Origin of the sequence: Micromonospora sp. NPDC007230 (assembly GCF_042869115.1) — a bacterium.
Classification (GTDB): domain Bacteria; phylum Actinomycetota; class Actinomycetes; order Mycobacteriales; family Micromonosporaceae; genus Micromonospora.
Map to the genome: position 1 here is coordinate 1 of NZ_JBIAFE010000001.1, position 54,844 is coordinate 54,844.

At 73.0% G+C, this 54,844-nt stretch carries 55 protein-coding genes and 3 pseudogenes (1 of these 58 cut by a window edge); 32 read left to right on the top strand and 26 right to left on the bottom strand.

The annotated features are described in order from the left end of the window. Positions 1-419 (bottom strand): ATP-binding cassette domain-containing protein (locus tag ACFYML_RS00005; RefSeq protein WP_387418531.1); only part of this gene is annotated, 419 nt, incomplete at its 3' end. A gap of 236 nt (positions 420-655) precedes the next feature. Here ACFYML_RS00005 and ACFYML_RS00010 point away from each other — a divergent pair. From ACFYML_RS00010 to ACFYML_RS00035, 6 genes are all read left to right on the top strand, one after another. Further along, positions 656-1,204 carry a Uma2 family endonuclease gene (locus ACFYML_RS00010; protein ID WP_387418532.1) on the top strand — a complete coding sequence of 183 codons (549 nt, stop codon included), beginning with the start codon at positions 656-658 and terminating at the stop codon, positions 1,202-1,204. 106 nt (positions 1,205-1,310) lie between these two features. Then, positions 1,311-2,741 (top strand): TldD/PmbA family protein, encoded by a 1,431-nt coding sequence (locus ACFYML_RS00015; RefSeq protein ID WP_387418533.1) that lies wholly within the window; start codon positions 1,311-1,313, stop codon positions 2,739-2,741. Beyond that, positions 2,738-4,177 carry a TldD/PmbA family protein gene (locus ACFYML_RS00020; RefSeq protein ID WP_387418535.1) on the top strand — a complete coding sequence of 480 codons (1,440 nt, stop codon included), beginning with the start codon at positions 2,738-2,740 and terminating at the stop codon, positions 4,175-4,177. The genes ACFYML_RS00015 and ACFYML_RS00020 overlap by 4 nt, the downstream gene beginning before the upstream one ends. Positions 4,178-4,493: 316 nt before the next feature. Then, positions 4,494-5,300: a hypothetical protein gene (locus ACFYML_RS00025; RefSeq protein WP_073834789.1), complete on the top strand. Its 807-nt coding sequence runs from the start codon at positions 4,494-4,496 to the stop codon at positions 5,298-5,300. Between the two features lie 10 nt (positions 5,301-5,310). Continuing rightward, positions 5,311-7,224 (top strand): fumarate reductase/succinate dehydrogenase flavoprotein subunit, encoded by a 1,914-nt coding sequence (locus tag ACFYML_RS00030; protein WP_357446483.1) that lies wholly within the window; start codon positions 5,311-5,313, stop codon positions 7,222-7,224. Beyond that, positions 7,224-8,288: a succinate dehydrogenase/fumarate reductase iron-sulfur subunit gene (locus ACFYML_RS00035; protein WP_387418536.1), complete on the top strand. Its 1,065-nt coding sequence runs from the start codon at positions 7,224-7,226 to the stop codon at positions 8,286-8,288. Before ACFYML_RS00030 ends, ACFYML_RS00035 begins: the two co-directional genes overlap by 1 nt. 82 nt (positions 8,289-8,370) lie before the next feature. Here the strand turns inward: ACFYML_RS00035 and ACFYML_RS00040 are convergent, their stop codons facing one another. Beyond that, complete coding sequence (locus ACFYML_RS00040; RefSeq protein WP_387418537.1) at positions 8,371-8,808, bottom strand: (deoxy)nucleoside triphosphate pyrophosphohydrolase; 438 nt, start codon at positions 8,806-8,808, stop codon at positions 8,371-8,373. Positions 8,809-8,993: 185 nt separating this feature from the next. On the opposite strand from ACFYML_RS00040, the gene ACFYML_RS00045 reads away from it, so the two are divergent. From ACFYML_RS00045 to ACFYML_RS00055, 3 genes are read left to right on the top strand one after another with little or no spacing between them, the layout of a single operon-like run. Continuing rightward, positions 8,994-9,302, top strand: a complete 309-nt coding sequence (locus tag ACFYML_RS00045; RefSeq protein WP_357446474.1) for a 4a-hydroxytetrahydrobiopterin dehydratase — start codon at positions 8,994-8,996, stop codon at positions 9,300-9,302. Between the two features lie 32 nt (positions 9,303-9,334). Beyond that, positions 9,335-9,697, top strand: coding sequence for a PH domain-containing protein (locus ACFYML_RS00050; protein ID WP_387418538.1), 363 nt, complete (start codon positions 9,335-9,337; stop codon positions 9,695-9,697). An 18-nt stretch (positions 9,698-9,715) separates the two neighbouring features. Beyond that, a complete protein-coding gene (locus tag ACFYML_RS00055; RefSeq protein WP_387418539.1) occupies positions 9,716-10,435 on the top strand; it encodes a class I SAM-dependent methyltransferase in 720 nt (239 codons plus the stop codon). A 50-nt stretch (positions 10,436-10,485) separates the two neighbouring features. Here ACFYML_RS00055 and ACFYML_RS00060 read toward each other — a convergent pair whose 3' ends face one another. Next, positions 10,486-10,941 carry a hypothetical protein gene (locus tag ACFYML_RS00060; protein WP_387418540.1) on the bottom strand — a complete coding sequence of 152 codons (456 nt, stop codon included), beginning with the start codon at positions 10,939-10,941 and terminating at the stop codon, positions 10,486-10,488. A gap of 94 nt (positions 10,942-11,035) precedes the next feature. On the opposite strand from ACFYML_RS00060, the gene ACFYML_RS00065 reads away from it, so the two are divergent. Then, positions 11,036-11,734 (top strand): vancomycin high temperature exclusion protein, encoded by a 699-nt coding sequence (locus ACFYML_RS00065; RefSeq protein WP_387418541.1) that lies wholly within the window; start codon positions 11,036-11,038, stop codon positions 11,732-11,734. A 6-nt stretch (positions 11,735-11,740) separates the two neighbouring features. Here ACFYML_RS00065 and ACFYML_RS00070 read toward each other — a convergent pair whose 3' ends face one another. Both ACFYML_RS00070 and ACFYML_RS00075 read right to left on the bottom strand, forming a co-directional pair. Next, positions 11,741-11,998: a hypothetical protein gene (locus ACFYML_RS00070; protein WP_148793676.1), complete on the bottom strand. Its 258-nt coding sequence runs from the start codon at positions 11,996-11,998 to the stop codon at positions 11,741-11,743. Further along, complete coding sequence (locus tag ACFYML_RS00075) at positions 11,998-12,309, bottom strand: DivIVA domain-containing protein (RefSeq protein WP_387418542.1); 312 nt, start codon at positions 12,307-12,309, stop codon at positions 11,998-12,000. The genes ACFYML_RS00070 and ACFYML_RS00075 overlap by 1 nt, the downstream gene beginning before the upstream one ends. Before the next feature lie 255 nt (positions 12,310-12,564). Here ACFYML_RS00075 and ACFYML_RS00080 point away from each other — a divergent pair, with 255 nt between their 5' ends. Next, on the top strand, positions 12,565-12,975 hold the full coding sequence (locus ACFYML_RS00080; RefSeq protein ID WP_387418543.1) for a GntR family transcriptional regulator: 411 nt from the start codon (positions 12,565-12,567) through the stop codon (positions 12,973-12,975). Between the two features lie 81 nt (positions 12,976-13,056). Here ACFYML_RS00080 and ACFYML_RS00085 read toward each other — a convergent pair whose 3' ends face one another. After that, a complete protein-coding gene (locus ACFYML_RS00085) occupies positions 13,057-13,620 on the bottom strand; it encodes a DUF3995 domain-containing protein (protein ID WP_387418544.1) in 564 nt (187 codons plus the stop codon). After that, positions 13,610-14,089, bottom strand: coding sequence for a hypothetical protein (locus ACFYML_RS00090; protein WP_387418545.1), 480 nt, complete (start codon positions 14,087-14,089; stop codon positions 13,610-13,612). The genes ACFYML_RS00085 and ACFYML_RS00090 overlap by 11 nt, the downstream gene beginning before the upstream one ends. A gap of 113 nt (positions 14,090-14,202) precedes the next feature. Between ACFYML_RS00090 and ACFYML_RS00095 the strand changes: the two genes are divergently transcribed. Continuing rightward, entirely contained in the window at positions 14,203-14,556 is a 354-nt protein-coding gene (locus ACFYML_RS00095) for a hypothetical protein (protein WP_387418546.1), read from the top strand. Positions 14,557-14,590: 34 nt separating this feature from the next. Here the strand turns inward: ACFYML_RS00095 and ACFYML_RS00100 are convergent, their stop codons facing one another. Both ACFYML_RS00100 and ACFYML_RS00105 read right to left on the bottom strand, forming a co-directional pair. After that, the gene (locus ACFYML_RS00100) at positions 14,591-15,118 is read right to left on the bottom strand and encodes a GNAT family N-acetyltransferase (RefSeq protein ID WP_387418547.1); all 528 of its coding nucleotides are present in this window, start codon (positions 15,116-15,118) and stop codon (positions 14,591-14,593) included. Positions 15,119-15,172: 54 nt separating this feature from the next. Continuing rightward, complete coding sequence (locus tag ACFYML_RS00105) at positions 15,173-15,562, bottom strand: nucleotidyltransferase domain-containing protein (protein ID WP_387419000.1); 390 nt, start codon at positions 15,560-15,562, stop codon at positions 15,173-15,175. Between the two features lie 90 nt (positions 15,563-15,652). On the opposite strand from ACFYML_RS00105, the gene ACFYML_RS00110 reads away from it, so the two are divergent. After that, complete coding sequence (locus ACFYML_RS00110; protein WP_387418549.1) at positions 15,653-16,153, top strand: HIT family protein; 501 nt, start codon at positions 15,653-15,655, stop codon at positions 16,151-16,153. A gap of 67 nt (positions 16,154-16,220) precedes the next feature. Beyond that, positions 16,221-16,691 (top strand): SRPBCC domain-containing protein, encoded by a 471-nt coding sequence (locus ACFYML_RS00115; protein ID WP_387418550.1) that lies wholly within the window; start codon positions 16,221-16,223, stop codon positions 16,689-16,691. 54 nt (positions 16,692-16,745) lie between these two features. Here ACFYML_RS00115 and ychF read toward each other — a convergent pair whose 3' ends face one another. From ychF to ACFYML_RS00130, 3 genes are all read right to left on the bottom strand, one after another. Further along, a complete protein-coding gene (ychF, locus tag ACFYML_RS00120) occupies positions 16,746-17,831 on the bottom strand; it encodes a redox-regulated ATPase YchF (RefSeq protein ID WP_357446444.1) in 1,086 nt (361 codons plus the stop codon). A gap of 103 nt (positions 17,832-17,934) precedes the next feature. Then, on the bottom strand, positions 17,935-18,681 hold the full coding sequence (locus ACFYML_RS00125) for a Type 1 glutamine amidotransferase-like domain-containing protein (RefSeq protein ID WP_387419001.1): 747 nt from the start codon (positions 18,679-18,681) through the stop codon (positions 17,935-17,937). A 77-nt stretch (positions 18,682-18,758) separates the two neighbouring features. Continuing rightward, complete coding sequence (locus ACFYML_RS00130) at positions 18,759-19,256, bottom strand: MarR family winged helix-turn-helix transcriptional regulator (RefSeq protein WP_387418551.1); 498 nt, start codon at positions 19,254-19,256, stop codon at positions 18,759-18,761. Between the two features lie 92 nt (positions 19,257-19,348). Here ACFYML_RS00130 and ACFYML_RS00135 point away from each other — a divergent pair, with 92 nt between their 5' ends. Continuing rightward, a complete protein-coding gene (locus ACFYML_RS00135; RefSeq protein WP_387418552.1) occupies positions 19,349-20,443 on the top strand; it encodes an EamA family transporter in 1,095 nt (364 codons plus the stop codon). Here the strand turns inward: ACFYML_RS00135 and ACFYML_RS00140 are convergent. After that, positions 20,346-20,801, bottom strand: coding sequence for a hypothetical protein (locus tag ACFYML_RS00140; protein ID WP_387418553.1), 456 nt, complete (start codon positions 20,799-20,801; stop codon positions 20,346-20,348). The genes ACFYML_RS00135 and ACFYML_RS00140 overlap by 98 nt on opposite strands. Positions 20,802-20,979: 178 nt before the next feature. Between ACFYML_RS00140 and ACFYML_RS00145 the strand changes: the two genes are divergently transcribed. From ACFYML_RS00145 to valS, 9 genes and pseudogenes are all read left to right on the top strand, one after another. Then, positions 20,980-21,489, top strand: coding sequence for a SigE family RNA polymerase sigma factor (locus ACFYML_RS00145; RefSeq protein ID WP_387418554.1), 510 nt, complete (start codon positions 20,980-20,982; stop codon positions 21,487-21,489). After that, positions 21,486-21,998, top strand: a complete 513-nt coding sequence (locus ACFYML_RS00150) for a hypothetical protein (RefSeq protein ID WP_387418555.1) — start codon at positions 21,486-21,488, stop codon at positions 21,996-21,998. The genes ACFYML_RS00145 and ACFYML_RS00150 overlap by 4 nt, the downstream gene beginning before the upstream one ends. A gap of 230 nt (positions 21,999-22,228) precedes the next feature. Next, positions 22,229-23,252 (top strand): annotated as a pseudogene (locus ACFYML_RS00155) (bifunctional transcriptional activator/DNA repair enzyme AdaA); the annotation flags it as partial. A gap of 95 nt (positions 23,253-23,347) precedes the next feature. Beyond that, positions 23,348-23,728 (top strand): annotated as a pseudogene (locus tag ACFYML_RS00160) (DNA-3-methyladenine glycosylase family protein); the annotation flags it as partial. Then, positions 23,725-24,237, top strand: a complete 513-nt coding sequence (locus tag ACFYML_RS00165; protein WP_387418556.1) for a methylated-DNA--[protein]-cysteine S-methyltransferase — start codon at positions 23,725-23,727, stop codon at positions 24,235-24,237. The pseudogene ACFYML_RS00160 and the gene ACFYML_RS00165, both read left to right, overlap by 4 nt. A 37-nt stretch (positions 24,238-24,274) precedes the next feature. Next, positions 24,275-26,077 carry an ABC transporter ATP-binding protein gene (locus tag ACFYML_RS00170; protein ID WP_387418558.1) on the top strand — a complete coding sequence of 601 codons (1,803 nt, stop codon included), beginning with the start codon at positions 24,275-24,277 and terminating at the stop codon, positions 26,075-26,077. Between the two features lie 116 nt (positions 26,078-26,193). Beyond that, positions 26,194-28,026, top strand: a complete 1,833-nt coding sequence (locus ACFYML_RS00175; RefSeq protein ID WP_387419002.1) for an ABC transporter ATP-binding protein — start codon at positions 26,194-26,196, stop codon at positions 28,024-28,026. Positions 28,027-28,314: 288 nt separating this feature from the next. Beyond that, entirely contained in the window at positions 28,315-29,883 is a 1,569-nt protein-coding gene (locus tag ACFYML_RS00180) for a trypsin-like serine protease (protein WP_387418559.1), read from the top strand. Between the two features lie 89 nt (positions 29,884-29,972). Continuing rightward, on the top strand, positions 29,973-32,642 hold the full coding sequence (gene valS / locus ACFYML_RS00185) for a valine--tRNA ligase (RefSeq protein WP_387418560.1): 2,670 nt from the start codon (positions 29,973-29,975) through the stop codon (positions 32,640-32,642). Positions 32,643-32,916: 274 nt separating this feature from the next. Here the strand turns inward: valS and ACFYML_RS00190 are convergent, their stop codons facing one another. The 4 genes from ACFYML_RS00190 to ACFYML_RS00205 are packed head-to-tail and all read right to left on the bottom strand — an operon-like array spanning position 32,917 to position 36,375. Then, positions 32,917-33,627, bottom strand: coding sequence for an ABC transporter permease (locus ACFYML_RS00190; RefSeq protein ID WP_073834812.1), 711 nt, complete (start codon positions 33,625-33,627; stop codon positions 32,917-32,919). 3 nt (positions 33,628-33,630) lie between these two features. Further along, the gene (locus ACFYML_RS00195) at positions 33,631-34,590 is read right to left on the bottom strand and encodes an ABC transporter ATP-binding protein (RefSeq protein ID WP_387418561.1); all 960 of its coding nucleotides are present in this window, start codon (positions 34,588-34,590) and stop codon (positions 33,631-33,633) included. After that, entirely contained in the window at positions 34,587-35,468 is an 882-nt protein-coding gene (locus tag ACFYML_RS00200; protein WP_387418562.1) for an ABC transporter permease, read from the bottom strand. The genes ACFYML_RS00195 and ACFYML_RS00200 overlap by 4 nt, the downstream gene beginning before the upstream one ends. Further along, positions 35,461-36,375 (bottom strand): ABC transporter ATP-binding protein, encoded by a 915-nt coding sequence (locus ACFYML_RS00205; RefSeq protein WP_387418563.1) that lies wholly within the window; start codon positions 36,373-36,375, stop codon positions 35,461-35,463. Before ACFYML_RS00205 ends, ACFYML_RS00200 begins: the two co-directional genes overlap by 8 nt. 139 nt (positions 36,376-36,514) lie before the next feature. Between ACFYML_RS00205 and ACFYML_RS00210 the strand changes: the two genes are divergently transcribed. The 4 genes from ACFYML_RS00210 to galT all read left to right on the top strand — a co-directional run bounded on the left by ACFYML_RS00210 (position 36,515) and on the right by galT (position 40,783). Continuing rightward, the gene (locus ACFYML_RS00210) at positions 36,515-37,075 is read left to right on the top strand and encodes a DM13 domain-containing protein (RefSeq protein ID WP_387418564.1); all 561 of its coding nucleotides are present in this window, start codon (positions 36,515-36,517) and stop codon (positions 37,073-37,075) included. Positions 37,076-37,187: 112 nt separating this feature from the next. Beyond that, entirely contained in the window at positions 37,188-38,717 is a 1,530-nt protein-coding gene (cysC, locus tag ACFYML_RS00215; protein ID WP_387418565.1) for an adenylyl-sulfate kinase, read from the top strand. A 213-nt stretch (positions 38,718-38,930) separates the two neighbouring features. Further along, positions 38,931-39,713: a DeoR/GlpR family DNA-binding transcription regulator gene (locus ACFYML_RS00220; RefSeq protein ID WP_387418567.1), complete on the top strand. Its 783-nt coding sequence runs from the start codon at positions 38,931-38,933 to the stop codon at positions 39,711-39,713. Continuing rightward, positions 39,710-40,783, top strand: coding sequence for a galactose-1-phosphate uridylyltransferase (gene galT / locus ACFYML_RS00225; RefSeq protein ID WP_387418569.1), 1,074 nt, complete (start codon positions 39,710-39,712; stop codon positions 40,781-40,783). The genes ACFYML_RS00220 and galT overlap by 4 nt, the downstream gene beginning before the upstream one ends. 306 nt (positions 40,784-41,089) lie before the next feature. On the opposite strand, the gene ACFYML_RS00230 is transcribed toward galT, so the two are convergent. Further along, entirely contained in the window at positions 41,090-42,307 is a 1,218-nt protein-coding gene (locus tag ACFYML_RS00230; RefSeq protein WP_357446394.1) for an NADP-dependent isocitrate dehydrogenase, read from the bottom strand. Positions 42,308-42,440: 133 nt separating this feature from the next. Here ACFYML_RS00230 and ACFYML_RS00235 point away from each other — a divergent pair, with 133 nt between their 5' ends. After that, a complete protein-coding gene (locus tag ACFYML_RS00235; protein ID WP_387418570.1) occupies positions 42,441-43,310 on the top strand; it encodes an MBL fold metallo-hydrolase in 870 nt (289 codons plus the stop codon). Beyond that, positions 43,249-43,536, top strand: a pseudogene (locus ACFYML_RS00240) (TetR/AcrR family transcriptional regulator); the annotation flags it as partial. The gene ACFYML_RS00235 and the pseudogene ACFYML_RS00240, both read left to right, overlap by 62 nt. Before the next feature lie 64 nt (positions 43,537-43,600). Here the strand turns inward: ACFYML_RS00240 and mdh are convergent. From mdh to purN, 7 genes are all read right to left on the bottom strand, one after another. Beyond that, entirely contained in the window at positions 43,601-44,551 is a 951-nt protein-coding gene (mdh, locus tag ACFYML_RS00245) for a malate dehydrogenase (protein WP_357437940.1), read from the bottom strand. Between the two features lie 100 nt (positions 44,552-44,651). Continuing rightward, a complete protein-coding gene (locus tag ACFYML_RS00250) occupies positions 44,652-45,515 on the bottom strand; it encodes a bifunctional methylenetetrahydrofolate dehydrogenase/methenyltetrahydrofolate cyclohydrolase (protein WP_387274672.1) in 864 nt (287 codons plus the stop codon). Positions 45,516-45,775: 260 nt separating this feature from the next. Then, entirely contained in the window at positions 45,776-46,465 is a 690-nt protein-coding gene (locus tag ACFYML_RS00255) for a hypothetical protein (RefSeq protein ID WP_387418571.1), read from the bottom strand. A 248-nt stretch (positions 46,466-46,713) separates the two neighbouring features. Beyond that, a complete protein-coding gene (locus tag ACFYML_RS00260) occupies positions 46,714-49,347 on the bottom strand; it encodes a glycosyl hydrolase (protein WP_387418572.1) in 2,634 nt (877 codons plus the stop codon). A 159-nt stretch (positions 49,348-49,506) separates the two neighbouring features. Next, positions 49,507-49,914: a hypothetical protein gene (locus tag ACFYML_RS00265; RefSeq protein ID WP_387418573.1), complete on the bottom strand. Its 408-nt coding sequence runs from the start codon at positions 49,912-49,914 to the stop codon at positions 49,507-49,509. 258 nt (positions 49,915-50,172) lie between these two features. After that, positions 50,173-51,744: a bifunctional phosphoribosylaminoimidazolecarboxamide formyltransferase/IMP cyclohydrolase gene (gene purH, locus ACFYML_RS00270; RefSeq protein ID WP_387418574.1), complete on the bottom strand. Its 1,572-nt coding sequence runs from the start codon at positions 51,742-51,744 to the stop codon at positions 50,173-50,175. Next, positions 51,741-52,361 carry a phosphoribosylglycinamide formyltransferase gene (gene purN, locus ACFYML_RS00275; protein WP_387418575.1) on the bottom strand — a complete coding sequence of 207 codons (621 nt, stop codon included), beginning with the start codon at positions 52,359-52,361 and terminating at the stop codon, positions 51,741-51,743. The genes purH and purN overlap by 4 nt, the downstream gene beginning before the upstream one ends. Positions 52,362-52,605: 244 nt before the next feature. On the opposite strand from purN, the gene ACFYML_RS00280 reads away from it, so the two are divergent. Continuing rightward, on the top strand, positions 52,606-53,196 hold the full coding sequence (locus ACFYML_RS00280) for a DUF4190 domain-containing protein (protein WP_387418576.1): 591 nt from the start codon (positions 52,606-52,608) through the stop codon (positions 53,194-53,196). A gap of 129 nt (positions 53,197-53,325) precedes the next feature. Here the strand turns inward: ACFYML_RS00280 and ACFYML_RS00285 are convergent, their stop codons facing one another. Beyond that, complete coding sequence (locus ACFYML_RS00285) at positions 53,326-54,675, bottom strand: DUF6350 family protein (protein WP_387418577.1); 1,350 nt, start codon at positions 54,673-54,675, stop codon at positions 53,326-53,328. A gap of 157 nt (positions 54,676-54,832) precedes the next feature. Here ACFYML_RS00285 and ACFYML_RS00290 point away from each other — a divergent pair, with 157 nt between their 5' ends. Next, positions 54,833-54,844: the start of a DUF4190 domain-containing protein gene (locus ACFYML_RS00290; RefSeq protein ID WP_387418578.1), read on the top strand. The gene runs 255 nt beyond the window's last position; only the first 12 of its 267 coding nucleotides appear in the window; its start codon is at positions 54,833-54,835; the stop codon falls past the right edge of the window.

Here is a 54,844-nt window from a genome sequence, read left to right on the forward strand (position 1 = left end):
TACGCCTCAGCGATCTGCCGCCCCACCGTGTAGTACGGATGCAACGCCGACAACGGATCCTGAAAGATCATCGCCATGTCCCGGCCCCGCAGCCGGCGGACCTCCTCCTCCGGCAGGCCGACCAACTGACGGCCGCCCACGGAGATCTCCCCGCTGATCGTGGCCCGCTTCGCGTTATGCAGACCCAGGATCGCCAGCGAGGTGACACTCTTACCCGAACCGGACTCCCCCACGATGCCGAGGGTGCGACCCCGCTCCACCGAGAACGACACCCCGTCAACGGCGCGAACCACCCCGTCCTCGGTGTCGAACCGCACCCGCAGATCCGACACCCGCAGATAGGGGCCCTCGCCGGAGCGCTGCTCCGGCACCGCTGGGCGGTCCGGTTCCCCGGACGGCGCCGACTCCGACCTGCCCACGACCGCCTCCCTCAGTGACGAAGAGAACTTACAGCAAAGTTCTGGAGGCGAAAATAAGCTACAAAACGTGGGATGTCAGCGGCCTGAGCGTAACGAGTGGGTTTCGGGCTTGACCAGCCCTCATCAGGAGATTCACGTCCGCGACTCGATGTCTTCGTGCCGTGAGCGCACCGCAAGTGCGACGATGGATGCGCCAGTCACGTGAAGATTCCCGCCGGCATGAGGTGGAGGTGACCATGACCGCGGCGGTGTTCGACCACAACGGCCCGTGGACCGAAGAGGAGTACCTCGCCCTCGGCGAGACGCAGCAGCGCGTCGAACTCTTCGACGGGAGCCTCCACGTGACCCCTGCGCCCACCCCCCGACACCAGAACATCTCCGGCGAGCTGCGGGTGGCTCTCCGCATCCCGGCGCGCGAGGCGGGGCTACATGTTCTCGAAGCCGTCAACGTTCGCCTCAGGCCCGGTCGGATACCTGTCCCAGACCTGGTGATCACCGGACCCATCGACTTCGACGAGGTCAATGTCGAGGCGAGCGAGGTGCGGCTGGTGTGCGAGATCATCTCGCCGAGCAACGCGGCCACCGACAAGGTGCTCAAGATGCACTACTACGCCGCTGCCGGGATTGAGTGGTACCTGCTGGTCGAGCAGGAGAACGGCACGCTGCACCGGTACCGACGCCACGGCCGGCACTACCGCGAGCTGTCGGTGACCAAGCCGGGCGAGGCGCTGGAGTTGACCGAGCCAGTGCGGGCCACGATCCGGCCGCAGGATCTGGTCCCCTGACGGACGCCGGTCGGGTCGCCTAGGGTCGGCGCATGAGCGAGCGCCAGCGAGCGAATCATCAACGCAGTGCGCCTCATGCTGGTGCCGAGCGAAGCGAGGTGCCGGCATGAGCGAGTTCGATGCGGCGAGCGACGCGGTCCAGGCCGCTCTCGACGCGGGGGCGCGATACGCGGACGCCCGGGTGATGCACCGCCGCTACGAGTCGATGTCGGCCCGCAACGGCGACATCGAGGAGCTGACCCAGGACGAGAGCATCGGGCTGGGCATCCGGGCGCTGGTCGGGTCGAGCTGGGGCTTCCACGCCGTACCCGATCTGTCGGACGCCCGCGAGGCCGGCCGGCGCGCCGCGGCGATCGCCGCCGCGAGCGCGCGGGTCCCCGGCCCGCCCATCGACCTGGTCCCCGTCGAGGCCACCGTGGCGAGTTGGGCCTCCGGGTGCGAGGTGGACCCGCTCGGCGTTCCCCTCTCCGACAAGGGCGACCTGCTGGTCCGCGCCACCGAGACGATGCGCGAGCACGGTGCCGACCTGGCCGAGGGCCTCTACCAGATCTGGGACACCGCCAAGTGGTTCGTCTCCAGCGAGGGGCACCGCGTCGACCAGCGCATCCGGGAGTGCGGCGGCGGTATCTCGGCCACCTCCATCGGCGACGGCGAGACCCAGCGCCGGTCCTACCCGAGCTACCGCGGGCAGTACGGCACCACCGGCTGGGAGCTGGTCACCTCGCTCGACCTGATCGCGCACGCCGCCCGGATCGCCGAGGAGTCCCGCGAGCTGCTCACCGCCCCCGAGTGCCCGGCCGGCGAGACCGATCTGATCCTCGGCGGCGAGCAGCTCGCCCTGCAGATCCACGAGTCGGTCGGTCACGCCATCGAGCTGGATCGGATCCTCGGCTGGGAGGCCGCCTTCGCCGGGACGTCCTGGCTGGACCTGACCCAGCTCGGCGCGCTGCGCTACGGCTCCGAGCTGATGAACATCACCATCGACCCGACCATCCCGGGCGCGCTGGGCAGCTTCGGCTTCGACGACGAGGGCTCCCCGGCGATCAAGCGGGACGCGGTCCGCGCGGGGCGCTGGGTGGGGGTGCTCGCCGGCCGGGACTCGGCCGCCGTGGCCGGTCTCGGCTACGGCGGCAGCGTACGCGCGGACGGCTGGGCCCGGCTGCCGATGGTGCGGATGACCAACGTGGGCCTCGAACCGGGCCCGCACACCCTCGACGAGATCATCGACGCCACCGACGACGGGGTGCTGATGGACATCAACCGCTCCTGGTCGATCGACGACAAGCGACTGAACTTCCAGTTCGGTTGCGAGGTCGGCTGGGAGGTGAAGAAGGGCCGGCGGGGGCGGATGCTGCGCAACCCCACGTACACGGGAATCGGGCCGGTCTTCTGGCGCTCGATGGACATGCTCTCCTCGGAGATCGTCCCGTGGGGCACGCCGAATTGCGGGAAGGGCCAGCCCGGCCAGGTCGGGCACACCGGCCACCCGGCCGCACCGGCCCGCTTCCGAAACGTCCGGGTGGGGGTACGGGCATGAGCGAGCTGGATGTCGCTGGTCAGGTCGTCGAGCTGGTCCGCCGGCTCGCCGGGCCGGACGCGCAGGCCGAGGTCACGGTGACCCGCGCCGACCTGGCGTTGACCCGGTTCGCGAACTCGTTCATCCACCAGAACGTCGCCGAGTCGGGCACGGCGGTGCGGTTGCGGCTGCACGTCGACGGGCGGACGTCCGCCGGCAGCGGCAGCCTGGTCGACACCGACGGGCTGACCGCCCTGGTCGAGCGGACCCTGGCGGCCGCCCGGCTCTGCCCACCCGACCCGGCCTGGCCCGGGCTGGCCCCGCCGGCGCCGGTCCCGGCGGGCGCGGTCTTCGACGAGGCCACCGCGTTCGCGGAGCCCGATGAGCGAGCCGCCCGGGTACGCGCCTTCGTGGACGCGGTCGGCGGGCTGGAGGCGGCCGGCTACTGCCGGACGGCGTACCGGTCGGGGGCGTTCGCCAATTCGGCCGGCCATTCCGCGTCGGGTCGGATGGCGGAGGCGGCGATGGACGGCATCGCGCGTGCCGGCGGAGCGGACGGGGTGGCCCGGCGCTGCGCCGACCGGCTCGCCGAGGTCGACGGCGCCGCGCTCGGCGGCCGGGCGGCGGCGAAGGCGCGGGCCGCGGCGGATCCGATCGAACTGCCTCCGGGGCGCTACGAGGTCGTGCTCGAACCGGCCGCCGTCGCCGACCTGCTGCAGAATCTCTCCTGGTTCGGCTTCAACGGCAAGCGGTACGCCGAGCGGCAGTCCTTCGCCGAACTGGGCGTTGCCCAGTTCGACCCGGCCGTGACCCTGGTGGACGATCCGCTGCACGGCTCGGCCCTGCCGTATGACCTGGAGGGCACCCCGCGACACGCACTGACCCTGGTCGACACCGGCACCACCAGGGCAGTGACCCACGACCGGCGCAGCGGCGCCGAGGCGGGGGTGGCGTCCACCGGGCACGGGATTCCAGGCGCCGCCACCTTCGGCCCGATCCCGACCAACCTCCGCCTGCTTCCCGCCGCCGCCCGCACAGCCGGCGGTGACAGCCCGGCCCCGGTCGGCGGACCGGCCGAGGGGATAGCGGCGGGCGGCCCGAGCGGTGGCACCCCGGCGGGGGCGGTGGCCGATGCGGACACTGCGGCGCTGGTCGCCGGGGTGGCGCGCGGGCTGCTGGTCAGCGACTTCTGGTACACCCGGGTGCTGGACCCGAAACGCCTGGTCATCACCGGGTTGACCCGGAACGGGGTGTGGCTGGTCGAGGACGGGGTGCCGACCCGGGCGGTCCGCGACTTCCGCTTCACCGAGTCGTACCCCCGGGCCCTGGGGCCGGGCCGGGTGCTCGGCCTGGGCCGGCTGCCGCTCCGCCAGCCGGACCGGACGGACGGCGTCTGGTGGGAGGCGCCACCGCTACGGCTGGCGTCGTGGAACTTCACCGGCGGCGCGTCCGGGTGACAGTTCGTAGCGTCCGGAGAGACTTGCCGGGGCCGGTGACGGTGTAGCGGAGGCAGCCGCTGGCCCGGTCCGCGACAGCCGCTCGGATATTGATCATGGCTCGGGTCTTTCCAACGTGCGGGACACACGGGACACTGCGTTGCGCGGCCGGGCCGCGAAGATCGGCGTAACGTGTGTCATTTAGCTGCGCCGGTTCGCCGGCGCGGTCGCATGCGTGCGCAAGACGTGGCAGTGGACGCGGTCTCGCCCGGTCCGCTGGCCGGTACGGAAGGTGATCCGCCGCCCCCGCGAGGGCGCCGTCAGGGAGACGACTCGAATGACATCAACGGCAACGAGGCCGCGGGGGGCGCGGGCACGCGCCGCGATCGCGGCGAAAACGTTGCGAACCGACCGCTGGTGGCTTGCGCCACTGATCACCGTCGTCGGGCTCAGCGCCTGGGTCATCTACGCGACGGTCCGGGTCTTCATGCACAAGTGGTACTGGGTCGACGAGTTCCACTACCTGACGCCGTTCTACTCCCCCTGCGTGACCGACCGGTGCGTCGAGGGCTCCGCCCACGTCGGCACCTTCCTGCCCGGCTGGTGGATCATCCCGGACGCGGCGCTGACCCTGCCGTTCCTGCTGCTGTTCCGGCTGACCTGCTACTACTACCGCAAGGCCTACTACCGGTCGTTCTGGTTCACGCCGCCGGCCTGCGCGGTCCCGGACGGGCACCAGGCGTACGGCGGGGAGACCCGATTCCCGCTGCTCGGGCAGAACCTGCACCGCTACTTCTTCTACGCCGCCGCGATCATCTCGATCATCAACACGTACGACGCGATCTACGCCTTCCACTCCCCCAAGGGCTTCGGCTTCGGGCTCGGCAACCTGGTCCTGCTGGCCAACGTGGTGATGCTCTGGGCGTACACGATCTCCTGCCACTCCTGCCGGCACATCATCGGCGGGCGACTCAAGCACTTCTCCAAGCACCCCTTGCGATACAAGGGCTGGACGTTCGTCTCGTGGCTCAACGTCCGGCACATGCAGCTCGCCTGGATCACCCTCGGCACGCTGGCGCTCACCGACTTCTACGTCATGGCGGTGGCGGCCGGCTGGTTCAACGACCTGCGGTTCATCAACTAGAGGCCCGGACATGACTGAGACGCGAATCGAACGACACCACTACGACGTCGTCGTGATCGGCGCCGGCGGCGCCGGCCTGCGCGCGGCGATCGAGGCCCGGCTGACCGGCAAGAAGACCGCGATCATCTCTAAGTCGCTCTTCGGCAAGGCGCACACCGTGATGGCCGAGGGCGGCGCCGCCGCCGCGATGGGGAACGTGAACCCGCGCGACAACTGGCAGGTGCACTTCCGCGACACCATGCGCGGCGGCAAGTTCCTCAACAACTTCCGGATGGCTGAGCTGCACGCGAAGGAGTCGCCGCAGCGGATCTGGGAGCTGGAGACGTACGGAGCGCTCTTCGACCGGACGAAGGACGGGAAGATCTCCCAGCGCAACTTCGGCGGTCACGAATACCCGCGGCTGGCGCATGTCGGCGACCGAACCGGCCTGGAGCTGATCCGGACCCTCCAGCAGAAGATCGTCTCCCTCCAGCAGGAGGACAAGCGGGAGTTCGGCGACTACGAGGCCCGGATCAAGGTCTTCGCCGAAACCACCATCACCGAGCTGCTGCTCGACGGCGACCGGGTCGCCGGCGCGTTCGGCTACTACCGAGAGTCCGGCGAGTTCATCCTCTTCGAGGCGCCGGCCGTGGTGCTGGCCACCGGCGGCGTGGGCCGCTCCTACAAGGTCACCTCGAACTCCTGGGAGTACACCGGGGACGGTCACGCGCTGGCGCTGCGCGCCGGGGCGACGCTGATCAACATGGAGTTCCTCCAGTTCCACCCGACCGGCATGGTCTGGCCGCCCTCGGTGAAGGGCATCCTGGTCACCGAGTCGGTCCGCGGCGACGGCGGGGTGCTGAAGAACTCCGAGGGCAAGCGGTTCATGTTCGACTACGTGCCGGACGTGTTCCGCAAGCAGTACGCCGACAACGAGGCGGAGGCGGACCGCTGGTACAAGGACCCCGACAACAATCGGCGTCCGCCCGAGCTGCTTCCCCGCGACGAGGTGGCCCGCGCCATCAACAGCGAGGTCAAGGCCGGTCGGGGCACCCCGGCCGGCGGGGTCTACCTGGACATCGCCTCCCGGCTGCCGGCCGAGGAGATCCGCCGCCGCCTGCCGTCGATGTACCACCAGTTCAAGGAGCTGGCCGACGTCGACATCACCAAGGAGCCGATGGAGGTCGGCCCGACCTGCCACTACGTGATGGGCGGCGTCGAGGTGGACCCGGACTCCGGCGCGGCGGCGGGCAGCGTACGCGGGCTCTTCGCCGCCGGTGAGGTGTCCGGCGGCATGCACGGCTCCAACCGGCTCGGCGGCAACTCCCTCTCGGACCTGCTGGTCTTCGGCAAGCGGGCGGGCGGCCACGCCGCCTCGTACACCGATCAGCTGGCCGCGCGCCCGAAGGTGGCGGTCGCCGCCGTGGAGGCCGCGGTGGAGACGGCGCTGGCGCCGCTGCAGCGGGACACCGGGGAGAGCCCGTACGTCCTGCAGCAGGACCTCCAGGCGGTGATGGGGGAACTGGTCGGGATCATCCGGCGCGAGGGTGAGCTGGCCGACGCCCTGGGCAAGCTAGCGGAGCTGCGGGAGCGGGTGGCCAAGGTGAGCGCGGCCGGCGGCCGGCGCTACAACCCGGGCTGGCACCTGGCGCTGGACCTGCGCAACATGCTGGTGGTCTCGGAGTGCACGGCGAAGGCCGCACTGGAGCGGGCGGAGTCGCGCGGCGGGCACACCCGGGAGGACTTCCCGGCGATGGACCCGGCGTGGCGGCGGGTGAACCTGGTCTGCTCGCTGGACGGCGACGCGGTCCGGTTGGAGCGCAAGCCGCTGCCGAAGATGCGCCCGGAGCTGATCACCTTGTTCGACCGGGCGGAGCTGGCCAAGTACCTGACCGACGAGGAACTCGCCGAGTTCGACGCCCTCACCGAGGAGGCGGGCAAGTAATGGGGAACAAGCGACAGTTCCGCATCTGGCGGGGCGACGAGAGCGGCGGCGACCTCCAGGACTACACCGTCGAGGTCAACGAGGGCGAGGTTGTCCTCGACGTGATCCACCGGCTGCAGGCCACCGACGCGCCGGACCTGGCGTGCCGGTGGAACTGCAAGGCCGGCAAGTGCGGCTCCTGCTCGATGGAGATCAACGGCAAGCCGCGGCTGAGCTGCATGACCCGGATGTCGACGTTCGAGGAGAACGAGACCGTCACGGTCACGCCGCTGCGGACGTTCCCGATCATCCGGGATCTGGTCACCGACGTCTCGTTCAACTACGAGAAGGCCCGGGAGACCCCGGCGTTCGCGCCGCCGGCCGACCTGGCCCCCGGCGAGTACCGGATGCAGCAGGTCGACGTCGAGCGCTCGCAGGAGTTCCGCAAGTGCATCGAGTGCTACCTGTGCCAGAACGTCTGCCACGTCATCCGTGACCACGAGGAGAACAAGCAGGCGTTCTCCGGTCCCCGGTTCTTCATCCGGGCCGCCGAGCTGGACATGCACCCGCTCGACGCGAAGACCGACCGCAAGGAGTACGCGCAGTCCGAGATGGGACTCGGCTTCTGCAACATCACCAAGTGCTGCACCGAGGTCTGCCCCGAGCACATCAAGATCACGGACAACGGGATCATCCCCATGAAGGAGCGGGTCGTAGACCGCAGGTACGATCCCCTTGTGTGGCTTGGTAGCAAGATCTTCCGGAGGGGTCAGGTGCCTCAGACCAGCGTGACCAGCGAGCACCACAGCGGCGGCGCGGGCTCCGCCCAGAGCGGGGTGCACTCGCACGCCGGCGGCTCGCACGACGCCCGGTCCGAGGCGCAGGCGCAGAAGGGCGTCAACTGGCACCGCCAGGTGCCGCACCCGACCACGCCCCCGCTCGACGCCAACGGCAAGCTGCCGCTGACCGAGCTGACCTTCGACAAGGCCGCCGCGCCGTCGCCGTTCGGTGACGACGTCAGCTTCCCGCTGCCGCCGGAGCACCTCAACTTCGCGCACCCGCAGCAGGACCAGCCGAAGCACTGAGCAGCACGACAACGAAGACGGGGGCCGCGGCACACGCCGCCGGCCCCCGTCCCGTTTCCGCCCCCGCGTCCCCCTCCCCCGCTCAGGCGTTGGTGAGCAGGGGGCGCAGGGCGGCGACGATCGGCGCGTCGGCGGGGAGCCAGGCGACGGTGTCGAGCTCGGCGGCCGAGAGCCAGCGCAGCTCGGAGTGCTCCAGGGCCTTCGGCTGGTCGTCATTGAGGAGGTGGGCCACGTACACCCGGAGGACGGAACGGCCGTGGGCCATCCGAACGTCCCGGCCGACCCGCGCGCCGATCTCCACGCGTACGCCGAGTTCCTCGGCGCACTCGCGGACCAGCGCGGTCGTCTCGTCCTCCCCCGGCTCGACCTTGCCGCCGGGGAACTCCCAGCGGCCGGCCACCTCCGGAGGTGCGGACCGTTCGCAGGCCAGGACCCTGCCGTCCGCGATGATGGCCGCCCCGACGACCACCCTCGGCTCCCGCCCGCCCTGCCCGTTGCCGCTAACCCGTTCGGTCCGCACGGGCGTCCAGGGTGCCAGATCAATCGGCGGTTTGGGTAGCTGAGCATCGCCGTCAGGTCAGCAGAACACGGAAGTGTGGGCGTGGACACACGATCTGCACGACGACAGACTAGAGGGCGTCGACTGGGACACGGGATGGCGACGATTTGGCCACAAGCCAGCAACGACGCCTGGGAGGTGCGGTGATGCGCGTGCTGTTCAGCGGCCGGGCGAAGCACGACTACCTCAGCGACGCGCTCGCCCTGCTGTCCGGGTGGACCCGGGAGGGTGAGGAGATCCGCCGGACGCTCGTCCTGGACGACACCCAGCACGCCGCGTTGACCGAGCGGGTCAAGGTGGTCGCGGACGCGCTGCGCCTGCGGCCCGAGATCAGCCGCCGCGCCGACCGTACGCAGATCCGGGTGGGCCACGGCGACGGCGAGCCGCTGACGGAGGGTGAGGTGCTGCTGGCGGCCCGCATCGAGGACGCCGTCCGTGCGGTCACCGCACCCTGAGCCGGCTGGCACGCGCCACCTACCGTCGGGGCATGACCACCCCGACGTACGACCGTAAGGAACAGTTCCAGCAGATCCAGAGCGGGCTCCTGGCCGGCGAGCAGATCATCGCCGTGTACGACGCGGTCGGCGCCGGCACCGGATTCATCGGCCTCACCGACCGCCGCGTGATCATCCAGGACCGGTCCTTCATCGGCAAGCGGTACGCCATCACCAGCATCCCGTACTCGAAGATCACCAGCGTCAGCGTGGTGAGCAACAAGTCATGGGGCGGCTCCTTCTTCTCCACCGGGGCGATCGCCATCCACGTCGGCGCGCAGCCCTACGAGGTCGAGTTCCGGGGCGCGCAGAAGAGCCACCACGTGCACAACGTGATCCTCCACCACATCTCCTGACCCCTATCCTGATCCGTCATGGACCGGCGGCTGGCAGCTCTCTACGACGTGGAGAACCCGTGGGGGCGCGACGACGAGTTCTTCCTCGGCTTCGCCGGTGCGACCCCGGCCCGCGTGCTCGACCTGGGCTGCGGGACCGGACGGCTCACCCTGGCGCTGGCCGCCGCCGGCCACACCGTCACCGGGCTGGAGCCGCATTCGGCGTCCCTGGCCGCGGCCCGCGTCAAGCCGGGCGCCGACCGGGTCACCTGGGTCGAGGGCAGCTCGGCCGACCTGCCCGACGCCGCGTACGAGGTGGCCCTGATGACCAGCCACGTGGCGCAGGAGATCCGGGGCGACGACGAGTGGGCGGGCACCCTCGCCGACCTGCGCCGGGCCGTGGTGGAGGGCGGGGGGCTGGCGTTCGACTCGCGCGACCCGGCGGCCCGCCGCTGGGAGCGCTGGACCCCGAGCGCATCCCGCCACCGGCTCACCCTGCCCGACGGCACGGTGGTGGACGCCTGGACAGAGCTGACCGAGGTCAGCGAGGGACTGGTCAGCTACGTCCACCACTACCGGTGGCCGGACGGCGCGGAGCTGAGCAGCCCGGGCACGCTGCGCTTCCGGACCGAGGCGGAGCTGCGCGAGTCCCTCGCCGGCGCCGGCTTCACCGTGGAGCGGGTGTACGGCGGTTGGGCCGGCGAGCCGGTCGGCGCGAGCGACGACGGCGAACTGATCGTCGTCGCCCACGTGGTCTGATCTCAGGCGCTGTCCGGACGCGCGCGCTGCCCCTGCGGACTCCGAGGGCGTCAGCGGCGGTAGGTCAGCTCGAAGTCGAGCGTCCAGTCGACCCCGTCCGGCGACTTCTCCCAGCGCGCGTCGATGGTGTCGCCGTCGGCGCTGAGCGTCCCGGTGAACCGCTGGTGGAAGCCAGGCGCATCCCGCCACATCTGCCAGAGGCCGTCGGCCAACGTCATCCGGTAGACCCGGTGCACGCCGCGGGCGTCGGCGTATAGCACGGCGAACTCCTCGTCGGCGTCGTCGAGGCCGACCAGTTGCGTGGTGGGGAACGGCGCGTTCTCCCGCCACGCCTGCGGCGCGGTGTCCGGCATCGGCTCGGCGTCGGTGAACATCCGCAGGTACGGCCCGCCCTCGACCCAGGTGACGTCCGTCCACGCGGCGCCGAGGCCCTCGACCTTCGGCCGCACCGTCCAGCGTCCGACGAGCACGTTCAGCCGTGCGAGCGCGGGATGGCGTTCCCTCATCTCGGACCTCCTCCTGCCAGCGTCGGACTCACGCTATGCCCGCGCCCGACATCGGGGTGCCCGGCACCGGAACCTGCCTGGGATACTCGTCCACATGCGGGGACGGTTCGGGGTCGTCAAGCGGTGGTGGAACGTTCGCCGGGTGCGTTGGGCGGTGCTCGCGGTCGCCGTCGGCGCGGTGCTGGCCGGCACCGGCAGCGTGGCCAGCGTGGCGTGGCTCCGCGGTGGCGCCGAGGGCCACATCTTCACCGAGGCCGACGTGCCGGAGGCGCCGGTCGCCCTGGTCCTGGGCACCAAGGTGGAGGCGGACGGCAGCCCGTCGACCTTCCTCACCGCCCGGCTGGAGCTCGCCCAGCGGCTGTTCACCGCCGGCAAGGTCCGGGCGATCCTGGTGTCCGGCGACAACATGAACGCCGACTACAACGAGCCCGAGGCGATGCGGCGCTGGCTGGTCGACCGAGGCGTGCCGACGGGCAAGGTGGTGCTGGACTACGCCGGCTTCGACACGTACGACTCGTGCGCGCGGGCCAAGCGGATCTTCGGGGTGGACCGGATGACGGTGGTGACCCAGTCCTTCCACCTGCCCCGCGCCGTGGCGCTGTGCCGGCACTTCGGCATCGAGGCCAACGGCGTCGGCGACGACACCGTCCGGCAGTACTCCAAGTGGCGGATCGGCTCCGTTCGCGAGTACGGCGCCTCGGTGAAGGCGGCGGTGGACGTGCTCTCCGGCCGCGACCCCGTCCACCTCGGCCGCCGCGAGACCGGCATCGACGACGCCCTCCGCGTCGGCTGACGACGGTCAGCGGGTCAGCCGGCGCGTGCACGGTCCGTCGTGGTCGGCCCGGAGCAGGCACCGCCGGCCGCCGGGCAGGCGCAGATCGCAGAAGACCCGATGGCGTACGCCCTGGTCGTCCTCGGCGGAGACGGTGGTCTCGCCCGGGTCGGCCGCGGACAGCAGGCCGGCCCAGCGGGCCACCACCCGGGCGAGGCGTACCGCGCCGGTCAGGTCCGTGGCGGCCACCGGCAGGTGGATGACGAACCGCTCCCGCTCGACCATCAGTGGTGCCGCCCGGCATTGGTCCGCTGCGCCTGCTCGGACTGCCAGCGCTTGAGCGCGTCCTTGATCCGGGCCGCCTCCTGCCGGCTGTCGCCCAAGGCCCGATAGGCGGCGGCGAGGTCGTCGGCCACCCGGTCGAGGAACTCCCGCACCTCGTCCGGGTCGAGCCCCCGCCGGCCGACCCGGGTCGCCCGGAACCGCCGCTGGCGCACCTGCCACGGCGAGAGCGGGACGTAGGTCGAGGAGCGGTAACAGGTCGCCGCCGGTCTCGGCCGCTCGTTCCGGCGCAGCCCACGGAGGAAGGCACGCATCGTCGTCCCGCCTTTCCGGTCAGGAATGGAAGGGTGGGCGACCTGCCCGCCGCGCGCGGGCCGACCACCCGGCCCTACCACCGCAGCTCCAATCAGCAGTACGGCAGCAGAGCTGGTCAGCGACGAGCGAACCCACCTGGGTGACCTCTCCTCGTTACCCGGCGAGCACGCTTCGCTGTGGACGACCCTAGCAAGTAGGCAATGTTGCTACAACCCCAACATGGCTAGTAGCCACAGGGCGACAAGGCTGTAGGAATGACCATCGATCCGTACTCGCACACCCCGGTCTACGTGCAGCTCGCTGACCTGATCCGGGAACAGATCGAGTCCGGCCAACTGGCTCCCGGCGCAAGCGTCGGCAGCGAGATGACTCTCAGCCAGGAGCACGGGATCGGCCGCGATGCGGTCCGCATGGCGATCGCGCTGCTGAGGTCAGAAGGACTGGTGACCACCAGCCGCCCTTCGGGCACGCGGGTGCGGGAGACGCCGCAGCGCACGAAGGTCGAAGTCCCGCCAGGCGGGTCGGTGGTGGCGCGGATGCCCAGCGGGAAGGAGCGCCGGTCGATGCAGCTCGACGAGGGCGTACCGGTGCTGGAGGTTCGCGACCCGAAGGGCGGCGTCGAGGTGCTGCCGGCAGACGAGGTCGAGCTGACCCGCCCGGCATGAACCCCTACAGGCAGTTCACCGAAGCCCTGGTGACTGCCCACCTGTCGCCGTCGGCGCCATCCACGGCGAGGTTAGCGCCGGTCACCGACAACCGGGGGCGCCCGAGCCCGCCTCCTCGCTGGTCCGCCCACCGATGTGACCAGTGCTGCCGGGCCTGCCCAGCCGCCGTGCCGCGACCGTCCACGAGGCACCCCAGACCAGGAAGAACGGCGACCAGAGCAGCAGGTCCCAGCGCGCCAGGGTGCGCGCCAGCGCGGCGTGCTCCCTCGGCGGCGGGCGTACCCCGGTCAGCAGCAGCGCGTCGCCGACGAAGCCAAATCCCAGCACCCCGACCGCCCGGGCGATCATGAAGCCGCCCAGCGTCCAGGTGATGGTGAGCAGCAGCCGGCGCGGGACAGCCGCACCCCAGGGACGGACGGTGGCCAGCGCGACGAGTACGCCGACCACCGCCGCGACGGCCAGCGCCCAGTGGCTCGCGACGAACAACGGATCCCGCGCGAGCAGCCGCTCCCGCAGCGCCGGTGGGAGCGGATCCCGGTCGGCCAGCGCGTTCGCCCCCAGCGCCTGGGCCAGCTTCATCGACCCGTACGCCGCCGCGCCGGCCGCCGCCACGTACCCGCCGATCCGCGCCCGGTCAGTTGCCATTTCGTCTCGTCGCCATCGCGTAGGACCGGATCGTCGCCGCCTGGAGCCCGATCACCACGAGCCCGAGCACGCCGTGGTACCACCGCCAGCCGATACCGACGCCGACGAAGCCGTCCACGATCATGATTCCGGCACCACCGGCCACCGCCAGGAACATGGCGGCCAGCACCAGCAGCGCCAGCGCCCGCGGCACCCGCCGCCCGAGCGACGTGACGGTGGCGAGGGCCAGGCACGCACCGGCCACGCCGGACGCGACCGCGAGCCACTGCGCGGTGGCCGGAGCCATGAGCTCGCGGGCGTACCGTTCGGTCTCGGCGGCCGACACCGGCGGGCCGCCCGGAAAGCCGAGCCTGGCCTGGAGGGCGAAGACCGCCTTCCCGGCGGCATAGGCGAGAAACAGCACGGCCATGGTGTACGCGGGCCAGTGACGCGGGCGAGCGGAGTCCTTCAGGACTGCGACCGTAGGCACCGGAGACCGGGTACCGACTCCCTCCAGTGGGGGCGGAGCCCTCCCCCGCCGGAGGGACAACCAACGGCGAAGGCGGTTAAGGTGCGTTCTCCACCGGCCGGCAGGGGATGAGGATGGACAACCGCACCGACCCGATCGAAATCATCGCCCGGGTGTCGGAGCAGGACGGTAAGCAGCGCGCCTTCGAGGTCTGGTGCTACAAGGCCGGCAAGGAAGGCTGGTCGGTGACGGTGGAGTCGTCCTCGGTCGACGAGCCGGGCGACGAATGCGGTGTCGTGGATATCGAGGGCCTGCGGTATCGCATCCGGCAGGCGAAACGGATCCGGCAGCGCGTCGCCATCGTGCCCGCCGGGCGGCACCTGATCGCTGCCGCCGTCGACCTGTCCCTCGGCAGGTTGGACGAGGTGACCTGGGTGTGGGAGTTCGGGCACGCGGCGTGGGCTGAACCAGTGATCGAGGACGAGTAGGGCGGAACGCCGGTCAGGGCCGGGCCGACCGGGCTCAGCTGGGTGACCAGGAGCTGTTCACCACTTGGAACAGGGCCATGTCCTGCCACTCGCCGGCGATGTTGAGGTATGTCGGGGCGACACCGATGGGCAGGAACCCGTTGCGCTTCAGCACGCGCTGCGACCCGACGTTGTGCAGCAGCGTCTCCGCCTGCACCCGGTGCAGGCCCAACTCCTCGAAGGCCACCCGCACGATCTCCCGTACTGCCCGGGTCGCAAAGCCACGGCCGTTGTGGCTGGCGCTCACCCAGTAGCCCAGGCTGCACGACTGGAACGGGCCCCGCACGATGCCGTTCAGCGTGATGCGGCCAATTACGTTGCCGGAGTCCAGGATGACGTGCGGCAACTTCGAGCCCTGCGCGTGCTGCGCGAGATCGGCCTGGAGGACGGCGCGTTGGCCGTCCGCCGTGAAGTAGTCCTCGCCCCGGAGCGGCTCCCATGGTGCGAGGAAGTCACGGTTGAGGCGGAGCAACTCCGCCAGGACTGGCGCATCCTCGAGTGCGACGAGCCGGGTGAGGTTCACCGGGCCATGATCACACGGAGCCGCTTGAGCTGCGGGACCAGGCCTCCTTTCGCGTCACGCTGTGCGGCACGCCGCCGACAGCGCGGCCAGCACACCGGCCGGGTCATGCGCGATGCGGTGTCCGTCCCGCATGACCCGGCGGGTGCCTGCGTCGACCGGGTCGGTGTCCGCCCAGCTCACCGGAACGATGCCCAGCTCCACTTCAAACCCGGACGGGCGCCGCAGGCGGATCTCCTGGAGCGGGCCCCACTCGGCCAACCGGACGACCTCACCACCGAGCAGACCCGCCCAGACGCCCGCCTCGGCGTGACCTGAGTTGTCCGTCAGGACCACGATGTCGACGTCGGAGTCCATCCGCGCGGCCCCGCGTGCCCAGGAGCCCACGACCACCACCCCAGCGACGTCCGCGCGCTCAGCCGCCCACCCCGTCACCAGATCCACCATCGAACGCACTTCCCGGGACCGCTCCTCCGTCACCACGCTGTGGAGTCTGACACGTACCTCAGAGCCGCTGTGTGGACCTAGGCTGCCGATATGGATGGTCAGCCGGCGAAGACGGCGTTCGACTTCGAACGGTACGGACGTCGCGTCCGGTTCGGTCCCTGCTTCGTCTGCGCCTTCGTGCGCGGTGACCCCGACTACCGGCACCACGTCGTCTACGAGGACGACGACACCATCGCCTTCCTCGCCCGCAACCCGACGCTGCTCGGCTACTGTCTCGTCGCGCCGAAGCAGCACATCGAGAGCTGGGTGCAGGACATGCGGCAGGACGAGTTCCAGGGTTTCCAGGGCGTCGTGCACGCGGTCGCCACGGCGCTCGCGGCGACCCTGCCGACCGAGCGGATGTACTCGATGAGCCTCGGCAGCCGGCAGGGCAACGCCCACCTCCACTGGCACCTCGCGCCGTTACCGCCCGGCGTGCCCTATCACCAGCAGCAGTTCCACGCACTCATGGCCGAGAACGGCGTGCTCGCGGTCGATGACGGCACCCAGTCAGCCCTGGCCCGGAAGATCCGCGCCCACCTTCAGGTCTGAGGACCACGTTGCCCGACTGGACGATCAGCTCCCGGTCCGCGGCGCATGCGGGCAGTACGTTGACCGTATGTATTCGACGCGCGTCTCTCAGCATGTCAAGGCCCCGCGTCCCGCCGTCTATCGGGCGCTGGTGGATGGCGATGCGATCGCCAGGTGGCGGGTTCCCTCCGGCATGAGGGGCCAGGTCCACCAGTTCGAAGCCCACGAAGGTGGCGCATTCCGCGTCTCGCTCACCTACGAAACGACGGAAGGCACCGGCAAGTCGACGTCCCGCACCGACACCTACCACGGCCGGTTCCTCAAGCTCGTGCCGAACGAGCAGGTGGTCGAGGTGTTCGAGTTCGAGACCGCGGATCCCGCGTTCGGCGGCACCATGACGATGACCACCACGCTCACCGATGCGGACGGCGGCACCGACGTCCTTGTCGTACACGAAGGGATCCCCGACAGCATCCCCGCTGCCGACAACGAGACCGGTACCCGCATGGCGCTGGCAAACCTCGCCCGGCTCGTCGAGTCCGGTGAGCCCTCCCGGTGACCGCACGGATCACCGCCGTCACGCACCTGGAGCCGCCCGGACCAATGGATGCCGTCAGACGTTGAAGCGGAACTCCACGACGTCGCCGTCCTGCATGACGTACTCCTTGCCCTCGATCCGGACCTTGCCGGCGGCCTTCGCCGCCGCCATCGATCCGGCCGCGACCAGGTCGTCGTAGGAGACCACCTCGGCCTTGATGAAGCCGCGCTGGAAGTCGCTGTGGATGACCCCCGCGGCCTCCGGCGCGGTCGCGCCGACCGGGACGGTCCAGGCCCGCGCCTCCTTGGGGCCGGCCGTCAGGTACGTCTGGAGCCCGAGCGTCCGGAAGCCGACCCGGACGAGCTGGTCCAGGCCCGGCTCGGACTGCCCGATCGACTCCAGCAGCTCGCGGGCCTCCTCCTCGGGCAGGTCCACCAGCTCGGACTCGATTTTGGCGTCCATGAAGACCGCCTCGGCCGGGGCGACCAGGGCGCGCAGTTCGTCGAGGAACTCGGCGTTGCCCAGCTCGGCCTCGTCGACGTTGAAGACGTAGAGGAACGGCTTGGTGGTGAGCAGGTGCAGCTCGCGCAGGTGCTCCAGCTCGATCTTGGCGGCGGCCGCGCCCGCGTACAGGGTGACGCCGCTGTCCAGGAGGTCGACGGCCTTCTTCGCGGCCTCGACGGCGGCGGCCCGGTCCTTGCGGAGCTTGGCCTCCTTCTCCAGTCGGGGCAGCGCCTTCTCCAGGGTCTGCAGGTCGGCCAGGATCAGCTCGGTGTTGATCGTCTCGATGTCGTCGGCCGGGGAGACCTTGCCGTCGACGTGCACCACGTTCGGGTCGGAGAAGGCGCGCACCACCTGGCAGATCGCCGTGGCGTCGCGGATGTTCGCGAGGAACGCGTTGCCCCGGCCCTGGCCCTTGGAGGCACCCCGCACCAGGCCGGCGATGTCGACGAACGAGACCGGCGCCGGCAGCACCTTCTGCGACGAGAAGATCTCGGCGAGCTTGGTCAGCCGCTCGTCGGGCAGCCCGACCACGCCGACGTTCGGCTCGATGGTGGCGAAGGGGTAGTTCGCCGCGAGCACGTCGTTCTTGGTCAGCGCGTTGAACAGGGTGCTCTTGCCGACGTTGGGCAGGCCCACGATGCCGATGGTGAGACTCACGACGAGCCAGCTTACGCGGTTCGCCGCCCGTCCCGGACAGGCAGGCCCGCCGCCGAGCGAAAAGGGACTCCGTGCCCGGCCGGGCCTGCCCGGCAGGCCGGGCTCAGGAGGGCTGCGCGGTCAACAGCCGGGGCTCGATCCGGGTCTCCCGGACGCTGCCGTCCGCTTCCCGGCTCACCTGGTAGGCGGCGACGCCCTCCTTGTCCGCCACCGCCTCGGCCAGCCGGGTGCCCCGGTAGACCAGCCCGACCCCGTCGTCGGTGCAGTGGCTGGTCGGCAGCGTGCCGTCGCCGACCAGCTTGTGCATGAGCGGCCGGCGCTGCCCCTCGCTGTCGTAGTGCACCCCGTTGCCGTACGGGAGCCAGCCCAGGCCGTCGGTGAAGGGCCGCAGGGCCGGGCCGTAGCTGTCGGTGGCTCCGCCGAGGTGCCAGCAGATCGACCCGGCGGAGACGCCGCCCAGCACGACCCCGGCCTGCCAGCACTCGTGCAGGATGTCCTGGAGGCCGTGCACCCGCCAGACCGCGCAGAGGTTGGCGACGCTGCCGCCGCCGACCCAGATGAGGTCCTGGGCGAGCAGGTGGGCCCGGATGTCCTCGACGTTGGGCATCGGGAACAGGGCCAGGTGGGAGGGGCGGAACCGGGTGCCGGCGAACGCGCCGTAGAACACGCTGAACGAGGTGGGCTGGTCGCCGACGGCCTGGTTCAGGTAGCAGATCCGCGGCGCGGGGCCGGCGTCCGCCAGCTCGGCCATCAGCTCGAAGATCGGCCCGGGCTGCGCGTCCCAGGGGCCGCGGCGGCGGCTGCTGAAGCCTGTGCTGGTGGCGACGATGGTCGGTTCGGCAGCCGGCATGAAGTCCTCCCGGTCGGTGGCGTGGCGATCTCCGATCATCCTGCGCCACCGGCCCGGGCACCTGCCGCCCGCCCGGGTCAGCGACCCGTCTCGGCGGCGGCCAGCAGCGCGCGGAGCAGGTCGGCGAGGCGTTCCTGGTCGGCGGGCGGGAGGGCGTCCAGGAGGCGCCGCTGCACCTCCAGGCCGGCGTCGGCGGCCTCCTCGACGAGGCGACGGCCGGTGTCGGTGAGGGTGACGCGCAGGCCCCGACGGTCCTCCGGGTCGGGTGATCGGCGGATCAGCCCGGCCCGCTCCAGCCGGTCGAGCCGCCCGGTCATCCCGCCGGAGGTCAGCATCAGCGAGGCGCTCAGGGCCTTCGGTGCCAGGGTGTACGGGTCGCCGGCGCGCCGCAGCGCGGCGAGCACGTCGAACTCGCCCCGGCTGATCCCCCAGCCCGCGTACACCTTCTCCTGGCCGTCGCCGACCAGGCGGGCCAGCCGGTAGATGCGACCGAAGACCGCCATCGGCTCGGGCCGCATGCCGGCCCGCTCCCGGCGCCACTGCTCGACGATGACGTCCACGTCGTCCGCTGCCACGGAGGGATTGTGCCGCACCTCGCACTTCCTTCTTCACTCGACACTGATTAGCTTAGCTCTAAGCTACTTAGCAGCGAGGGAAGAGGGTCGCCATGCACCGCCGCTGGACCGACGTCGCGCTCACCGCCGTCGCCCCGACCACGTGGGGCACCACCTACCTGGTCACCGCCGAGCTGCTGCCGGCCGACCGGCCGCTCTGGTCCGGCGCGTACCGGGCCCTGCCGGCCGGGCTGCTGCTGCTCGCCCTGACCCGCCACCGACCGCACGGCGCCTGGTGGTGGCGCGCCGCCCTGCTCGGCGCGCTGAACATCGGCGCCTTCTTCCCGCTGCTCTTCGTCGCCGCGTACCGGCTGCCCGGGGGCACCGCAGCGGTGCTGGGCGCGACCCAGCCCCTGCTGGTCGTCGCGCTCACGGTGGCCGCCCTCGGCACGCGGCCCGGCCGGCCGGCGCTGCTCGCCGCGCTGGCCGCGCCGCTGGGCGTCGCACTGGTGGTGCTGCGGCCCGGCGCCGGCCTGGACCTGCTCGGCGTGGCGGCCGGGCTCGCCGGCACCGCCGCGATGGCCACCGGGCTGGTGCTCACCCGCCGCTGGGGGCGGCCGGCCGGCGTCGGCACCCTCACCGCGACGAGCTGGCAGCTGGTCGCCGGCGGCCTGCTGATCCTGCCGGTCGCCGCCGCCGTCGAGGGTGCGCCGCCCGCGCCGGACCGGCCCGCCCTCCTCGGGTACGCCTGGCTCGGGCTGGTCGGCACCGCCCTGGCGTACGCGCTCTGGTTCCGGGGCGCGGCACGACTGCCCGTCACCCGGGTGTCGGTGCTGGGCGCGCTGAGCCCGCTGACCGCCGCCGCCCTCGGCTGGCTGGTGCTCGGGCAGGCACTCAGCCCGCTCCAGCTGGTCGGCTTCGCGGTGGCGGTCGCCGCGATGGTGCTCGGTCAGCTACCGGGCCGGCCCCGCCCGGGCGAACCGTCGGGCCGGCTCACGCCCACCGCCCCCGGGTCCGCTGCGGGGATTGCCGCGCCCGGGTCCGCTGCGGGGGCCGCGTCCCGGGCGGGGGCCGGCCGGCCCGCGTCCGCCGCGGAGGCGAGGCCGGCGCTCAACCGGCGAGCAGACGGGGCCAGTCCGGCGCCTCGCCGCTCCGATCCGGCAGCGCCCCGGGCGGCAACTCGGCCGCGGCGGCGAGCGGCAGCGTGAACCGGTGTGCGGCGGCCGGGCCGGCCGCGTACGACTGGTCGAGCAGCCAGCGCACCTCGTCGACCGTCCAGCCCAGCCCGGCCCGGCCGGCGATCTCCCGGACCAGCCGCAGTCCCACCCGGGTGTCGTCGTCGTAGAAGCGCATGCACCAGTGGTGCGCCCACATGCCGAGCGCCCGCAGCCCCGCCGGGTCGAGCGAGCCGACGAGCCGGCCGCAGGCGGTCTCGGCGAAGGCCCGCCCCGGGTCGTCCGCCCGGTCCCGTTCGATCGCGCCGTACGCGGCCGGCGCCACCACCCGCATCCGGTCGTAGAAGCCCTGCACCACCGCGCGATCCACCCGAATCCGCCCCGACCGCATCAGCGGGCACCTCGCCCGGCCACGCTCGCCATCTCCCCGCACCCTCTTCTTGAGTTGGTTGGCGGGACCGTACCGACCACTACCGACACTTTCGGCGCCGAAAACCGTTGCCGCGTCAGGGATAGCTGGATTGAGCTGGGGCGTCTGTATCCCTGACAGACAAAGCGCGGGAGGGTGCGTGGACGAGGACGACCGAGCCCGGCTGGCCGAGTTCGTGGTCAACCGCACGCCGGCGATGATGCGGGTCGCGTACCTGCTCACCGGCGACCGGCACGCCGCCGAGGACCTGTTCCAGTCGGCGCTGGCCAGGACCATCCCGAAGTGGCGGACCCTGCGGCACACCGACCCCGAGGGGTACCTGCGCGCGGTCATGTACCGGGAGCAGGTGAGCTGGTGGCGCCGACTGCGCCGGCGGCGGGAGACGGCGCTCACCGGGGCGGACGAGGCGGTCCAGCCGGACCCGAGCGGCGGGACGGACGTACGCCTGGCCATGCGGGCGGCGCTGCGACGGCTGCCGCCGGCCCAGCGCACGGTGCTGGTCCTGCGCTACTACGAGGACCTCACCGAGACCCAGGTGGCCGAGGTGTTGGGCTGCACCGTCGGCACGGTACGCAGCCGTACCCACCGGGCGGTGAGCCGGCTGCGGCAGCTCCTGCCGGACGTCGAACTCCTGGAGGTACGGCTGTGACCACGCCGTTCGAGGATCTCATCCGCGCCACCCTCTCCGACCTGGCCGAGGAGGCACCCACCGTGCAGGACCAGTTGATCCCGGCGGAACACCGGGCCCGGAACAGCAGGCGCGTCACCGCGGCGCTCAGCGTGGCGGGGGCCGTAGCCGCCGTACTCGTCGCCGCGCCGCTCGCGCTCGCGGCGGCCGGCGAGGAGGCGCCCGGCCCCGCCGCCCCGCGCCCGCCGGCGGCCACCACGCCGGCCGGAGCCCCTACCGCCGCCCCCTCCCCGAGCGGGCCGCCCACGCCGACCGCCGTTCCCTCCCCCAGCGGGCCGTCCGCCCCGACCGCCGTTCCCTCCCCCAGCGGGCCGTCCGCCCCGACGGCCGTCCCCTCCCCGAGCCCCGGGACGCCCACGGCCGCCCCCTCGCCGAGCAGCCCCGTCTCGTCGCCCAGCGGGCCCGGCCCGACCAGCACCCTCGTCCCCTCACCCAGCGCTCCCGCCCCGTCGCCCAGCCCACACCCCTGACCTCTCCCCCACACCCCCGGCGGTCCCCCCTGCCCGCCGCGCCCTCGTTCGGCTCGGTCGATCATGAGGTTGACGGCGAAGTGGATCTCCCGGGCTGCCGCCAACCTCATGATCGACAGGGCAGGCGCGGAAGGGGCGTGCCGGCTGGCGGGGAGGGGGGCGGAGCGGGGGTACGGCCACGTCCGAATCCCGCCAGCCGGGGGCTGGACCTGCGAGGCAGGATCGATGGCGTGGAGTTGGACTTCGAACGGTGCTACCGGGCCGTCGACAGCCGTGACCAGCGCTTCGACGGCTGGTTCTACACCGGCGTGACGTCGACCGGGATCTACTGCCGGCCGTCCTGCCCGGCGATGACGCCGAAACGGCAGAACGTCCGGTTCTTCCCGTCCGCCGCCGCGGCGCAGGGCGCCGGCCTGCGGGCCTGCCGTCGCTGCCGCCCCGACGCCGCCCCCGGGTCACCGCAGTGGGACGTCCGGGCCGACGTGGTGGGGCGGGCGATGCGGCTGATCGCGGACGGGGTGGTCGACCGGGACGGCGTACCGGGGCTGGCCGCCCGGCTCGGCTACACCGAGCGGCACCTGCACCGGATGCTCCGCGCCGAACTCGGCGCCGGGCCGCTCGCGCTGGCCCGGGCGCAGCGCGCCCAGACCGCCCGGATCCTCATCGAGACCACCGGCCTCGGTCTGGCCGAGGTCGCGTTCGCCGCCGGCTTCGGCAGCGTCCGGCAGTTCAACGACACGGTCCGGGAGGTGTACGGGGCGACGCCGTCCGAGCTGCGGGTCAGCCGAGCGGGACGGCCGGCAGCGGGCGGGGCGGGCACGATCACGCTGCGGCTGGCGTACCGTCCGCCGTTGCACGCGGCGGCGCTGCTGGACTTCCTCGCGCTGCGGGCGCTGCCCGGGGTGGAGGAGGTACGCGACGGGACGTACCACCGGGGGCTGCGGCTGCCGCACGGAGCCGGCACGGTCGCGCTGACTCCGGCCGACGGCCACGTGGCCGCGACGCTGCGCCTGGCCGACATGCGTGACCTGGCCCCCGCGGTGGCCCGCTGCCGCCGGCTGCTCGACCTGGACGCCGACCCGGTCGCGGTCGACGGCACCCTGGCCGAGGACCCCGCCCTCGCCCCGGCGGTCCGGGCGGAACCGGGCGTCCGACTCCCGCACGCCGTCGACGGCTTCGAGATGGCCGTCCGTGCCATCACCACCCAGCAGATCTCCCTCCAGTCCGCCCGCACCACCCTCACCCACCTCCTCGCCGCCGTGCGGCAGGGCCGCGTTGACCAAGAAGTTTGCGTCGAGGAGACAGCCCCTGCCGGACGCGAACATCTTGATCAACACGAACGGGGGGCGGGGCTGGGGGCGTTTCCGGGGGTGGAGGAGGTCCTCTCAGTGGGGGACGAGGGGTTTCGGATGCCGGGGGCGCGGCGGGAGACGATCCGGGCGGTGGCGCGGGCCGTGGCGGACGGGTCGCTGGACCTGGCGCCGGGCGGGGACCGGGAGGAAGCCGTACGGCGGCTGACCGCCCTGCCCGGGATCGGCCCGTGGACGGCCGGCTACGTGGCGATGCGTGCCCTCGGCGACCCCGACGTCCTCCTCCCCACCGACCTGGGCGTACGCCGGGGCGCCGCCGCGCTCGGCCTGCCCGACGACCCGAAGAACCTCGACGCGTACGCCGACCGCTGGCGCCCCTGGCGGTCGTACGCGGTGATCCGACTCTGGAGAGCAGCATGACCACACTGGACAGCACCGTCATCGACACCCCCGTCGGCCCGCTGAGCGTCCTCGCCGGACCCGACGGGGCGGTACGCGCGGCCGGGTTCACCGCCGAGCCGGCCGGCCTGGTCCCGCTGATGCACCCGAGCCTGCGCGGCGAGCTGCGGGACCGCGCCGAACTGGGTCCGGTGACCACCGCCGTACGCGCCTATCTGGACGGTGACCTGACCGCGATCGACCCGGTCCCGGTGGCGCAGCACACCGACGGCATCTTCCTGGCGCACGCCTGGCAGGTGCTGCGCGACGTGAAGCCGGGTGAGCCGGTGACCTACACGGGATTCGCCGAGCTGGCCGGACGGCCGGCCGCGGTCCGCGCCGCCGCGGCGGCCTGCGCCCGCAACGCGGCCGCCCTCTTCGTCCCCTGCCACCGGGTGCTGCGCACCGACGGCACGCTCGGCGGCTACCGCTGGGGGCTGGACGTGAAGAAATGGCTTCTCGGGCATGAGGGACGGGTGACGGCTAGCTGACAGCGCTACCGTCGCACCCTGCCGCTACCGTCGCGTAGTGCCTGCGCACAGCGACGGCAACCCTTCGGCGCCTCACCCCCCGCTGCGCAACCTCTGGCGGCTGCGTCCCTACCTGCGGCCGTACGCGGCCGAGTTCGCCTGGCTGCTGCTCGCCGCCGTGGCCGCCACGGCGGCGAGCCTGGCCGTGCCACTGGTCGTGCAGCGGGTGGTGGACGGGCCGGTGGCCCGGCACGACCCGGCCGGGCTGTTCCGGCTCGGCGCCCTCGTCCTGCTGCTCGGCGTGGCCGAGGCGGTGCTGATCTTCATCCGGCGGTGGACCCAGTCGTCGTCCTCGGTCGGCATGGAGGCGGCGATCCGCGCCGACGTCTACGCCCACCTGCAACGGCTCCCGGCCGGCTGCCACGACCGCTGGCAGTCCGGCCAACTCCTCTGCCGGATCACCAGCGACCTGTCGGTGATCCGCCGGTTCCTCTCCTTCGGCCTGCTCTTCCTGGTCCTCAACCTGGTCACCTACGCCGCCGTGGTGGTGCTGCTGATCCGGCTGCACCCGTGGCTCGGCCTGCTGGTGGCGGTCAGCGCGGTGCCGCTGTTCCTGATCAGCCGCCGGTTCGCCCGGCACTACCACGCGGCGTCCCGGCGGATGCAGGACCAGCAGGGCGACGTGGCCACGCTGGTCGAGGAGACCGCGCAGGGCCTGCGCACCATGCGGGCGTACGGGCGGGGGCCGGAGCTGGCCGCCCGGTTCGCCGGCGGCGCCCGGCGGCTGCACGACACCGGGATCGGCAAGGCGCGGCTGCTGGCGCGTACCGCGGCGCTGTTCGACCTGGTCCCCAACCTGACCCTCGGGGTGGTGCTGGTGGCCGGGGCGGCGGCCGCCGCCCGGGGCGTGCTCACCATCGGCGAACTGGTCGCCTTCGTCAGCCTCCAGCTCATGCTGGTCTGGCCGGTGCAGTCGCTCGGCTGGATCATCGCGAACGGGCAGGAGGCGGCGACCGCCGCCGACCGGGTCCAGGAGGTGCTGGACACCCCGCCGACCATCGTGGACGCCCCGCATGCCCGGGCGCTGGACCGTGCCGACGTCCGCGGTCGGCTGAGCTTCGAGCGGGTGACCTTCCGCTACCCCGGTACGACCGCGCCGGTGCTGCGCGAGGTCGACCTGACCGTCGAACCGGGCGAGACGCTGGCCCTGGTCGGGGCCACCGGGTGCGGCAAGAGCACGCTGCTGTCGCTGGTCCCCCGGCTGCACGACGTGACCGGCGGCCGGATCACCCTCGACGGGCACGACCTGCGGGACCTGCGGCTCGGCTCGCTGCGCCGGCTGGTCGGGATGGCGTTCGAGGAGCCGACCCTGTTCTCCATGTCGGTGTGGGAGAACCTCACCCTGGGCCGGCCGGACGCCGGCGAGGACGAGGTCCGGGCCGCGCTCACGCTGGCCCAGGCGGAGTTCGCGTACGAGTTGCCGTGGGGGTTGGCCACCCGGGTCGGCGAGCAGGGGTTGTCCCTCTCCGGCGGGCAACGGCAACGGCTGGCGCTGGCCCGGGCGGTGCTCGGCCGACCCGCGCTGCTCGTCCTCGACGACCCGCTCTCCGCCCTCGACGTGCACACCGAGGCGCTGGTCGAGGCGGCGCTGCGCCGGGTCCTGCGGGACACTACCGCCCTGCTGGTGGCGCACCGCCCCTCCACGGTGGCGCTCGCCGACCGGGTCGCCCTGCTCGCCGGCGGGCGGATCGTCGCCGTCGGTACCCACTCCGAACTGCTGGCCGGCGTGCCGGCCTACCGGGCGGTGCTCTCCGCCGCGCCGGAGCGGCGGCCGGACGACGTCGGCCTGGTGCACTCGTGAGTGGGGCAGATGGTCCGCTCCGCGTACCCAGGCCGCGCCGCGGTGGCGCTTCCGCCCCGCGCCGAGGTCGGGACGGCGGCCCCGCCCCGGGCCGACCACGGGACGACGGCCTCGACCTGTCCCGGTGGCGCGGGCGGGCCACCGACCCGGACGCCGACCGCAGCCGGGCCGAGGTCGCCACCCCGGAGGCGGTGGCCCGGCTCCGGGCCCGCAGCCGGGCGCTGCTGCGCGGGCTGCTCCGCCCGCACCGGCGCCGGCTCGGCTGGGCCGTGGCGCTGCTGCTGCTCCAGAACGCCGCCGCGATGGCCGGCCCGTACCTGGTGATGCTGGGCATCGACCGGGGCATCGGACCGCTGCGGGCCGGCGACGCCGGCCCGCTGGTCGCCGTCGCCGCCGCCTTCGTCATCGCCACCGGCACCGAGTACGCGGCCCGGCGCGGCTTCCTCACCCTCGCCGCCCGGATCGGCCAGGCCGTCCTGCTCGACCTCCGCCAGCGGGTGTACGGCCACTTCCTCCGCCTCGACGTCGGCTTCCACGAGCGCTACACCTCCGGCCGGATGGTGTCCCGGCTGACCAGCGATCTGGACTCGATCGCCGAACTGGTCGACGGCGGGATCGACAAGCTGGTGATGGCCGCGCTGTCGGTGCTGTCGGTGGCGGGCATCCTGCTCTGGCTGGACCTGCCGCTGGCCGCGGCCACCCTGCTCGCCTTCCCGTTCCTGTTCTGGTTGTCCCGCTGGTTCGCACGTGCCTCCGCCGGGGCGTACCGGCGGACCCGGGAGGCGGTGGCGCTGGTCATCGTGCACTTCGTCGAGTCGCTGCGCGGCATCCGGGCGGTGCAGGCGTACCGGCGGGAGCCGCGCAACCAGCGCATCTTCGCCGCGGTGAACGACGACTACCGGCAGGCCAGCCTGGACGCGTTCCGGCTGATCGCGGTCTACTCGCCGGGCATCCGGATGATCGGCAACCTGACCGTGGCAGTGGTGCTCGGCTACGGCGGCTGGCGGGTGCTGGGCGGCCGGACCGAGGTCGGCGTGCTCGCCGCGTTCCTGCTCTACCTGCGCCGGTTCTTCGAGCCGATGGAGGAGCTGAGCCAGTTCTACAACGCGTTGCAGTCGGCCACCGCCGCGCTGGAGAAGCTGGCCGGGGTGCTCGACGAGCGGCCGGCGGTGGCCGAGCCGGAGCGGCCGGTGCCACTACCCGCCGGCTGCGGCCGAGGTGCCGTGGTCTTCCGGTCGGCCTCCTTCGGCTACCGGGCGGAGGCGCCGATCCTCGCCGGGCTGGAGCTGGCCGTGCCGGCCGGCCAGACGGTCGCGCTGATCGGGCCGACCGGCGCGGGCAAGTCCACCATCGCCAAGCTGGTCGCCCGGTTCCACGACCCGGACACGGGCGCCGTGAGCCTCGACGGGGTCGACCTGCGGGACCTGGCCGACGCCGAGCTGCGCCGGGCGGTCGTGCTGGTGACCCAGGAGAACCACCTGTTCAGCGGCTCGGTGGCGGAGAACATCCGATTCGGCCGCCCGGACGCCGACGACGCGGCCGTGGAAGCCGCCGCCCGGGCCATCGGCGCGCACGACTTCATCGCCGCGCTCCCCGACGGGTACGCCACCGACGTGCACCGGCGCGGCGGCCGACTCTCCGCCGGGCAGCGGCAGCTCGTCGCGTTCGCCCGCGCGTTCCTGGCCGATCCGCGGGTGCTGATCCTGGACGAGGCGACCTCGTCGCTGGACGTGCCGACCGAGCGCCTGGTGCAGCGGGCGCTCGGCAGCATCCTGCGGGATCGCACCGCGCTGGTGATCGCGCACCGGCTGTCCACGGTGGAGATCGCGGACCGGGTGCTGGTGCTCGACGGCGGACGGATCGTGGAGGACGGCCCCCCGGCCGAGCTGGCCGCCGCCGGCGGCCGGTACGCCGCCCTGCACCGCCAGTGGCGCGACTCGCTGATCTGAGCGGGTTCAGCGATTGTCGACCCGCTCGGCGACGCCGACGGCGTGGCCGGGCCGGCAGCTCCCGCCCGGCCGTCGAGTCGACAGCGGGTGGCGCGCCGGCGCCCCGCCCGCGAATGGCGGCCCGGCGACGGGACAGCCCGAACCGGTGCGCTCTGGCTAGACTGGCGGCTCGTCGATCGGCCGCCATTGCGCCGGACGGACCACACACATCCCCGCCCGGCCGTCGATTCCGCCGATCAGGCATCGCCGAACACACGGGGAGGGCGCGGCGTGCGGACACGACCACGCATGATCATCGTTGGGCTGGCAATCGCCAGCACGATCGCGGGCGGCAGCGTCGCGCTGGCCGTCCGAGGGGACGGTGACCGCGGGCCATCGACCGGGACAGTTGCCGCGGCTCAGGCGACCGACCCCGCGTCAACGGACGGCTCGGCCCACGCCGTTACCGGCTCCGGCACGCCGTCGGCTCCTGCCAGCGACCGTCCGGCACCCGTCCGGACCGGCCCGACAAGCGGCAAGACGGGCGGCCGGAGCGCCGCAGACCTGGCCGAGGTCGCCCCGGCCTCGATCGCCTATCTGGCCGGGCGTTACCGGATCTCATCGGCCGAGGCGGCCCGGCGGCTGGCTCTGCAGGAGCGTTCCGCGCCGCTCGCCGACCGGCTGGCCGACCGGTTCCCGGCCGAGTACGGGGGCATGTGGCTCGACCAGGCCGGTGGCGGCCTTCTCACCATCGGCGCGACCCGTCCGGAGGTGGTGCGGGCGGCGGTGGCGACCGAGCCGGACGCCGCTCACCTGCGGGTGGTGCCGGTGCGCCACTCGCTGGCGGGGCTCACCAGCGCAGCAGCCCGGCTCGCCCGCGCGCTCGACGTGACCGCCGGCACCGACGTCGTCGTCGACCAGCGGGCCAACGAGGTCGTGGTGCTCACCGGCGGCGGCCTCGACGCGCAGGACGCCCGGCTGGCCGACGCGCTCGCCGCCGCCGGCGTACCGGCGCGGGCCCAGGCCCGGGTGGCGCAGGGAACCATCGAGAAGGCCTGCGACCCGCGCTACTGTGCTCAGGCCCCGATGCGCGGCGGGATCCGACTGGACGTGCCCCGGGACAACGGCACCGTCGGCGGCTGCACCACCGGCTTCAACGTGGTGGGCAAGGGCGGGGTGCCCTACGTGCTGACCGCCGGCCATTGCGTCGTGAGCCCGACGCACCAGCACGTCGACCGCACCTGGCACCAGTACCTCGGGCCGAAGGTCCGGGTCGGCATCGAGTCGACCGCACCGGTGCTCGCCGAGAACGCCTACCCGGCCGACTACGCGATCATGCCGTACCAGAACGGCGCCATCGACGACTGGGCATACCCGCGGCGGAAGACCGGCTCGACGCCCAGCTTGGTCAACTACTGGTGTGTCAAGGACAACCCGCGCTGCACCAGCAGTCGTGACGTCGCGGTCACCGGGCTCGTGCGGGTGACCGACGTCAAGGCAGGCTGGGTGGTGTGCGCGACGGGCTCGGCCTACACCCCGAAGCCCGGTGAGGTGTACGTCGACTCCGGCGCCGGGGCCGGCTACCTGCCCGGCACCCGGTGCGGCGAGGTCCTCGGCACGGCGAGCGGCGGCATCGACGTGCGGATCTGCGCCCGCCCGGGGGACAGCGGCGGCCCGCTGTTCACCGAGGCCGACGGAAAGGCGCTCGGCATCCTCTCCTATGGCGACGACGGCTCGGGCCCGTGCACCAACCCGAACGAGCAGAACCACTACGCGCCGGTGTCGACCATCCTGGACCGGGTCAACGCGCGCACCGGTGGCACCCTCGGTCTGCAACTGGCCACCCAGGGCCCGTTCCCGCTCAACACCCGCCCCTGACCCGGGCCGCTGGCGGGCCGACCAGGCCCGCCAGCGGCGCGCGGCGGAATCGCGTCGCCACGCCCCGGTCCGCGGCCTAGCATCAACCGATGAGCGATACGGCGAGGACAGCCCGCGCCGGCGTCCCCGAGCGTCCGACCCTGGACGGCATCGAGGAGACCTGGGCGCGCCGCTGGCAGGAGGAGGGCACGTACGCGTTCGACCGCTCGAAGGCGGCTGTCCGGGGTCGCGGCGCGGCGTCAGACGCGCCGAGCGCGGATGGTCGTAGCTCGGACGTGTACGCGATCGACACCCCGCCGCCGACCGTATCCGGCGAACTGCACATGGGACACGTCTTCTCCTACACGCACACCGACACGGTGGCCCGGTTCCAGCGGATGCGCGGCCGGACGGTCTTCTACCCGATGGGCTGGGACGACAACGGCCTGCCCACCGAGCGGCGGGTGCAGAACGTGTACGGGGTGCGCTGCGACCCGGCCCTGCCGTACGACCCGGAGTGGCAGCCGCCGGCCACGCCGGTGAGCGAGGCGGCCCGCAAGGACCCGGCCCCGATCTCCCGGCGCAACTTCATTGAGCTGTGCGAGCAGCTCACCACGGCGGACGAGCAGGTCTTCGAGGCGCTGTGGCGGCGACTCGGGCTGTCGGTGGACTGGTCGCTGACCTACACCACGATCGGGCGGGTGGCCCGGGCGACCAGCCAGCGGGCGTTCCTGCGCAACCTGGCCCGGGGCGAGGCCTACCAGGCGGAGGCGCCGACGCTCTGGGACGTCGGGTTCGCCACCGCCGTGGCCCAGGCCGAGCTGGAGGACCGGGAGCGGCCCGGCGCGTACCACCGGCTGCGCTTCCACGGCCCGGGCGGGCGCGAGGTGCTGATCGACACCACCCGGCCGGAGCTGCTGCCGGCCTGCGTGGCGCTGGTCTGCCACCCGGACGACGAGCGGTACGCGGATCTGGTCGGCGCGTCGGTGCGTACCCCGGTCTTCGGGGTCGAGGTGCCGGTGCGCGCGCACCCGCTGGCGGACCCGGCCAAGGGCACGGGCATCGCGATGGTCTGCACGTTCGGCGACCTGACCGACGTGACCTGGTGGCGGGAGCTGCAGCTCGACACCCGCGTGGTGATCGGCCGGGACGGGCGGCTGCTGCCCGAGCCGCCGGCCGGGGTGCCGGCGGAGCCCTACGCGGCGCTGGCCGGGCAGACCGTCAACGGCGCCCGGCGCACCGTGGTGCAACTGCTGGCCGACGCGGGTGACCTGGTGGGCGAGCCGCGCGCGATCACCCACCCGGTGAAGTTCTACGAGCGGGGCGACCGGCCGCTGGAGATCGTCTCCACCCGGCAGTGGTACCTGCGCAACGGCGGGCGCGACCCGGAGCTGCGCGACGAGCTGCTGGCCCGCGGCCGGGAGCTGCGCTGGGTGCCGGAGCACATGCGGCACCGCTACGAGCACTGGGTGGGCGGCCTGACCGGAGACTGGCTGGTCAGTCGGCAGCGCTTCTTCGGTGTGCCGGTGCCGGTGTGGTACCGGCTCGACGACGCTGGCGAGCCGGACTGGACCCACCCTCTCACACCGGACGAGTCGATGCTCCCGGTCGACCCGTCCGGCGAGCCGCCGCCCGGCTACGAGGAGGCGCAGCGCGGGCTGCCGGGCGGCTTCGTCGGCGACCCGGACGTGCTGGACACCTGGGCCACCTCGTCGCTGACCCCGCAGATCGTCGGTGGCTGGGAGACCGACCCGGACCTGTTCCGCCGGGTCTTCCCGATGGACCTGCGGCCGCAGGGGCAGGAGATCATCCGTACCTGGCTCTTCGCCACCGCGGTCCGGTCCCACCTGGAGCACGGCGTGCTGCCGTGGCGCGACGCGGTGCTCTCCGGCTGGATCCTCGACCCGGACCGCAAGAAGATGTCCAAGTCCAAGGGGAACGTGGTCACCCCGATGGACCTGCTGGTGCAGCACGGCTCCGACGCGGTGCGATACTGGGCCGCCAGCGGCAAGCCGGGGATGGACCTGGCCTTCGACCCGGCGCAGATCAAGGTCGGGCGGCGGCTCGCCACCAAGCTGCTCAACGCGTCCCGGTTCGCGCTCGGGCTGGGCGCCGCCGACGCGTTGCGCGCGCCGTACAACAACTCCAGCTCGGCGCGTCTGACGCCGCGCCGCGACCTGGAGCTGTCGGCCACCGAGCCGTTGGACACCGCCATGCTCGCCGAACTGTCCGGTGTGGTCGCCGCCGCGACCGCCGCCTTCGACGGGTACGACCACACCGCCGCGCTGATGGCGACGGAGGCGTTCTTCTGGCGGTTCTGTGACGACTACATCGAGCTGGTGAAGGAGCGCGCCTACGGCGCCGGGCCGGGGGCGGACTCGGCGCGGGCCGCGCTGGCCACCGCGCTCTCGGTGCAGCTGCGGCTGTTCGCCCCGGTGCTGCCCTTCGTCACCGAGGAGGTCTGGTCCTGGTGGCGGTACGGCTCGGTCCACCGCGCGCCGTGGCCCACGACCTACGAGGTGGGTCGGGCCACCCAGGGACCGGGTGACCCGCAGCTGCTGCGGCTGGCCGCGGACGCGCTGGGCCAGGTGCGCCGGGCCAAGTCGGAACGGAAGCTGTCGATGAAGGCGGACGTGCCACTGGCCGAGGTGCTCGGCCCGGCCGCCCAGCTCGACCAGCTCACCCTGGTCGCCGACGACCTCCGGGCGGCGGGCCGGATCGCCAAGCTCGACCTGCTCCCCGACCGCACCCCCGAACTCGTCGTCGCCTGCGCCTTCTGATCCCCGCCCTGCCCCCTGCCCCCTGCCCGCGCTCGCGCCCGCGCCCGCGCCCGCGCCTGCGCCTGCGCCTGCGCCTGCCCAAGATCGCACTACTTCATGGAAAGAGTGGCCATCAGCAGCGCCGAGGCCACTCTTTCCATGAAGTAGTGGCCTCCGCCGACGGCGGGCGGCCAGCGGGGAGCGTGGGCGGGGCGGGAGACAGGTCCGCCCGCCGAGGGTTGGCCTCGGCGGGCGGACGGCGCCGCCCCGGGGAGGGTGGGGCGGCGGTGGGCGGTCAGCTCGTCTCGCCGGCCACGCTGAACGAGCGGAGGCGGTCGATGGCCAGGATGGTGGAGCCGATCGCCACCAGGGCGGTCAGCACCGCGGCCACCGGCACGGAGACGGTGGTGCCGAGCAGTTCGGTGGGGGCGATCCGGTCGGCGATGGCGATCACCCACTGCTGGATGGAGAGCACCTTGGTGCCGTCCACGAACCGGCCGAGCAGCCCCTCCCAGATCAGCACGTAGACCAGCCCGAGCAGCACCGGCCGCCGGGTCAGCAGGCTGAGCACCAGGAACAGCGCCGAGTACGCCAGCGCGCCCAGCGCCGACGCGGCGGCGAGCCCCAGGCCGAGGCGTACCGAATCGGCGAGCACGCCCGCGACGTAGAGCGGGACGGCGACGGTGGCCGCGCTGACCCCGGTCGCCACCGCGAGCTTGGGCAGCACGATCTGCCAGCGCGGCAGCGGCTTGGTGAGGATGTGCACCACCGTGCCGTCGTCGATCTCGGCACCGAGCACCCCGGTGCCGACGATCAGCGCGACCACCGGCAGCACCACGGCCAGCCCGAGCCCAACCAGCACCGGCGGCCCCCACTGGCCCGGGTCGACCCCGAGCGAACGGGAGACGATCGCGAGCACCAGCAGCAGCGCGGGCAGCGGGAGCAGCAGCAGGAACCGGCGCCGGCCGAACAGCCCGCGCGCGGTGATCCAGGAAACGGTCGACATGAGTCAGCTCCCCACCAGGTAGGAGAAGACGCTCTCCAGCGATTCGTCCTCGGGCGTCAGGGACCGGACCCGGATACCCCGGGCCAGCGCGATCTTCGGCAGTGCCCGGGTGAAGGCACCGTAGTCGCCGGCCCGGACGGTGAGCCCGTCCCGGCCCAACTCCACCCCGGTGACCGACGGCTCGGCGATCAACGCGACCGCGAGGGCCCGGTCGTCCGTCGAGCGGACCGCGAAGACGTGCGGCCGGTTGGTCATCAGCCGCCGGATGGTCCGGTAGTCGCCGGAGGCGGCCAGCCGGCCGGCCACCATCACCTGGACGGTGCCGGAGACCTGCTCGACCTCCTCCAGGATGTGTGAGCTGAACAGGATGGTCCGGCCGGCGTCGCCGAGGCGGTGCAGCAGGGCCATCATGTGCAGCCGCTGCCGCGGGTCCATCCCGTTGAACGGCTCGTCGAGCAGCAGCACCTGCGGGTCGTGGACCAGCGCGGCGGCCACCCGGGTGCGCTGCCGCATGCCCTTGGAGTAGGTGCCGATCCGCCGGTCCTGCGCGTCCGCCATCTCGACCAGGTCGATCGCCCGACGGGCCGCGGCCGCCGGGTCGGGCAGCCGGTGCAGCTTCGCGCTGGCCAGCACGAACTCGTACGCGGAGAGGAAGGCGTGCACCGCCTCCCGCTCGCTGACCAGGCCGAGCCGCCGATAGACGTCCGGGTTGCGCCAGGTCGGCTCCCCGTCGAGGGTCACCGCACCCCGGGACGGGGCGAGGAAGCCGGCCATCATGTGCAGCAGGGTGGTCTTCCCGGCGCCGTTCGGCCCGAGCAGCCCGGTCACCCCGGGCCCGAGCCGCATGGTGATGTCGTTGACCGCCACCACGTTGCCGTACCAGCGGGAGACCCCGGCCAGGTCGAGGGTGGACGCGGGCGTGGTCGGCGCCGCCGCCTGGGTGCCAGCGCTGATCGTGGTCATCGGGCGGCCACCTTCCGGTATCGCAGCAGGAGCAGGGCGACGCAGCCGGCCACCAGCAGCACGGCGGCGGCGACATAGACCGGCCCGAAGCCGCCGATCATCTGGTCCGCCGCCGCGCCGGGCGCCAGCAGGTCGCCGAGGGCGTAGCGGCCGACGGCGTGAACCAGGGCGGTGGGCGAGCCGAGCATCGCCAGCTCGTTGACCGTCCGGGAGGGCATGATCGAGAGGATGCCGACGATCGGGGCGGTCATCAGGAACACCGCCACGATGCCGCCGGCCGCGAACGCCCGCTTGCCGGTGAACGAGGCGATGAGCAGCCCGATCGAGGCGAAGACCACCGCCCAGAGCGCCGCGTAGAGCAGGCCGGGCAGCAGGTCGAGCAGCTCGTCCCAGACCCCGTGCATGCCGTTGTCGGTGGTGAACGCGGCGCCGAGGAACATCACCAGCTGCGGCGCGCCGAGCAGCAGCCAGAGCGCGCTGACCAGCGCGCCGAGCTTGGCCAGCGCGTAGTCGCCGCGGGGCAGCGGCCGGGAGAAGTAGAGCGGCAGCACGCCGCTGAGCAGGTCGCGGGAGACCAGCTCCGGGCCGACCACCGCGACGAAGAAGATGACCAGCCAGCTCATCGCGTCGGCGAACTGGGCGTACGTCATGACGACCTGGCCGGTCTGGGTGCGTACCGCGGTCAGCCCGGCGGCGACCACCACCACTATGCCGACCACCAGCCACGGGAAGATCTTCGCCTTGGCGGACCGGCCGAGGCCGAACGCGGTCCGCAGGCCGTGCAGGTAGAGCGCGCCGAAGACGTGCCGGCGGCCCAGCCGCGGACCGGTGTAGCGCTGGTAGCCGATGTCGTGGATGACGCCGGTCGGCTCAGACATGGCTGGGCTCCCTCGTGGCGAAGAGTTCGGCCACCCGGTGCCGCCGCTGGTCCAGCCGGTGCAGCGGCAGGTCCAGCTCGGCGACCGCGCCGAGGATCAGGTCGTAGGTGGCGTCGTCGGCGAGCGGGACGAGCAGCAGCCGCCCCTCCCGGGACACCGGCAGCTGGAGCGCGGCGAGCCGGGCGGCCAACTCCTCCGTGCCCTCGCTGACCTCGACCGCGAGCACGTCGGTGGCGGAGGTCATCGCGGCCACCCGGTCGGCGCGCAGCAGCCGCCCGCCGTCGATGGCGACGAGGGTGTCGCAGATCCGCTCGACCTCGCCGAGCAGGTGCGAGCAGACCACCACGGAGATGCCGAACTCGGTGCCGATCCGGTGGATCAGGGCGAGCATGGCGTCCCGGCCGGCCGGGTCGAGGCCGTTGGTGGGCTCGTCGAGCAGGAGCAGGTCGGGATCGTGCACCAGGGCCTGGGCGAGCTTCACCCGCTGCTTCATGCCGGTGGAGTAGCCACCGACGGCCCGGTGGCGCTCCTCGTGCAGGCCGACGTGGCGCAGCGCCTCGGAGGCCCGCTCCCGGGCGACCGTCCGCGGCAGGCCGCTGATCCGACCCAGGTGGGTGACCAGTTCGGCGGCGGACAGGTCAGGCGGGAGGGCGTCGTGTTCGGGCATGTAGCCGACCCGGGCGCGGACCGCGGCCGGGTCGGTGGTGGGGTCGAGGCCGAGCACGGAGACCCGACCACTGGTCGGGGCGAGCAGGCCCAGGAGGATCTTGATCAGGGTGGACTTGCCGGCGCCGTTGGCGCCGACCAGCCCGATGATCCCCGGCTCGACCGACACCGTGAGGTCGGTCAGCGCGGTGACCCGACCTCCGTACGTCTTGGTCAGCGACTCGGTCGCGAGCAGTGTCACGACGACCAGCGTAAGAAGTGGACGCCGCCCCGGGTATCGGGAAACGCTCGGGGATGCCCCTGATTTCCGTACGGTCGGTAAGGGTTTCGTAAGCGCGGCGACCGGTGACCGCGGGCGCCGGGCGCGGAAGACTCGGCACATGTCGAGCCGACTGCTTCGCACCCCGCTGACCTGGGTCGTGGTCGCCGTCCTCGCGGTCGGCGCCGCGGCCGGCCTGTACTGGTTCCGGCCCTGGGCGCTGGTCACCGACACCGAGGTGCACGAACGGCTCACCGCGGTCGAGGAGATCACCCCGGCCCCGACCACGTCCACCGCGAGTCCCGCCACCGCCACCCGGGCGGCGCCGACCCTGGTGAGCCGGGGCGAGTTCGTCAGCCATGAGCACGACACCCGGGGCAGTGCCCGGATCGTCCGGACCGCCGGGGATCGGTACCGGCTGGAACTGGCCGGGCTGGACACCTCGAACGGTCCGGATCTTCAGGTCTGGCTGACCGACCAGCCGGTTCGTACCGGGCCGTCCGGGTGGCGCGTCTTCGACGACGGGCGCCACGTCGCGCTCGGCCCGCTCAAGGGAAACCGGGGAGACCAGGTGTACGAGATCCCCGCCGGAACCGACCTCACCGGGCTGACCAGCGTCGCCATCTGGTGCCAGCGCTTCGCCGTGTCGTTCGGCGCGGCCCCGCTCACCCCCGCCGGCTGAGCCGATCGGCGACCGCCGCGCCAACGGGCGGTGGCCGGGAGGTGGAGTGGCGCTCTCGACCGATCGGCGGTGGGCTGAGAAACTGTGTGCCGGCCGGTGAGTTGGGGGTTCGATGAGCAACGGGTGGGTGCTGCCCGAGGACGTGTTGCGGGACGCGCCGGCGTACGCGCCTCGTCCCGGCGAGCTGGCCGATCTGGAGTTGCTGCTGACCGGGGCGTACGCTCCGCTGACCGGCTTCATGGCCCGCGCCGACCTGGCCTCGCTGAGCCGGCGCGGCCGGCTCGCCGACGGCACGCCGTGGCCGGTGCCGGTGACCCTCCAGGTGCCAGCGGCGCTCGCCGACGGGCTGGAGCTGGACGACCCGCTGCGCCGGGCACTGGTGCTCACCGACGGTGAGGGTGCCCCGGTGGCGGCGATGGACGTGACCGACGTCTGGCCGGTCCGCGACGGCATGGCGGGCGTGGGTGGCGCGGTGCGCCGGCTGGGCGACGGCGGTCACGGGCCGTTCCAGCGGCTGCGGCGCAGCCCCGACGAGGTCCGCGGGCTGCTGCCGCCGGGGCGGGTGCTCGGCGTCTTCGCCGACCGTCCGCTGCACCGGCCGCAGCTCGCGCAGATCGCGCACGCCGCCCGCACCCTGGGCGCGCACCTGCTGGTGATGATCCCGGTGGGTGAGGCGGCGACCGGCGGGCTGCCGTCCGAGGCGCTGGTGCGCAGCGTGTTCGCCGCCCGGGACCGGATGCCCCCGGCCACCCTGCTGGCGGTGCCACTGGTGCGGCGGCGCGACGAGATCAGCGACGCCCTGCTCCGGGCCCGGGTCGCCGCCGCGTACGGGGTGACCCACCTGCTCTCCACCGAGGGGATGCTCTCCGGGGCCGGGCTGCGCGTGCTCGTGCCCCGGGAACTGGCGTACGACAACCGGGACGGGCAGTGGCGCTGGCGGGAGGACATCCCGCCGCGCAACCGGCGGCTGGCGCTCAGCCAGGAGGAGATCGACGACCTGCTGGACCGGGGCTTCCCGCTGCCCGAGTGGCACACCCCGCCGGCGGTGGCCAAGGAGCTGGCGCGGGCCCGTCCGGCGCGCCGGCACCGGGGCCTGGTGATCTTCCTCACCGGCCTCTCCGGCTCCGGGAAGTCGACCATCGCCCGAGGCCTGGCCGACCTGTTGCGCGAGGGCGGCGACCGAAGCATCACGTTGCTCGACGGGGACGTGGTGCGCCGGGAGCTCTCCGCCGGGCTGGGCTTCACCAGGGCCGACCGGGACGCCAACGTCCGGCGGATCGGCTGGGTGGCCGCCGAGATCGCCCGGCACCGGGGGGTCGGCATCTGCTGCCCGATCGCCCCGTACGCGGCCGCCCGGGCCACCGCCCGGGAGATGGCGCAGGCGGCCGGGGCCGGCTTCCTGCTGGTCCACGTCGCGACCCCGCTGGAGGTCTGCGAGCAGCGCGACCGCAAGGGCCTGTACGCCCGTGCCCGGGCCGGCCTGATCACCGGGATGACCGGCATCGACGACCCGTACGAGGAGCCCACCGACGCCGACCTGGTGGTGGACACCACGGACCTGGCGGTCGAGGAGGCGGTCCAGCGGGTGATGGAGCACCTGACCGAGACCGGCTGGGTAGAGCCCCGCCTCCAGCCGGCCTGACCCGGGCCCCGCGCCCGCCTGACCGGGGCCCGGCGCGTCGACACGGCGGCGGGCCGAGCAGTTCGGGCCGCCGCCCGTCCGGTCGCTGGAGGACGGCGGTCGGCGGTCGGGCACCCCTTTCTTCCGCCGTTCCCCCCTGCGCGCTAGTGTTCATTCTTGTTGGAACACGTTCGACCACGTGAGCACGGGGTCGGGAGGCGGAGGTGAGGTCGGGTGCTGGCACGGCAGCGGCAGGCGGCCATCCTGGAACGGGTCCGTGCCGCCGGAGGCGTACGCGTGACCGAGCTGGCCGGCGAGTTCGGCGTCTCCGACATGACCATCCGGCGCGACCTGGAGACGCTGCACGAGCAGGGCCTGTTGGCCAAGGTGCACGGCGGGGCGACCCTCGCCGGCTCGACCGACGAGCCGGGCTTCCGGGCCAAGTCGGTCCGCCAGTCGGCGGAGAAGGCGGCGATCGCCGCCCGCGCCGCGAAGCTGGTCCGGCCCGGCGCCGCGGTCGCCCTCTCCGCCGGTACGACCACCGCCGAGCTGGCCCGCCGCCTGGTCGACGTGCCCGGGCTGACCGTGGTGACCAACTCGCTGCCGGTGGCCGAGATCCTGCACATCGCCGGCCGGCCGGACCAGACCGTGGTGCTCACCGGCGGGGTGCGTACCCCCTCCGACGCGCTGGTCGGCCCGCTGGCCGTGGCGGCGCTCGGGGCGCTCCACCTGGACCTGCTCTTCCTCGGCGTGCACGGGATCAGCGAGCGAGCCGGGTTCACCACGCCCAACCTGATGGAGGCGGACACCAACCGGGCGCTGGTGGCCGCCGCCGACCGGCTGGTGGTGCTCGCCGACCACACCAAGTGGGGCACGGTCGGCATCTCCTCGATCGTCGGGCTGGACGCCGCCGACGTGCTGGTCACCGACGAACGGCTGGCGCCGGAGGCGCGCCGGGTACTCGAGGAACGGGTCGGCGAACTGCTGATCGTCCGCGGCACGGAAGGGACGAAGTGAAGCGTACGCGGATCGAGCTGGCCGACGGCCGCGAGCTGATCTACTTCGACGAGCGGGACGACGCGGTCCGGGACCAGCCGGACCGGCGGGACCTGCCCCTGCCGCCGCAGGCGTCGCAGCTCCGGTACGACCCGCTGACCGACGAGTGGGTGGCGGTGGCGGTGCACCGGCAGACCCGCACCTTCCTTCCCCCGGCCGACCAGTGCCCGCTCTGCCCGTCCCACGGCGACCGGCTCAGCGAGATCCCCGCCCCCGACTACGACGTGGCGGTCTTCGAGAACCGGTTCCCGTCGCTGAGCCAGCGGGTCGCCGCGGAGCCCGCCGAGATCACCCCGTTCACCCCGGTACGCCCCGGGCGCGGCCGGTGCGAGGTGGTCTGCTTCACCGACGACCACCACGCCTCGTTCGCCAGTCTCTCGCCCCGCCGGGTGCGGACCGTGCTGGACGCGCTCGCCGACCGGACCACCGCCCTCGGCGAGCTGCCCGGCGTGGCGCAGGTCTTCCCGTTCGAGAACCGGGGCGTGGAGATCGGCGTGACCCTGCACCACCCGCACGGGCAGATCTACGCGTACCCCTTCGTGACGCCCCGGACCCGCACCATGCTCGCCGCCGCCCGCCGGCACGCCGAGCGCACCGGCGGCAACCTGTACGCGGACGTGCTCGCCGCGGAACGCGCCGTCGGGGACCGGGTGGTGGCGCGCAACGCGCACTGGACGGCGTACGTGCCGGCGGCCGCCCGCTGGCCGTTCGAGGTGCACCTGGCCCCGCACCGGCCGGTGCCGGACATCCCCGCGCTGGACGACGCCGAGCGGGACGCGTTCGGCCCGCTCTACCTGGACGTGCTGCGCCGCTTCGACGGGCTGTTCGACGTGCCGATGCCGTACATCGCGGCCTGGCACCAGGCCCCGCTGCACGTCGACCGCGAGTTGGGGCACCTGCACCTGCAGCTGTTCAGCATCCGGCGGGCCGGGGACAAGCTGAAATACCTGGCCGGCTCGGAGTCGGCGATGGGCGTCTTCATCAACGACATCGCCCCGGAGCGGGCCGCCGAGCTGCTGCGGGCCGCTTGAAAGGAAGCTCCCTGGGTAGCGACGGCCGCCTGCCGACACTCGGGGCGGAGCGGGTGCCACAACAGGGCGCGGGGGGCCCGGGACAGGGCCCCCCGCAAGGGAAGGGACGGCTGGCTGTGCGCGACAGCCGGGAAGGCTGGCTGATCGGCACTCTGCCGCGAGGCGACCGCGGTCAACCTTCCTGGATGGGACTGGCATCCCGTCCACCCAGCTCAACGAGGCGCGCCACCTCTTGGTGACGCCGGCACCGGACGACGGAGCCCGCCGGCGGGTGCCGGCGGGCTCGATCGGTGACGGGTACGGGAATCAGGCGGCGAGCTTGCGGGCCAGGTTCTCGTCGAGCGCGTTCATGAACTCGTCGGTGGTCAGCCACGGGGCGTCCCGCGAGATGAGCAGCGCCAGGTCCTTGGTCATCTGCCCACCCTCGACGGTGTCGACGATGACCTGCTCCAGGGTGTTGGCGAACTCGGTGACCGCCGGGGTGCCGTCCAGCTTGCCCCGGTGGGCCAGGCCCCGGGTCCAGGCGTAGATCGACGCGATCGGGTTGGTCGAGGTCTTCTCGCCCTTCTGCCACTGCCGGTAGTGCCGGGTGACGGTGCCGTGCGCGGCCTCGGCCTCGACGGTGCGGCCGTCCGGGGTCATCAGCACGGAGGTCATCAGGCCGAGCGAGCCGAAGCCCTGGGCCACGGTGTCGGACTGCACGTCACCGTCGTAGTTCTTGCAGGCCCAGACGAAGCCGCCCTCCCACTTGAGCGCGGCGGCGACCATGTCGTCGATCAGCCGGTGCTCGTAGCTGATGCCGGCCTTCTCGAACTCCGCCTTGAACTCGTTCTCGAACACCTCGGCGAAGATGTCCTTGAACCGGCCGTCGTACGCCTTGAGGATGGTGTTCTTGGTGGACAGGTAGACCGGGTAGCCGCGGTCCAGGCCGTAGCGCATCGAGGCGCGGGCGAAGTCCCGGATCGACTCGTCGAAGTTGTACATGCCCATGGCGACGCCGCCGCCGGGGAACTTGGCGACCTCCATCTCCATCGGCGCGCCGCCGTCGGCCGGGGTGTAGGTGATGGTCACCGTGCCCGGGCCGGGGACGACGAAGTCGGTGGCCTTGTACTGGTCGCCGTGCGCGTGCCGGCCGATGATGATCGGCTTGGTCCAGCCCGGGACGAGCCGCGGCACGTTCGACATGATGATCGGCTCACGGAAGACGACGCCGCCGAGGATGTTGCGGATGGTGCCGTTCGGCGACCGCCACATCTTCTTCAGCCCGAACTCCGCCACCCGAGCCTCGTCCGGCGTGATGGTGGCGCACTTGACGCCGACGCCGTGCTCCTTGATCGCGTTGGCGGCGTCGACGGTGACCTGGTCGTCGGTCTCGTCGCGGTACTGGATCGACAGGTCGTAGTAGTGCAGGTCGACGTCGAGGTACGGCAGAATCAGCTGCTCCCGGATCTGCTTCCAGATGATCCGGGTCATCTCGTCGCCGTCGATTTCCACGACCGGGTTGTTTACCTTGATCTTCGCCATCGGCCGGCGCTCCTCTCGGGGGACACGTGCTCAAGCAGTACGAGCGTACTGGAAACTGACCGGGGCTTCTCAGCCGGCCTCACCCGATGGAATCGGGGTCACCCGGGACGGGTCGGGATGGCATCCTTCCCGGATGCCGCTGACGCACACGATCGGGTCTATCACGGTCACCGCACTGGTCGACGGGGCGGGGCCGTTCTTCCAGCCCCGCGAGGAGGCTTTCCCGGACGCCACGGCGGACCAGTGGCGCGCGGCCGACCGCCGGGACCCGGACACGGTCACCCCGGACGGTCGCTGGTGGCTGCCGTTCCGGTGCTTCGCCCTGCGTACCGGGGACGGGCCGGTCACCCTGGTCGACGCCGGGATCGGCCCGGCCGACTCCCTGGCCGCGGCCTGGGCGCCGGTCCCGGGCCGGCTGCCGGCGGAACTGGCCGCCGCCGGCATCGACCCGGCGGACGTCCGGACCGTGGTGCTCACCCACCTGCACAGCGACCACGTCGGCTGGGCGGTGCTCGGCACGCCCTACTTCCGCAACGCGGCCTACCTGCTGCAACAGGCCGAGCTGGCGGCGCTGGACCGGTTCCACCCCGAGTTGCCGGCCCGGCTCCTCGGGCCGTTGCGCGCCGCCGGCCAGCTCCGGCTGGTCGACGGCGACACCGACCTCACCCCCGGGGTACGCGTGCTGAGCACGCCCGGGCACACCCCGGGCCACCAGTCGGTGCTGGTCGACTCGGGCGACGAGCGCATGCTGGTCACCGGCGACGTGCTGGTGCACACCGTGCAGCTGGTCGACCCCACCCTGGCGTACGCCCACGAGGAGGACCCCGCGGCGGCACGCGGGGTCCGTACGGCTCTGCTGCGCGAACTGGCCGGGCACGGCCGGGCGGTGCTGGCGACGCCGCACCTGGGCGCGCCGTTCACCGAGGTGCCGGCGCCTCGGTGCCGCGGCCCGCTCGGCGGCCGAGGCACGGCTCGCGAGCCGGGAGAGCGCGTGGAGCGATGAACAGTGGTGGGCGGCGAACGGCCCGCTGCTCGCCCGGGTGCTCGATGAGCAGCGGTACCCGACCGCGGTCCGGGTCGGCGCCGCCGCGGGGGCCGCGCAAGGGGCCGCGTACAGCCCGGAGCAGGCGTACAACTTCGGCCTGGCCCGGGTCCTCGACGGCCTGGGCGTCCTGATCGACGGTGGAAGCGGCGGTCGAGGCCGTTCCGACGCGGTCCGGACCGACTGATCCCCGGCCCGGACGCGAAAGCGCCCCGCGACCGGCGGTCGCGGGGCGCTTCGGGTAGCCGGGATCACATGTTGGCGACGTCGGACTGCTTGGCGCGGACCGCCTCGGCGGCCTCCTTCAGGCTGGCCAGCTCGTCGGCGTCCAGGTCGGTCTCGACGACCCGCCGGACGCCGTCGCGGCCGATCTCGGCCTCGACGCCCAGGTAGACGCCGGAGATGCCGTACTGGCCGTCGACCCAGGCGCAGACCGGCATGACCTCGCCGGAGTCCTCCGCGACCGCCTTCGCCATCCGGGCGGCGGCGGCGGACGGGGCGTAGTACGCCGAGCCGGTCTTCAGCAGCGCGACCACCTCGGCGCCACCATTGCGGGTCTTGACGACCAGGTCCTCGATCTGCTCGGCCGGCATGACGTCACGCAACGGCTTGCCGTCCACCGTGCTCTTCGACGGGACCGGCACCATGGTGTCGCCGTGCGAGCCGAGGGTCAGGGTCTTCACCGACTTCACGGGTACGCTCAGCGCCTCGGCCACGAAGTTGGTGAACCGGGCGCTGTCCAGCATGCCGGCCTGGCCGAGCACGCGGTTCTTCGGGAACTGGGTGGCCTTCTGGGCCAGCGCGGTCATCTCGTCGAGCGGGTTGGAGACGACGATGACGACGGCGTTCGGGGCGTACTTGGCGACGTTCTCGGACACCTGGCGGACGATCTTGGCGTTGGTCTCCAGCAGGTCCATCCGGCTCATGCCCGGCTTGCGGGGCAGGCCGGCGGTGATGACGACGACATCAGAGCCCTCGATGGCCTCGTAGCCCTCGCCGTTCGGACCGGTGGTGACGCCGACGACCTTGGTCTCGAAGCCCTCGACCGGGCGCGACTGGTTCATGTCCAGCGCGATGCCCGCCGGCTTCCCCTCGATGATGTCCGTGATCACCACGGTGTCGAAGATGTCGTACTCGGCCAGGCGCTGCGCGGTGGTGGAGCCGTAGAAGCCGGCCCCGACGACAGTGACCTTCTTACCCATGGTCGTCCCACTCCCTGATACCAGTCGGTTTTCCGGACCGTATCAGCCATCCTGTCACCGATCCGGCCAGGGGCGGACGGTTATGACGTGCTTGGGATGGTCAGGCGCCACGCTCGGCGCGTTCCACCACGTTGGTCAGCAGCATGGCCCGGGTCATCGGGCCGACGCCGCCGGGCATCGGGACCAGCTTGCCGGCGACCTCGGCCACCTCCGGGTCCACGTCGCCGGTGTAGCGGCCCTTGCCGTCCGGGCCGATCACCCGGGTGATGCCGACGTCGACGACGGTGGCGCCCGGCGTGATCATGTCGGCGGTGAGCAGGCCCGGCACGCCGGCCGCGACGATGACGATGTCGGCGGCCCGGGTCTGCTCGGCCAGGTCGAGCGTGCCGGTGTGGCAGAGGGTGACGGTGGCGTTCTCGCTGCGCCGGGTGAGCAGCAGGCCGAGCGGGCGGCCGACGGTGTTGCCCCGGCCGATCAGCGCCACCTTGGCGCCGACCAGCGCGACGTCGTGCCGGCGGAGCAGTTCGACGATGCCGCGCGGGGTGCAGGGCAGCGGGGCGTCATAGCCGAGCACCAGCCGGCCCAGGTTGACCGGGTGCAGGCCGTCGGCGTCCTTCTCGGGGTCGATCATCTCCAGCGCCCGCTGGGTGTCCAGCTGGGCCGGCAGCGGCAGCTGGACGATGTAGCCGTGGCAGGCCGGGTCGGCGTTCAACTCGGCGAGGACGGCGTCGAGCTGCTCCTGGGTGGCGTCGGCGGGCAACTCCCGGCGGATCGAGGCGATGCCGACCTCGGCGCAGTCGCGGTGCTTGCCGTTCACGTACGCCTCGGAGCCGGGATCGGTGCCGACCAGGACGGTGCCGAGCCCCGGGACGACGCCCCGATCGGCCAGCGCCTTGACCCGTGTCCGCAGCTCGTCCTTGATCTCCGCCGCGGTCGCCTTGCCGTCCAGGATGATCGCCGTCACGTCTGGATCGTCTCACGCCGAGCGCCCGGCCGGCCCGCGACGGCCAACGGTGCCGATCCACTACGCGGGCTTCGTCACCCAGAGTTACGGATTGTGGATTTCGCCACACGTCGGGGCGGACAGCCGATGCTCAACCAGGGTGGAACGGACGGCGGGCCGGTAAGCCCGCGAGGATGTCGAGACCTCGTCCCGAATCCCGGTCGGCCCGATGCCCCACCGCCTGCCCCGGAGCCGCCCGGGGCGGCTCCCGGTCGTCCCGGTCAGCGCTGCGGCCGTCCGCAGAACCGGTCGAGGCTGGCCTCGACGGTCGACCCGGTGCGCCGGACCAGCGCGGTGTACCGGGGCTCGCCGTCGACCGACAGCAGCCAGGTCGAGACCGGAGCGTCGAGGTAGCCGATCGGCAGCTCCCGCCAGCTCGCCGACTGCCCCCGGTACGCCGACAGCTGGCGGGTCAGGTCCGCCAGGGCGGCGTCCACGCTGGCCCCCCGCCCGGGGTGCCCGGGCCAGTCGATGAGCCCGCCGAACCGGCACGAATGGTCGGCCGCCGTGCCCGGCCGCCAGAAGCCGGACGGGTCGACGACCGTCACCACCACTTCCCGCTTCTCCACGTTCGCGCACCTCAGCCGCAGCTGCCCGGGTGGCGCGGCCAGCGTCCAGACCGCCGGTGACGCGGGCACCGGATGTCCCTCGCCGCCCCGGGTCCATTCGATGTTCAAATAGGTGCCCGCCGGGGCGGTGCCACCGACGCGTACCGGCACCCCGGCCCGGCCCGCGCGGACCGTCGTGCCGGAGGCCGTCACGCCGTCGGACCCGCACCGCACGTCGACCGGCTGCGGCTCCGGCGCCGCGGTGGCCTCGACCGGCGCCGCGGTATGGTCCGCCCGGGCCACCGAGCACCCCGCCACCAACAGCAATCCGCTCACCGCCAGCCCGGCCGTCACCATCCTCATCGTCTCGCCCCGTTCGTCGCTCGGACCGGGACCGGCCGGCCCCGTTCCCTCCGACGCGCCACTTCGTCACCCGGTTCCCGGTCCGGGCGGCCACTGTGGTCTCCCGGTCCGGCGACCGCCACCTGGTCGGGGCCGCCCGACGAGGTGGACAGGACGCAGGCCCCGCCCCCGGAGGAAGAGGGGGCGGGGCCTGCGCGGTCGCGGCCTACGGGTCGGCCGGCCCCCAGGCACGGCCGACCCGTCCGTGGTCAGAGCTGGGCGAGGGGGAACGCCCAGATGCCACGGCCGTGGGTCGCGACGTAGACCGAGTTGTCCACCGCGTTGTACTCGACGTCCATGCCCACGGTCAGCGGCAGGCCGGAGCCGAGCCGCTGCCAGTTGGTGGCGCCGGGTGCGCGGTAGAGGGTGGCCAGGTCGGTGGCCAGCACCAGGGCACCGTTGGACAACTCCTTGATCGAGCTGGCCGGCACGTCCGGCAGGTTCGCCGAGACGTCCTTCCAGGTCGCGCCCGCGTCGGTGGTCTCGAAGACGTGGCCGAAGCCGGCGCCCGGTCCCTCGGTGAACCGGCGGGAGAACCCGTTGATCGCGAGGAAGGCGTGCCCGGCGTTCGCCGGGTCGATCCCGACGCCCTGCACGAACCGGTTCGGGAAGTCACCCGGCAGGGTGAGCTGGTGCCAGCTCGACGGGTCGCCGGCCTTGCCGACCGCGACGCCCCGGGCGAACCCGGCGTTGTTGCACGGGCCGCACCAGCCGACGTACGCCATGCCGTTGGAGACGGCGACCGAGGTGGCGGTGTGCCCCGCGCCCAGGTCGAAGACGTTCGTCCAGCCCTTGCCGTTCTGGATGGCGTAGCCCTTGGTGTTCACCCAGACGTGCTGGCCACCGGCCACCCAGACGTTGGCGTCGTGGTCGTCCGGCGCGAACGGCGCGATGAACCGGGCCGGCTCGTCGCCCGGCCGCGAGGTGTACGGCCGGATGTCCCGCGAGGTGGAGGTGCTCGCCGTGCCGGGGCCGGGGTTCTCATTGCAGTTCTCGGTCACCCGCATGGCCAGGTTGGTGTACTCCTGGACCTGCCGGCAGCCGTTGGCCGGGTCGGCCAGCGAGTCGCCACCGTCACCGCCGAAGTTGGACCCCATCGCGGTGTCGCCGGGGCGGAGCACCGACACGCCGTTGTCCTGCAGGCCGCCGGAGACGACCGTGCCGGCCTTGGCCGGGTCCTTGCCCACCGCCACCGCGTAGTACTGGAGGGCGTCGATGGTGCCGTCGTTGAGGCTCGCCCAGTCGGTCGCGTGCCCGGCCTTGTCGGTCTTGCCGTTGATCGGCCGCCGGTACACCCCGCCGTCGTTGCCCACGTAGACGAAGCCGTTGCCGACCGCCACCGAGTGCTGGTCGGAGTGGGTGGTCTTGCTGCAGGTGTTCTGCGCGTCGTAGATGTTCCAGCAGGAGAAGTTGAAGTTCCAGTAGGGACCGACGGTCTTCCAGGTGGCGCCGGCGTCGGTCGTCTCGTAGACCTCCTCCAGCCCCGCCCAGAGGTGGTTCGGGTTGGCCGGGTCCACCGCGAGGAACTGGTTGTACCAGGCCTGGATGCCCGGGCCGTAGCCCTTGCCACCGACGGCCTGCTTGAGCGCGGAGCCGGAGTTGCCCAGCTTCGACGAGTCGGCGATCTTGTTCCACGGGCCGGCCGGGTTGCCGGTGTCGGCGACGTAGATGCCGTCCAGGTAGCTGTTCACGTTGCCGGCCGGCTTGTTGAGCAGCCGCGGCGACTGGTTGATCGCGTACAGCCGGCCGCCGTCGGCGGAGAAGGCGAACGTCACGTAGCCGATGTCGTCGGCCGGCATGGCGCCGGTCGGGTTGACCTTCGTCCAGCCCCCGGCGGTGTAGTCGGCGGTCTCGTAGAAGCCGTTGTACGTGTCGCCGGAACGCCAGGCCGAGGCCACCACCACGTGCTTCGGGTTGCGCGGATCGTTCGCCACGTCGTTGACGATGTTCTTGTACGCGGCGTTCGCGTCACCCGCGTTCGCCCCGCCCGGCAGGTAGCTCGGGTTCGGCGCGAACTCCAGCTTCCAGGCGCCCGAGGTGCTGCTCATCGGGTGCGAGAACAGGCCCCGGTTGGTGGCGACCCAGACCTTCCCGTCGAAGAACCGCAGCTTGTTGATGACCGTGCTCTCCAGCTCGGTCCCACCGACCCGGTCGGTCGGCTTGAACGCGCCGCTCTTCGGGTTGGCCAGCCGGTAGACGCCGGCGCCCACGTACGAGGTGCCGCCGGTGTTCGCCTCGCCGGTGGCATACCAGAGCGAACCGTCGGCGGCGAGCACGAGGTCGCCGCTGGACAGCGTGGGCAGCGCGTCCGTGATCGGCGTCCAGCTCCCGCCGCCGGTCGAGGAGCGCCACACGCCGCCGTCCGCGCCGGCCGCGTAGACGTAGCCGCTGTTGTCCGCCGCGAGGCCGGTGATCCGGCCGGTGACCAGGCCGGCGCCGCCCGAGGAGTTGGACGCGTAGTCGCGGTAGCGCGGGTCGTCGCCGTCGTACTTGATGTTGGTGACCTCGCGCCAGGTGCCCTTGGTGGCGGCGAGCCCGTTGAGCTGGCTCAGCGCGTTGGAGTACGCGCCCGGCGAGACGATGCCCGGGGCGTAGCGGGCCTGGGCGAACTGCTCGGCGATGGTCCGGGCCTCGAAGGCCTCCTCGCCGGCCTCCTCGGACGACTCCCCGGCCGCCATCTCCGTGAACTCCCTGGGGTGCCACGGCAGGTTGGCGCCGGGCTCGTCGGCCAGGCCGAGCTTCTCCTGCACCTCGTGGTTGGTGGCGACGACACCACCGAGCGCGGCGGCCAGCACCAGCGCGCCCGCGATGGTCGCCGGCTTACGCCAGCGGGACTTGGACATCTGAATCCTCCGGGATTCAAGGGGCCCGGGCAGGTGGCCCGGGCTGGGAAAGCCGGGGCGGCGGATGGCCACCTGGGCAGGTTCGGGATCGGACGGATCGTCCGGATTCGACGGTCGTTCCGCGGTGCGCCGGCGCCGACGGGCGGGCGCGCGGGCGGGTCAGGCGACGGTCGGCGGGGCCCGGGCGAGCAGGGTGCCGCGCGGCGGCAGCGGTAGGGCCGGCGGCCGGTAGCGGGTCGGGGCGAGGCCCGGATGGGGCGGGCCGCCGACGGGCACGGGCGGGGCCGGGAGGAGATCGTCCGGTCCGTCGGTGGAGACGCCGGCGCGGTGGTCACCACAGGGTCCGCCGAGGAGTTCCGTCCGCAGGTCCGGCGGAGTGTCGGGAGGCGCGGGGCGCACCACGACGGCTCGGGGGTCGACCGACGGTGTGTCGTGGCCGATCGACCGGTGCGCGGCGGTGACCGCCGCGCCGGGACCAGGGGTTTCCCCGTGGGCGGGCGCCTCCAGACCGACCAGGACGAACGCCAGCGCCACGACGACGGCGGTCAACCGGTCGAACACGCGCATGGGGCGGACCTGTCGGTAGGAGGGGGCCGCTCGGGCGGGCGCCGCGAGGGAGCCCGGGCCGCGAACGGGGCTGGCCGAGAGGAGAGAGGTATCGATCGCTGCCGGGGCCACGCTAGCAACAACTTTTGCCGGCGAGCAATGGCCAGGTGCTCCTACTTACGGCTGGTCAGCGGCCGCCATGTGACGGTGCCATCGGACGACGGCCCGGCACGTGCAAACGGGGGCGCGGCCCGCCGGCCGCGCCCCGGACGACGGTGCTCAGTGGAAGAAGTGCCGGGTGCCGGTGAGGTACATGGTCGCCCCGGCCTCCTTGCAGGCGGCGATGGTCTCCTCGTCGCGGATCGAGCCACCGGGCTGGACGATCGCCCGGACCCCGGCCTCGAGGAGGATCTTCGGGCCGTCGGCGAAGGGGAAGAAGGCGTCCGAAGCGCAGACCGCCCCGCGAGCGCGGTCGGCACCGGCCCGGCGGACCGCGAGCTGCGCCGAGTCGACCCGGTTCACCTGGCCCATCCCCACGCCGACGGTCGCGCCGTCCCTGGCCAGCAGGATCGCGTTGCTCTTCACCGCACGGACCGCCCGCCAGGCGAACACCAGGTCGCGCAGGGTCGCCTCGTCGGCGGCCTCGCCGGTGGCCAGCCGCCAGTTGGCCGGGTCGTCGCCCTCGGCGTCGATCCGGTCCCGCAACTGCACCAGCACCCCGCCGGTGACCTGCCGCCACTCGGCCGGCAGCGGGTTGAACTCCGGGGCGCGCAGCAGCCGGATGTTCTTCTTGGCCTGGAGGACCTCCACCGCGCCCTCGTCGAAGCCGGGAGCCACCAGGACCTCGGTGAAGATCTCCGCGACCTGTCGGGCCAGCGCCACGCTCACCGGCCGGTTGACCGCGATCACGCCGCCGTACGCCGACACCGGATCGCAGGCGTGCGCCTTGCGGTGCGCCTCGGCCACGTCCGCGCCGACCGCGATGCCGCACGGGTTGGCGTGCTTGATGATGGCCACCGCCGGCTGCGCCGGGAAGTCGTTCGCGGCCCGCCAGGCGGCGTCCGCGTCGACGTAGTTGTTGTAGGACATCTCCTTGCCGTGCAGCTGCTCCGCCTGCGCCAGCCCGGCCGGGCTCGCCGGGTCGGCGTAGAGCGCGGCCGCCTGGTGCGGGTTCTCGCCGTAGCGCAGCACCGCCTGCCGGCGCAGCGCCAGGCCGGCGAACTCCGGCCAGCCGTCGGCGGCCGGTGCCAGGGTGGCCGCGAACCAGTCGGCGACGGCCACGTCGTAGTCGGCGATGTCGGCGAAGGCCCGGGCGGCGAGGGCCCGCCGCTGGGCCAGCGTGAAGCCGCCGTCGGCGAGCGCGGCCAGCAGCGCCGGGTACGCCGCCGGGTCGGTCACCACGGCGACCGAGGCGTGGTTCTTGGCCGCGGCCCGGACCATCGCCGGACCGCCGATGTCGATCTGCTCGACGCACTCGTCCTGGTCGGCGCCGGAGGCGACCGTGGCCTGGAACGGATAGAGGTTGGAGACCAGCAGGTCGATGCCGGCGATGCCGTGCTCGTCGAGCTGGGCGGCGTGCGCGTCCTTGCGCAGGTCGGCGAGGAGGCCGCCGTGGATCTTCGGATGCAGGGTCTTGACCCGGCCGTCGAGGATCTCCGGGAAGCCGGTCACCTGCTCGACCGGGGTCACCGGCACTCCCGCGCCGGCGATCGTGGCCGCCGTGCTGCCGGTCGAGACGATCTCCACCCCGGCCCCGTGCAGGGCCCGGGCCAACTCGACCAGACCGGTCTTGTCGTAGACGCTGACCAGCGCCCGTCGGATCGGGCGGCGCGCGTCCTCAGTGGTGCTCACGGAACCCTGACCTTTCTACCGGTGATCGTCCAACCTTCACGGACCAGCCGACCGACCTGCTCGACGAGCTGGCGCCGCTCGGCCTCCTTGATGCGCTCGGTGAGCGTCTCCTCGTCGTCGTCGTCCAGCACCGGCACGACTACCTGGGCGACGATCGGCCCGGTGTCCATCCCGGCGTCGACGAAGAACAGCGTGGCCCCGGTGACCTTCACGCCGTAGGCGAGGGCGTCCCGGGGGCCGTGGATGCCGGGGAACGCCGGCAGCAGGGTGTTGTGGGTGTTCAGGTAGCGGTCGCCGAACGCGGCCAGGAACTGCGGGCCGACCAGCTTGAGGAAACCGGCGCTGATCACCAGGTCGGGCCGGTACTCGGCGACCCGGGCGGTGAGCGCGACGTCCCAGTCGGCGCGGGTCGGATGGTCCTTCAGCCGCTCCACGAAGGTGGGTACCCCGGCCGCGGCGGCCCGGTCCAGGCCGGCGATCCCGTCCCGGTCGGCGCCCACGGCCACCACCCGTGCGCCGTACCCGGGGTCGGCCGTGGCGTCCAGCAGCGCCTGGAGGTTGCTGCCGGAGCCGGAGACGAGGACGACGAGGCGGGCGACGGACGCGGGCTCGGTCACCGGGCCACCCTATCGGGCAGGCCGGGGCGTCCAGCGTGCGGGCGGTGAACCTCGCGGGTGATCTCCGGGTGGTGCGGGCACGATACGCTGCCGTCGCCCGGTTCGTTGGCGTAGGCCCGGCCCGGCGTCGGCATCGTGACCTTGGTTCCGGGCCCGTCTGCCGCGGGGTCCCGGTGCTGGGCGAAGTGATGCGCAGCAGCAACGACCATGGACCGTCGACCCCCAGTTTGAGGAGCACCCCGCAATGCAGCCCGGTTACCCCGGTCAGGACCCGTACGGTCAGCAGCCCAACCAGAACCCGACCTCCCCGCAGCCCGACCCGTACGCCCAGCCGCCGCAGGCGCCGCAGTACGGGCAGCAGCCCACCTCGGGCCAGCCGTACGGCCAGCAGCCCGACCCCTACGCCCAGCCGCCGCAGGCGCCGCAGTACGGGCAGCAGCCCACCTCGGGCCAGCCCTACGGCCAGCCGACCTCCGGGCAGCCCTACCAGGACCCGTACGCGCAGCAGCAGCCGTACGGCGCCGCGCCGACGTACCCGGCCGCGGGCTACCCGCAGGGGCAGGGGCAGGGGCAGAACAACAACCTCGGTCTGATCGGCATGATCGCCGGTATCGCCTCGATCGTGCTGGGCCTCTGCTGCCCGCTGCTCGGCATTCCGGCCGGCATCGCCGGCGTGGTGCTCGGCGTGATGGGCCAGAAGAAGGCCCAGCAGGGCCTGGCGACCAACGCGGGCCAGGCCAAGGCCGGCCTCATCTGCGGCGGCATCGGCGTGGTCATCGGCATCATCAACGCCATCGCGGGCGCCGCGATCAACCTGAGCAACCTCGGCTCCTGAGCCCACCAGAAGGGGGGCGTCCGGCACCGCCGGCCGCCCCCCTTCTCCTTGCCCAGCCCACACCCCACCGGGTTGATCAAGAAGTTTGCGTCCGGGCTCCGCGGGTCGTCCCGAACGCAAACTTCTTGATCAACGCGGCGGGCCGGGGGGGCGTGGGGCAGCGGGGCGGGTGGGGGTGGCGCGGGTGGGGCGAGAGGGGGTAGGGGTGGGGGTGCGGGCGAGGATTTTGGTGGCGGCGGCGCCGAGCAGCGCGCCGGCGGCGACCACCAGGGTCGCCACCCCGGCCACCTGCCACCAGACCGGGCCGATCTCGGCCAGCCGGCCGCCGCCGAGCGGACCGCCGGAGAGCGCGGCGGCCAGGCCGAGCAGCGCCCCGGCGACCGGGCCGGCGAGCGCCGCCGGGACGAGCAGCGCGGGCCAGCCCACCGTCGCCCGCCCGTCGGTCGCGGCCCGCAGCAGCCGCCGGGCCAGCAGCCAGCCGGCCGCCATCCCGGCCAGCACCGGCACCGCGAGCAGTCCCGCGCCGGCCCCGTCCATCGGGCCGCGCGGCAGCCCGGCCAGCAGCGGTACGGCCGGCAGCGCGCCGAGCGAGACCTCTCTGACCTGGACGGCGGTGCCGCTGCCGACGGCGAACCCGGGCCCGAGCAGATAACTGGTCGACCAGACGGTGGCGTTCGGGGCGTACGCGAGGCTGACCAGGGTGACCCCCGCCTGACCGGCCACCCCGGTCCGGTACGCGCCGATCATGTCGGCCGCGTCGCCGCCCCCGGTGGCCACCGACAGGCCGGCCGCCCCGGCACCCGCGGCGAGCAGCAGCAGCCCGGCGACCAGCCCGGTCCGCAGCCCGTCCCGCAGCGGCGGCGGGAAGCGCCGCGCCAGCAGCACCGACACGGCCGTGGTACGCGCCGCGCCGACCAGTGCGCACACCGTGCCGAAGATCCAGAAGGTCACCGCGGCCCGGACCGGGGACACCTGCGGGCCGCCGGCACTGACCGCGATCGCGGCGACGGCGCCGAGCAGCGCGTACCCGATGCCGACGGCGACCGCGGCGGTGAGCGCCTGCCGGGGCGAGCGACCGCCGCGCGCGCCGATGGCCCGGCTCACGTGCACGCCGGCCCGGGTGAGCCGCCAGACGGCGAGCGCGGTGAGGGCGAGCGGCGCCAGGCCGAGCGGCCCGGCGGAGGTCCCCAGCGGCACCCCGTGGCCGAGCAGCCAGCCGGCGGCGCCGGCACGCAGCGCACCGGGCAGCGAGCCGGCGTCCGCGCTGAGCTGGGCCAGGCCGAGCACCAGGGTGACCGGCAGCCAGGACGTCACGGCCGCCCACCCGGCCGCCACCCCGGCGGCGACGGGCAGCGGGGCCCGGCCGCGCGACCCCTCCCCGGACCGGGGCGCGGGCACCCGCGGCGCCGGTCGGGCACGGCCGGTCGGCCGGGCACCGGCGGCGGGACGGCGGGGCTGGTCAGGGGTGACGGGTGGCATCGCGTTCTACTCTGGCATGTCACGCGGGCGACGGCAGTCCGATACCGCTGCGGCAGAGCGGCGAGTTCCCTGATCCACCGGCTCTCCGCCCCCGATCCGGTTAGCCTCGGCCCAGGACGTGGCCGTTCGTCGCCGGTCCGTCCGTCCGGAGGTAGCCGTGAACGCTCCG

Coding starts and splice junctions, on each gene's coding strand:
- ACFYML_RS00010 (WP_387418532.1), top strand. CDS start 656: ATGACCGCGGCGGTGTTCGACCACAACGGCCCGTGGACCGAAGAGGAG.
- ACFYML_RS00015 (WP_387418533.1), top strand. CDS start 1,311: ATGAGCGAGTTCGATGCGGCGAGCGACGCGGTCCAGGCCGCTCTCGAC.
- ACFYML_RS00020 (WP_387418535.1), top strand. CDS start 2,738: ATGAGCGAGCTGGATGTCGCTGGTCAGGTCGTCGAGCTGGTCCGCCGG.
- ACFYML_RS00025 (WP_073834789.1), top strand. CDS start 4,494: ATGACATCAACGGCAACGAGGCCGCGGGGGGCGCGGGCACGCGCCGCG.
- ACFYML_RS00030 (WP_357446483.1), top strand. CDS start 5,311: ATGACTGAGACGCGAATCGAACGACACCACTACGACGTCGTCGTGATC.
- ACFYML_RS00035 (WP_387418536.1), top strand. CDS start 7,224: ATGGGGAACAAGCGACAGTTCCGCATCTGGCGGGGCGACGAGAGCGGC.
- ACFYML_RS00045 (WP_357446474.1), top strand. CDS start 8,994: ATGCGCGTGCTGTTCAGCGGCCGGGCGAAGCACGACTACCTCAGCGAC.
- ACFYML_RS00050 (WP_387418538.1), top strand. CDS start 9,335: ATGACCACCCCGACGTACGACCGTAAGGAACAGTTCCAGCAGATCCAG.
- ACFYML_RS00055 (WP_387418539.1), top strand. CDS start 9,716: ATGGACCGGCGGCTGGCAGCTCTCTACGACGTGGAGAACCCGTGGGGG.
- ACFYML_RS00060 (WP_387418540.1), bottom strand. CDS start 10,941: ATGAGGGAACGCCATCCCGCGCTCGCACGGCTGAACGTGCTCGTCGGA.
- ACFYML_RS00065 (WP_387418541.1), top strand. CDS start 11,036: ATGCGGGGACGGTTCGGGGTCGTCAAGCGGTGGTGGAACGTTCGCCGG.
- ACFYML_RS00070 (WP_148793676.1), bottom strand. CDS start 11,998: ATGGTCGAGCGGGAGCGGTTCGTCATCCACCTGCCGGTGGCCGCCACG.
- ACFYML_RS00075 (WP_387418542.1), bottom strand. CDS start 12,309: ATGCGTGCCTTCCTCCGTGGGCTGCGCCGGAACGAGCGGCCGAGACCG.
- ACFYML_RS00080 (WP_387418543.1), top strand. CDS start 12,565: ATGACCATCGATCCGTACTCGCACACCCCGGTCTACGTGCAGCTCGCT.
- ACFYML_RS00085 (WP_387418544.1), bottom strand. CDS start 13,620: ATGGCAACTGACCGGGCGCGGATCGGCGGGTACGTGGCGGCGGCCGGC.
- ACFYML_RS00095 (WP_387418546.1), top strand. CDS start 14,203: ATGGACAACCGCACCGACCCGATCGAAATCATCGCCCGGGTGTCGGAG.
- ACFYML_RS00105 (WP_387419000.1), bottom strand. CDS start 15,562: ATGGTGGATCTGGTGACGGGGTGGGCGGCTGAGCGCGCGGACGTCGCT.
- ACFYML_RS00110 (WP_387418549.1), top strand. CDS start 15,653: ATGGATGGTCAGCCGGCGAAGACGGCGTTCGACTTCGAACGGTACGGA.
- ACFYML_RS00115 (WP_387418550.1), top strand. CDS start 16,221: ATGTATTCGACGCGCGTCTCTCAGCATGTCAAGGCCCCGCGTCCCGCC.
- ACFYML_RS00125 (WP_387419001.1), bottom strand. CDS start 18,681: ATGCCGGCTGCCGAACCGACCATCGTCGCCACCAGCACAGGCTTCAGC.
- ACFYML_RS00135 (WP_387418552.1), top strand. CDS start 19,349: ATGCACCGCCGCTGGACCGACGTCGCGCTCACCGCCGTCGCCCCGACC.
- ACFYML_RS00140 (WP_387418553.1), bottom strand. CDS start 20,801: ATGCGGTCGGGGCGGATTCGGGTGGATCGCGCGGTGGTGCAGGGCTTC.
- ACFYML_RS00165 (WP_387418556.1), top strand. CDS start 23,725: ATGACCACACTGGACAGCACCGTCATCGACACCCCCGTCGGCCCGCTG.
- ACFYML_RS00180 (WP_387418559.1), top strand. CDS start 28,315: ATGATCATCGTTGGGCTGGCAATCGCCAGCACGATCGCGGGCGGCAGC.
- valS (WP_387418560.1), top strand. CDS start 29,973: ATGAGCGATACGGCGAGGACAGCCCGCGCCGGCGTCCCCGAGCGTCCG.
- ACFYML_RS00190 (WP_073834812.1), bottom strand. CDS start 33,627: ATGTCGACCGTTTCCTGGATCACCGCGCGCGGGCTGTTCGGCCGGCGC.
- ACFYML_RS00195 (WP_387418561.1), bottom strand. CDS start 34,590: ATGACCACGATCAGCGCTGGCACCCAGGCGGCGGCGCCGACCACGCCC.
- ACFYML_RS00200 (WP_387418562.1), bottom strand. CDS start 35,468: ATGTCTGAGCCGACCGGCGTCATCCACGACATCGGCTACCAGCGCTAC.
- ACFYML_RS00210 (WP_387418564.1), top strand. CDS start 36,515: ATGTCGAGCCGACTGCTTCGCACCCCGCTGACCTGGGTCGTGGTCGCC.
- cysC (WP_387418565.1), top strand. CDS start 37,188: ATGAGCAACGGGTGGGTGCTGCCCGAGGACGTGTTGCGGGACGCGCCG.
- ACFYML_RS00230 (WP_357446394.1), bottom strand. CDS start 42,307: ATGGCGAAGATCAAGGTAAACAACCCGGTCGTGGAAATCGACGGCGAC.
- ACFYML_RS00235 (WP_387418570.1), top strand. CDS start 42,441: ATGCCGCTGACGCACACGATCGGGTCTATCACGGTCACCGCACTGGTC.
- mdh (WP_357437940.1), bottom strand. CDS start 44,551: ATGGGTAAGAAGGTCACTGTCGTCGGGGCCGGCTTCTACGGCTCCACC.
- ACFYML_RS00255 (WP_387418571.1), bottom strand. CDS start 46,465: ATGAGGATGGTGACGGCCGGGCTGGCGGTGAGCGGATTGCTGTTGGTG.
- ACFYML_RS00260 (WP_387418572.1), bottom strand. CDS start 49,347: ATGTCCAAGTCCCGCTGGCGTAAGCCGGCGACCATCGCGGGCGCGCTG.
- ACFYML_RS00265 (WP_387418573.1), bottom strand. CDS start 49,914: ATGCGCGTGTTCGACCGGTTGACCGCCGTCGTCGTGGCGCTGGCGTTC.
- ACFYML_RS00280 (WP_387418576.1), top strand. CDS start 52,606: ATGCAGCCCGGTTACCCCGGTCAGGACCCGTACGGTCAGCAGCCCAAC.
- ACFYML_RS00285 (WP_387418577.1), bottom strand. CDS start 54,675: ATGCCACCCGTCACCCCTGACCAGCCCCGCCGTCCCGCCGCCGGTGCC.